Genomic DNA, 57145 nt, shown 5'->3' on the forward strand with positions numbered 1-57145 from the left:
CCTGCGGCACCCGCCCGGCCAACGCATGGGGCAGTTCGACCGCCAGTCCACGCGCCTGCACCTGGGGATCGGCAAACACCTGCGACAGATCATTGATCGGCCCGCAAGGCACACCGACCCGCTCCAACTGCGCCACCCACTCGGCCGTCGTCTTGAACACGGTGGCCTGGCGAATCAATGGAATCAGCACCGCACGGTTGGCCACCCGCGCGGCGTTGCTGGCAAAGCGCGGATCGTCCGCCCACTGCGGCTGACCCGCCACCTCGGCGAACTTGCGGAACTGCCCGTCATTGCCCACCGTCAGGATGAAATCGCCATCGGCCGTCGGGAAGTCCTGGTAAGGCACGATGTTCGGATGAGCGTTACCCAGGCGCTTCGGCGCCACCCCGGAAGTCAGGTAGTTCATCGCCTGATTCGCCAGGCACGCCACCTGTACGTCCAACAGAGCCATGTCGATATGCTGCCCACCGCCATCACGATCACGATGGGCGAGGGCGGCCAGGATCGCCACGGTCGAATACAGTCCGGTGAGGATATCGGTCAGGGCCACACCGACCTTCACCGGCCCGGCCCCTTCATCACCTTCGGGTTTGCCGGTCAGGCTCATCAGGCCACCCAGGCCCTGAATCATGAAGTCGTAGCCGGCACGCTTGGCGTAGGGCCCGAACTGACCGAAGCCGGTGATCGAGCAATAGATCAGGTTCGGGTTCAGCGCCTTGAGCGACTCATAGTCCAGGCCATAGGCCGCCAACCCACCCACCTTGAAGTTCTCGATCAGGATATCGGACTTCATGGCGAGCTCGCGCACCAGACGCTGGCCCTCGGGCCGGGTGAAGTCGATGGTGACCGATTGCTTGTTGCGGTTGGCCGACAGGTAATAGGCCGCCTCGCTGGTGTTCTCGCCGCGGGCGTCCTTGAGGAAGGGCGGGCCCCAGGCGCGCGTGTCATCACCGTTGCCGGGGCGCTCGACCTTGATCACCTCGGCCCCCAGGTCCGCGAGGATCTGGCCGCACCAGGGGCCGGCCAATACCCGCGACAAATCCAATACCCGCAGATGCGAAAGCGCGCCCATGAGGCCAGCTCCTGTCAGTAGAACGCCTGGAGGCCGGTTTGCGCACGCCCGAGGATCAGCGCATGCACGTCGTGGGTACCTTCATAGGTATTGACCACTTCCAGGTTGACCAGGTGACGGGCCACCCCGAACTCGTCGGAGATGCCATTGCCACCGAGCATGTCCCGCGCCATACGGGCGATTTCCAGGGACTTGCCGCAGGAGTTGCGCTTCATGATCGAGGTGATTTCCACCGCTGCGGTGCCTTCGTCCTTCATCCGGCCGAGGCGCAGGCAACCCTGCAGGGCGAGGGTGATCTCGGTCTGCATATCGGCCAGCTTCTTCTGGATCAATTGGTTGGCCGCCAGCGGCCGACCGAACTGCTGACGATCCAGGGTGTATTGGCGAGCGGTGTGCCAGCAGAACTCGGCAGCGCCCAGCGCTCCCCAGGAGATGCCGTAACGGGCGGAGTTGAGGCAGGTGAACGGACCTTTCAGGCCGCGCACTTCCGGGAAGGCGTTTTCTTCGGGCACGAACACGTTGTCCATGACGATTTCGCCGGTAATGGAGGCGCGCAGGCCGACCTTACCGTGAATCGCCGGTGCGCTCAGGCCTTTCCAGCCTTTCTCCAGGACGAAGCCACGGATATCGCCGGCATCATCCTTGGCCCAGACCACGAACACGTCGGCGATCGGGCTGTTGGTGATCCACATCTTGCTGCCGGTCAGGCTGTAGCCACCCTCGACCTTGCGCGCACGGGTGACCATCGCCCCCGGATCGGAACCGTGGTTGGGTTCAGTCAGGCCGAAGCAGCCGATCCACTCGCCAGTGGCCAACTTGGGCAGGTACTTCTGCTTCTGTGCCTGGGTACCGAATTCGTTGATCGGCACCATCACCAGTGAGGACTGCACACTCATCATCGAGCGATAGCCCGAATCGACGCGCTCCACCTCACGGGCGATAAGGCCGTAGCTGACATAGTTCAGGCCACTGCCGCCGTACTCGACCGGAATGGTCGCACCGAGCAGGCCGACTTCGCCCATTTCGCGGAAGATCGCCGGGTCGGTCTGTTCGTGACGGAAGGCTTCGAGCACCCGTGGCGCGAGCTTGTCCTGGGCGAATTGCTGGGCGGTGTCGCGAATCATCCGCTCCTCTTCAGTGAGCTGTTGATCCAGCAGCAGCGGATCGATCCAGTTGAAGCTAGCTTTAGCGCCCATCAGAGACTCCTCGCAAAACAGGTCAAATATCGTGGTTTGATCCTAGGCGCCGCTGGCAGATCCGGCAAACGAGGATTTCGCATGCTGTTGTGCTAATTTCTCACTCCGAAAGCTGCTCAACAGCCATTTACCAGCTCCTTTAGTGAGATTGCCGTACATGCGCAGGAAGATTCCCAGCACCGCCGCCCTGATCAGTTTCGAAGCCGCCGCTCGTCACGAGAGTTTTACCAAGGCCGCTGTCGAACTTTCCCTCACCCAGGGCGCCATCTGCCGACAGATCGCCAGCCTGGAGGAGTTCCTCGGCATCGAACTGTTCCGACGCTCGAGACGCGGCGTAAAACTCACTGAAGCAGGGCTTTCCTACAGTCGCCGGGTCGCCACACAGCTGGACGCGGTCGAACGCGATACCTTGTCCGTCATGGGCCAGCAGGGCGCGAATGTGATCGAACTGGCGGTGGTGCCAACCTTCGGCACGCAGTGGCTGCTGCCGCGGCTCAAGGACTTCCAGCACAAGCACCCGGAGGTCACGGTCAACCTGACCAACCGCACCCGACCTTTCCTCTTCGCCGACACCGATTTCGACGCCGCCATCTACTTCGGCGATGCCGACTGGTCGGGCACCGAGTCCCATCGGCTGATGGGCGAGAACCCGATGCCGGTATGCAGCCCGAGCCTGCTGGGCAACCGCCAGAGCCTGAGCGCCGCCGAGATCGCCGAGCTGCCGCTGTTGCAGCAGACCACGCGCCCCTACGCCTGGCGCCAATGGTTCAACGCCCAGGAGTTGAACATCCCCCGCGACATGACAGGCCCGCGCTATGAACTATTCTCCATGCTGGCCCAGGCAGCCATGCACGAGATGGGCATCGCACTGATCCCACCGTTCCTGATTCAACGGGAATTGGCGGAAAAACGCCTGGTGATCGCCAACCCCAGCGCTCTCACCAGTATCAAGGCCTATTACCTGATGATTCCCGAACGAAAAGTCGAATCGGCCTCCCTGCGAGCTTTTCGCGACTGGCTGGTAAACCAGGCACAGGGCTATAGCCTGCTGAATTAAAGGCTTTTGGCGATATTTGACCCGGTAGTCAAATACCCACAAAACCTACAGACATAATAATATGTCGCCTTTGTGCAAACTATAGCGGCTCCCCTGAAATTCGTACGAAAGTGCCGAAACTAAAGGCTTACAGGCACTTTTGCGACCAATATCGGCCCATTCACGCCACCGATTCGAAATTTCTCCATTTCCAACCAGAATTCTTCCAAGGCCTCTATTTTGCGGTCTTTCAGCCTATCAGTGCGACATTCGGTCACGGGGTGACTTGTAGTTAATTTTGCGTCACCCTTCATAATCTCTTGTAGGGTGGGTTTTTCGCCTGCAAAATGCCGCGCCCCGCCTGGAAAATGGCGGGATCGTGCTGATCGGCCGCTCCAGTCGCACCCTCCGCAGTGCACTGGCCTTCTTATAAAAAAGATCACGCAGGAGATTTGACGTGCACATTGGTGTTCCTCTCGAAACCCAGACAGGTGAGACTCGGGTTGCTGCAACTCCGGAAACCATCAAGAAGCTAGTCGGCCAGGGTCACAAGGTCACTGTTCAAAGCGGCGCCGGCATAGGTGCCAGCGTCATCGACAGTGCCTATGAGGCGGCCGGCGCCCATATCGGCAGCGCAGCCGAGGCCTTCGGCGCCGAACTGATTCTCAAGGTGGTGGCCCCCAGCGACAGCGAACTGGCGCTGATCAAGCCCGGTACCGTGCTGGTTGGCATGCTCAACCCCTTCAACAACGAAACCATCGCCAAGCTGGCCGACCGGGGTATTACTGCCTTCGCCCTGGAAGCCGCACCGCGCACCTCGCGTGCGCAAAGCCTCGATGTGCTCTCGTCCCAGGCCAACATCGCCGGCTACAAGGCAGTGCTGCTGGCCGCTCACTACTACCCACGCTTCATGCCGATGCTGATGACCGCCGCCGGTACCGTGAAGGCCGCCCGGGTGCTGATCCTCGGTGCCGGTGTTGCGGGGCTGCAGGCCATCGCCACCGCCAAGCGCCTGGGTGCGGTGATCGAGGCGTCGGACGTGCGTCCTGCGGTGAAGGAACAGATCGAGTCCCTGGGAGCGAAATTCGTCGACGTACCGTACGAAACCGACGAGGAGCGCGAGTGCGCGGTCGGCGTGGGCGGCTATGCCCGGCCCATGCCGGCCAGCTGGATGCAGCGCCAGGCCGTGGCCGTGCACGAACGGGCGAAACAGGCGGATATCGTCATCACCACCGCGCTGATCCCGGGGCGCAAGGCGCCGGTACTGCTGAGCGCCGAGACCGTGGCGCAGATGAAGCCCGGCTCGGTGGTGGTCGATCTGGCCGCCGCCCAGGGCGGCAACTGCCCGCTGACCGTCGCCGACCAGGTGGTGGTGGCCCACGGCGTGACCATCGTCGGCCCGACCAACCTGCCCGGCGAAGTCGCCGCCGATGCCTCGGCGCTGTACGCCCGCAACCTGCTGGATTTCCTGAAGCTGGTCTTCAACAAGGAAAAACAGTTCGAAGTGAACCTCGAAGACGACATCGTCGCCGCGTGCCTGATGTGCCGCGACGGCCAGGTCATCCGCAAGAACGCCTGAGCAGAGGACCCAGAAGATGGAAGAGCTTATCTCCCCCGGTATCTACAACCTGATCATCTTCGTGCTGGCGATCTATGTCGGTTACCACGTGGTCTGGAACGTGACACCCGCGCTGCACACGCCACTGATGGCGGTGACCAACGCCATCTCGGCGATCGTGATCGTCGGCGCCATGCTCGCCGCCGCCCTGACCGTGACCCCGCTGGGCAAGATCATGGGCACCCTGGCCGTGGCCCTGGCCGCCGTCAACGTGTTCGGCGGCTTCCTGGTGACGCGCCGCATGCTTGAAATGTTCAAGAAGAAAGCCCCGAAAGCCGGAAAAGAAGAGGCGCCCAAGTAATGAGCATGAATCTGGTAACGACGCTCTACCTGATCGCGTCGGTCTGCTTCATCCAGGCCCTCAAGGGCCTCTCGCACCCGACCACGTCGCGGCGCGGCAACCTGTTCGGCATGCTCGGCATGGCCCTGGCCATCGCCACCACCGTGGGCCTGGTGTTCAAGCTGGGGGCCGAGCTGGCAACCGCCGGCATCGGCTACGTGATCGTCGGCCTGCTGATCGGTGGCAGCGCCGGCTCGATCATGGCCAAGCGTGTGGAAATGACCAAGATGCCCGAGCTGGTGGCCTTCATGCACAGCATGATCGGCCTGGCCGCGGTGTTCATCGCCATCGCGGCGGTGGTCGAGCCGCAGTCGCTGGGTATCGTCAAGCACCTGGGCGACTCGATTCCAGCCGGCAACCGCCTGGAACTGTTTCTCGGCGCGGCGATCGGTGCCATTACCTTCTCCGGTTCGGTGATCGCCTTCGGCAAGCTGTCGGGCAAGTACAAGTTCCGCCTGTTCCAGGGCGCACCGGTACAGTTCGGCGGCCAGCACACGTTGAACCTGCTGTTGGGCCTGGCGACCCTCGCCCTGGGCCTGACCTTCATGTTCACCGGCAACCTGGCGGCCTTCGCCCTGATGCTGGCCCTGGCCTTCGTGCTCGGCGTGCTGATCATCATCCCGATCGGCGGCGCCGACATGCCGGTGGTGGTGTCGATGCTCAACAGCTATTCCGGCTGGGCGGCGGCGGGCATCGGCTTCTCGCTGAACAACTCGATGCTGATCATCGCCGGCTCCCTGGTGGGTTCGTCCGGCGCGATCCTCTCGTACATCATGTGCAAGGCGATGAACCGTTCCTTCTTCAACGTACTGCTCGGCGGTTTCGGCAACACGGCGGACGCCGGCGGCCCGGCCGGCTCGAAAGAGGCGCGGCCGGTGAAATCCGGTTCGGCCGACGACGCGACCTTCCTGCTGACCAACGCCGACACCGTGATCATCGTGCCCGGCTACGGCCTGGCGGTGGCCCGCGCCCAGCACGCGCTGAAGGAACTGACGGAAAAGCTGACCCACCATGGCGTGACCGTGAAGTACGCGATCCACCCGGTGGCCGGCCGCATGCCCGGACACATGAACGTACTACTGGCCGAGGCCGAGGTGCCCTACGACCAGGTGTTCGAGATGGAGGACATCAACTCCGAGTTCGGCCAGGCCGACGTGGTGCTGGTGCTGGGCGCGAACGACGTGGTCAACCCGGCGGCGAAAAACGATCCGAAGTCGCCGATTGCCGGCATGCCGATCCTCGAGGCGTTCAAGGCCAAGACCATCATCGTCAACAAGCGCTCCATGGCCAGCGGCTACGCCGGCCTGGATAACGAACTGTTCTACCTCGACAAGACCATGATGGTCTTCGGCGACGCGAAGAAGGTCATCGAGGACATGGTCAAGGCCGTCGAATAAGCCTTGCTCCAGCGCAATACCAAAAACCCCATCCTTTAGTAGGTTGGGGTTTTTCTTTGCCTGCGAAAAACCGACCAAAGGCTCTGAATCAGGGGTCGGCATTCGACCTTGGTCGCGCGGCGAAACTTTTTGAAACCTCTAGACTGCGCATCTTGCTTCCGTTGCCCGAGAAAAAAATCCATGTACCGTGATCGTATTCGCTTGCCTTCTCTTTCCAGTAAGGTGATGAGCGCGGCTGATGCTGCCGCACTGATCCAGGACGGCATGACCGTCGGCATGAGCGGTTTCACCCGCGCCGGCGAAGCCAAGGCCGTGCCCCATGCTCTAGCCGAACGCGCCAGGCAGGAGCCGCTGAAAATCACCCTGATGACCGGCGCCAGCCTGGGCAACGATCTCGACAAGCAACTCACCGAAGCCGGCGTGCTGTCGCGCCGCATGCCGTTCCAGGTCGACAACACCCTGCGCAAGGCGATCAACGCAGGCCAGGTGATGTTCATCGACCAGCACCTGTCGGAAACCGTCGAACAGTTGCGCAACAAGCAACTCAAGCTGCCGGACCTGGCAGTCATCGAGGCGGTGGCGATCACCGAGCAGGGGCATATCGTGCCGACCACCTCGGTGGGCAACTCGGCCAGCTTCGCGATCTTCGCCAAGCAGGTGATCATCGAGATCAACCTGGCGCACAACCCGAACCTGGAAGGCCTGCACGACATCTATATCCCAAGCTATCGGCCGACCCGCACGCCGATTCCGCTGGTGAAAGCCGACGACCGCATCGGCAGCACGGCGATCCCGATCGACCCGGCGAAGATCGTCGCCATCGTCATCACCGAGCAGCCCGACTCGCCGTCCACCGTGACGCCGCCGGACAGCGAAACCCAGGCCATCGCCGACCACCTGATCGCCTTCCTTAAAGAAGAAGTGGCCGACGGCCGCATGACTAACAAGCTCGGCCCGCTGCAGGCGGGGATCGGCAACATTGCCAACGCGGTGATGTGCGGCCTGATCGATTCGCCGTTCGAAGACCTGACCATGTACTCCGAAGTGCTGCAGGACTCGACCTTCGACCTCATCGATGCCGGCAAGCTGTCCTTCGCCTCCGGCAGCTCGATCACCCTGTCGGACCGCCGCAACAGCGACGTGTTCGGCAACCTCGAGCGCTATAAAGAGAAGCTGGTGCTGCGCCCGCAGGAAATCTCCAACCACCCCGAGGTGGTGCGCCGCCTGGGCATCATCGGCATCAACACCGCCCTGGAGTTCGATCTGTACGGCAACGTCAACTCCACCCATGTCTGCGGCACGCGGATGATGAATGGCATCGGCGGCTCCGGCGACTTCGCCCGCAACGCACACCTGGCGATCTTCGTCACCAAGTCGATCGCCAAGGGCGGCGCCATCTCCAGCGTGGTGCCGATGGTCAGCCACGTCGACCACACCGAACATGACGTCGACATCCTCGTCACCGAAATCGGCCTGGCCGACCTGCGTGGACTGGCGCCACGTGAGCGGGCGCGAGTGATCATCGACAACTGCGTACACCCCATGTACCGCGCTGCCCTCAATGACTACTTCGAGCGCGCCTGCGCCCTGGGCGGCCATACCCCACACATCCTGCGCGAAGCACTGAGCTGGCACATCAACCTGGACGAAACCGGGAAAATGCTCGCCGACTGATTGAAACAGTTCCCCGCTGACGCCAACACAGTTTCGTCAGCGGGGCGACCGATCCGTACGAACCAGAAAAAACTGTACTGCTGTACCGGTCTTTTTTTCCTCCAACTCCCCTCTCAACCTCCTCACCTGGGCAAAAACGCACCAATATTGTGCGAATAGGTACAGTTGCCTCAATTCCGAGCAGTACAGCCCCTATAAACAGTTAACTGGTCCCTCACAATACAGGTGAACTGTATCTAGAGAGACTGGGCAAATGAGAGGATCATTGGCATCAGTCGAAGTTAAACCACTCCCTGATCCCGCCAAAAGCGGAAGGATGTCAACCATGGAACGTACACTCAGTTCCGAACTGTTCTACGAAAACACCGCCACTGAAGCCAAAGCCTCTCTGCCTCTGCGCATTCTGGCCAACCTGATGCTGTGGCAGCGCCGTATCGCCAGCCGTCATCAACTGGCTCGTCTGGACGCACGCCTGCTGGCCGACGCCGGCATCAGCGAAGCACAGCGCTACGAAGAGCTGAGCAAGCCGTTCTGGCGCTAAGCAGCGCCCGCTGGCCCTGACCCCCGGGGTTCACCGCCAGCAACCGAATTGAAACGACAGAGCCCGTCGCGGGAAACCGCGACGGGCTCTGTCGTTTTCGGGCAGGCGTTTTTTGGGCAAGGAACCGTGAAAGGGGATTACAGGTACAATTTCAATAAATCAAAAATATGACCAGTACAGTTAATCAAATCCGACGAAAAGGCTCTAGGTCGCCCATCAGGGCGGTGAAACCGGCTTTCCGCCACCCGGGAACTGCGCCTAATATCGCGGTCACAGGTAGCCCGCAGCACGGAATGTGCGTCTGAGGTTCATCGTTCCCGTGTTCGAGCGGCCGTTTCTGTCTTGCTGTTCCTCTTCCACGTCCAGGAGATTCATCATGTCCCGTCTTCGCCTGCTCGGCGCTGCCAGCCTGTTGTGCATGGCCGCCACCGCCCACGCCAGCAGCTTCATCGCCACCACCGATGCCCTGGTCGGTGCGCTCCAGGCCACCACCGACACCACGTCCGACGCGACCTCGTCGCTGCGTGACAACAAGATCGTACGCGCCGCCCGGGACGACGCCGCCAGCTTCGTCGCCAGCGAAGGCCGCATCCGCGGGGTGAAACTGGAAAGCGCCTTCGACACCATCCGCCGCCAGGCGCCACAGCTGCAGGCCAGCGACGCGCAACTGGCGCAGGCGATCCTGGCGATCTGACGAGCACCATCGTCAAAAGGAGCATGGCTTGCCCGCGAAGAGGCCGGCAAGTCTTGCGCACCAGCATGGAATCGCTCACAAAGAGAGGCCATCCCAGGTCCTCGCAAGCGCGGCGCAGACCACCGCGCTGGTCCTGACCGGCTCATTCCGCTAGCCTTGACGCTCGTTCAATCAGCCATCGAGACTCATGCGTTCATTATCCTTATTGCTCATAGCCCTCAGCTGGATCACTCAGGCCCACGCATTCGACATGACTACCCAAGGCGTCGTCGTCAGCGGTTATGTCACCAGCCAGGTGACCACCGCGCCCTTCGACCATAAACTGATACTGGCGGCCCGGGATGATGCCGCCGCCTTTGTCGCCAGCGACGGGCTGGTGCGGGGAGCGCAGCTGGAGTCGGCCTTGACCTGGTTACGCCAGAGCCGGCCAAAACTTCATGCAAGCGACCTTGAACTGGCCGAGGCAATTCTCGTCCAATAGTCACTTCTGTATCCGGAGACACTTCATGCGTACCCCCTGATCGCCGCCGCCCTCGGCTTGTTGTTGCTGGCCGATGCGGCCTCGGCGCATACCCTGGTGGCCACCAGCAACATCATCGTCCGTGCTTCGGGTCGCACCATCGACTTCACCTCGGACACCACCACCTCGATCCGTGATTCGAAAGTGGTCCGCGAAGCCCATGACGACGCCGCCAGCTTCGTCGCCAGCCATGGCGAGATCCGCGGCGCGCAACTGGAAGCCGCCTTCAACGCCCTGCGCACCCAGGTGCCGGAAGCCCGCGACGCCAGCGACCAGACCCTCGCCGAAGCCATTCTCGCCCTGTGAGGCCGTTTGCCGGCTGGCTGCTGGCCTGCGCACTGTTGCTTGGCGGCAACGCGGCCCAGGCCAGCCTGCAATTGCAGCTCAACGGCGACGGCCTGAGCCTGGCCGAACAGCGCGCCAGCCAGGCGCTGCTGGATGAAGCGATCGCCCACCTGCCACCCCGCTTCATCGAGCAGTTGGACCGGCGCATCACTCTGAGCTGGTCGACCCGGATGCCGGACAACGCCTATGGCGAGGCGTCCCTGGTCGCGGAAATCGAGCTCAACCGCAATCTGTTGCCCGGCCTGGTCGACGGCTCGGCGGCGACGAAGAAGACCCACCGTCCCCACGGCACCGTACGCGAGGAAATGCTCGCCACCGTGCTGCACGAGCTGACCCATATCTACGACCGCGCCCGCCTGTGGCCCGACGCCGAACGCCGGCTGATCCAGCGCTGCACTCGCCAGAACGACAACACCGGCCTGGTCGGCCTGCGCGATGAATGCCGCGGCCAGATCGATCGACGCTTCACCCTCAGCGATGACCCGCGCCTGCTGGACCTGGCCGGCTGGCCGCAATCGGTCGGCACCCGCGGCCAGCGCGAGCAGCACAACAAGCAGGTGGCCCGCAGTCCGGACCTCTACGAGACCACCAACCCCAAGGAGTTCGTCGCGGTCAACATGGAGTATTTCCTCCTCGACCCGGCCTACGCCTGCCGTCGTCCGGCGCTGTACCGCTACTACCAGGAACGTTTCGGCTGGGCGCCGCCGGGCAAGGACGACTGCGCCAAGGCCTTCCCGTTCCTCAATGCCGGCAACGACTTCGGCAAGACGCCCCTGGGCCGCATCGACCCGGAACGGGTCTATGAAGTCGACTACCTGCTGGCCGAGGCCAACCAGAACTGGGTCAGCCGCTGGGGCCACAGCATGCTGCGCCTGGTGATCTGCGCCCCCGGCCGGCCACGCGGGCCGGATTGCCGGCTGGACCTGGACCAGCACCTGGTGCTGTCCTACCGTGCCTTCGTCAACGATGTGCAGCTCTCGACCTGGGGCGGCCTGACCGGCGCCTACCCGTCACGCCTGTTCGTGCTGCCGCTGGCCCAGGTCATCGACGAGTACACCAAGACCGAGCTGCGCAGCCTGGCCTCGGTACCGCTGAAACTGTCGCGCCGGGAAATCGAGGAAGTGGTCGAGCATGCCGCCGAGATGCACTGGAGCTACGACGGCAACTACTACTTCGTGACCAACAACTGTGCGGTCGAGACCCTCAAGCTGTTGCGCAGCGGCACCGACAACGCCCAGCTCAAGGGCCTGGACAGCATCATGCCCAACGGCCTGCTGGAAGTGCTCAAGGGCAGGGGGCTGGCCGACACCAGCGTGCTCGACGACCCGCGCGAGGCCCTGCGCCTGGGCTATCGCTTCGACTCCTACCGGGACCGCTACCAGGCAATGTTCGAGGTGCTGAAACAGCATCTGCCGATCAAACAGGAAACCGTCGAGGACTGGTTGACCCTGCGCCCGGCGGAACGCCGCCCCTGGTTCGCCCAGGCCGACCTGCGCACCAGCGCCGCCTTGCTGCTGCTGGAGCAGGCGGGTTACCGGCGGCAGTTGCTGCTGGCCCAAGACGAGGTCAAGCAGAAGTACCTCGGCGGGCGCGAGATCAAGGACGGCGGCATGGACCAGGCCAACCGCACGCTGCAGGCGATCCTCGCCAACAGCGGCTTCCTCAGCCGACCGGCGGAGTTGCTGGGCAGCAGCGGCTATGGTCTGCCGCAGCCGGGCGAATGGCAGCGCCTGGAGGCCGAGAGCGCCCAGCGCCAGCAACAGTTGCAGCGCCTGACCGGCGACCTCGACAAGGAAGTGCGCAAGCTGCTCGACCCCGCGCGCGAAGCCGAGATCGAGGCCAGCGAGGCCAACCTGAAGATGGTCGGCGAACACCTGCGCAGCCTGCACAAGGCGGCGGGGGGGCTGGAGTTGCCCTGAGCCGGACGCTGTAGTGACTGTTGCGGCCCCTTCGCGGATAAATCCTGCTCCCACAGTAAACCGCGCCTGACGCAAAGGCAGTGAACACCACCTGCCCCGAGGGAGCAGGATTTATCCGCGAACGGCGCAATACAATTCCCAAACCAACCTCCCGCCACGAAAGCTGGCTGAAAGCTTCCCCCATTAGCATCGCCTCACCGCCGGCACCAGACCGGTCGGCCGGGACGTGCCCCACAGGCACGCCCACGGCCCAATCAACAACAACAATGGTGATACCGATGTCCGCTACGACCCGCCTGTTCGCTGCAAATCCGCCCGTAACGCTTGCGATAGCCCCGCGCTGATCCCCCAGCCGCTTCGCCTTTCCCTAGCCGCGTTACGTCCGGAGTACTCCCATGCTGACTTTCCTTGGCTTCGCCATGGTCATTACCTTCATGTACCTGATCATGACCAAGCGCCTGTCCGCGCTGATCGCCCTGATCATCGTGCCGATCCTCTTCGCCCTGTTCGGCGGTTTCGGGGGCACCATCGGCAAGATGATGATCGAAGGCATCACCAAACTCGCGCCGACCGGCGTGATGCTGATGTTCGCCATTCTCTATTTCGCCCTGATGATCGACTCCGGCCTGTTCGACCCGGCCGTGCGCAAGATTCTCAAGCTGGTCAAGGGCGACCCGCTGAAAGTTTCGGTCGGCACCGCGGTGCTGGCCCTGGTGGTCTCGCTCGACGGTGACGGCGCCACCACCTACATGATCTGCGTTGCCGCCATGCTGCCGCTGTACAGCCGCATCGGCATGAGCCCGCGGATCATGGCCGGGCTGATCATTCTCGCCGGCGGCGTGATGAACATGACCCCCTGGGGTGGCCCGACCGCCCGTGCCGCCAGTGCGCTGCACGTCGACCCGTCGGATATCTTCGTGCCGATGATCCCGGCGATGTGCGCCGGCGTGCTGGCGATCCTGGTGATCGCCTACTTCTACGGCAAGCGCGAACGGGCCCGCCTGGGCGAGTTGCACATCCTCGGCGATGACATCGACCACAGCGAAATCAGCGTCTCGCAATTCCCCGAGGCGCGCCGGCCGAAACTGATCTGGTTCAACGGCGCCCTGACACTGGGCCTGATGTGCGCACTGATCGCCGGCCTGCTGCCACTGCCGGTGCTGTTCATGGTCGCGTTCAGTATCGCCATGATCGTCAACTACCCTTGCCTGCAGCAGCAGAAGGATCGCATCGCCGCCCACGCCGGCAGCGTCCTGGCGGTGGTCGGGCTGATCTTCGCCGCGGGCATCTTCACCGGCATCCTGTCCGGTACCGGCATGGTCGACGCCATGTCCAAGAGCCTGCTGGCGGTGATCCCACCGGCACTCGGCCCGTACCTGGCGGTGATCACCGCACTGGCGAGCATGCCGTTCACCTTTTTCATGTCCAACGATGCGTTCTATTATGGCGTGCTGCCGGTACTGGCCGAAGCCGCCAGCCATTACGGCATCAGCGCCGTGGAAATGGCACGTGCCTCGATCGTCGGTCAGCCCGTCCACCTGTTGAGCCCACTGGTGCCGTCGACCTACCTGTTGGTGGCACTGGCCGGCATCGAATTCGGCGATCACCAGCGCTTCACCCTGAAATGGGCTGTACTGGTGTGTCTGTGCATACTGGTGGGCGCACTGCTGCTGGGGACATTCCCGCTCTTCGGCAGTCTATAACGACAACGATTCACCGCCAGCCCGGCGAGCGCCGCAGGGCTGGCCCAACACACGAGCAAAGGAACACACATGGATTGGCTGACCAACCCGGAAATCTGGGTGGCCTTCTTCACCCTGACCGCCCTGGAGATCGTCCTGGGCATCGACAACATCATCATGATCTCGATCCTGGTCAGCCGCATGCCCAAGCACATGCAGCAGCGCACCCGGATCTTCGGCCTGGCCCTGGCGATGATCACGCGGATCATGCTGCTGCTGTCGATCACCTGGGTCATGCGCCTGACCGCCGACCTGTTCGTGGTCTTCGGCCAGGGCATCTCCGGACGCGACCTGATCCTGTTCTTCGGCGGCCTGTTCCTGCTGTGGAAAAGCTCCCAGGAGATCTACCACGGCCTGGAAGGTGAGGACGAGACCGCCGACGACGAGCCCAAGGGCAAGGGCGGCAACTTCCTCTACACCATCATCCAGATCGCGATCATCGACATCGTGTTCTCCCTGGACTCGGTGATCACCGCCGTCGGCATGGTTTCCCATGTGCCGGTGATGGTCGCGGCCATCGTGGTGGCGGTGCTGGTGATGATGCTGGCCTCCAAGTCCATCGGCGACTTCATCGACAAGCATCCGTCGCTGAAGATGCTCGCGCTGTCGTTCCTGATCGTGGTCGGTACCGTGCTGATCGCCGAGGCCTTCGAAGTGCACGTACCCAAAGGCTATGTCTACTTCGCCATGGCGTTCTCGCTGGCCGTGGAGGCGATCAACATCAAGATGCGCACCGCGATGGCGAAAAAGAAGGCACAGAAGGATCCGGTGAAACTGCGCAAGGACATTCCGGGTCAATAAACCCGCAGCGCACTGAAGAAACAGGAAAGGGGCCCAGGCGTGGCCCCTTTCTTGCTTTTCATTCATGACAGTTTTGTTTCAGAAATGGCGACAGCCATGCGATGCTGGCGCTTGTCCCGATAGCCGGCTACAGCTTAAGGACAAGACGTAGAAAGGCACGCGATACCTTCAACTTGCCCCTCTGGGGCACCGGCATCCCAGGGGGCCCGACATGCTGACCCTGCTCAATCTGCTTTCCGCCGTGACCCTGCTGATCTGGGGCACGCACATCGTCCGCACCGGCATCCTGCGGGTCTACGGCTCCAACCTGCGCCAGGTGATCGGCCAGAACATGGCCAGACGCCCGCTGGCCTTCGTCGCCGGCATTCTGGTCACCGCCCTGGTGCAGAGCAGCAACGCCACGGCGATGCTGGTGACCTCCTTCGTCGGCCAGGGCCTGATGGCATTGACCCCGGCCCTGGCAACCATGCTCGGTGCCGACGTCGGTACCGCGCTGATGGCCCGGGTGCTGACCTTCGACCTGTCCTGGCTGTCGCCGCTACTGATCTTCCTGGGGGTGATCTTCTTCCTCTCGCGCAAGCAGACCCGCGCCGGTCAGCTCGGCCGTGTCGGCATCGGCCTGGGGCTGATCATCCTCGCCCTGCAACTGATCGTCGAAGCCGCCGCACCGATCACCCACGCCCAGGGCGTGAAGGTGGTGTTCGCCTCACTGACCGGCGATATCCTGCTCGATGCCCTGGTCGGCGCGCTGTTCGCGATGATTTCCTACTCCAGCCTCGCCGCCGTGCTGCTCACCGCGACCCTGGCCGGCGCCGGGGTGATCGGCCTGCCGGTGGCCATCGGCCTGGTGATCGGCGCCAACATCGGCAGCGGCGTGCTGGCCTTCCTCAGTACCAGCATGCAGAACGCCGCCGGCCGCCAGGTCGCGCTCGGCAGCCTGCTGTACAAGCTGATCGGCCTGCTGCTGATCATTCCCGTGCTGACCCCGCTGGTGAACTGGCTCGACGGCCTGGACTTCAGCCCGCAGGAAACGGTGATCGGCTTTCATCTGCTCTACAACACCGTGCGCTGCCTGATCCTGCTGCCCAGCGTCGGACCGATGGCGCGGCTGTGCGCCTGGCTGCTGCCGGAACAACCGGAAACCAACGGCAAGCTCAAGCCCCGCCATCTCGACCTGGCGGCCCTCGCCACCCCCGGCCTGGCGCTGTCCAACGCCGCCCGCGAAACCCTGCGCATCGGCGACCTGATCGACAGCATGCTCGCCGCCATGCTCGACGTGCTGCGCGGCAAGCAGACCGCCGTGGCCATCGAGATGCGCCGCCTGAGCGATGACGTCGAAGTGCTCTACAGTGCGGTCAAGCTCTACCTGGCGCAGATGCCGCGCGAGGACCTGGGCGAACAGGACAGCCGGCGCTGGGCGGAGATCATCGAGCTGGCAATCAACCTGAAACTGGCAGCCGACCTGATCGAACGCATGCTGCGCAAGGTCCAGCAACAGAAGACCGCCAAGCGCCGCTCGTTTTCCGAGGATGGCCTGGAGGAACTGGCCGGCCTGCACAGCCAACTGATCGACAACCTGCGCCTGGGCCTGTCGGTGTTCCTCAGTTCCGACCCGGAAAGCGCCCGGCAACTGCTGCGGGAAAAACGCCGGTTCCGCGCCCAGGAGCGACGCCTGGCCCACGCCCACGTCAGCCGCCTGCAACGAAAGATCGTACAGAGTATCGAGACCAGTTCCCTGCATCTGGAGCTGATTGCCGACATGAAGCGTTTGAATTCGTTATTCTGCAGCAGCGCCTACGTGGTCCTGGAAACCTCCGAGACCGGGGCGCTGGCCTCGGAAGAAACAGCCGATATCACCCACTCGCCCTGAACGTCCACGGTTCGACCGTTGTCTGTGCGTAGGAACCCGTCCGCGGAAATTGGTTATGCGTTGCCTGCTGTTCGTTTGCCTGCTGTTCACGCTGATCCCCGCCCAGGCCCTTGATCGCTTCCAGGTCGAGGGCTACCAGTTGCCCAACGGCCTGCAACTGCTGCTCAAACCGGGCAGCGAGCGTGGGCACGTGTCGATCCGGTTGGTGGTGGGCGTCGGTTTCGACGATTTCGCCTGTGCCGACAAGGAGCTGCCGCACCTGCTCGAACACCTGCTGTTCAGCGGTATCGACGCCAGCGGCGAAGGCGGCCTGGAAGAACGCATGCAGGCCCTGGGCGGCGAATGGAACGCCTATACCAGTGACGCCGACACCACCTTCGTGATCGAGGCGCCGGCCGCCAACCAGCGCAGGATTCTCGACCTGCTGCTCGCCGTGCTGACCAGAACCCGCTTCAGCGATGCCGATATCGCCGCCGCCAAGCAGGTGGTCGAGCGCGAGGACGGCGGGCATTACTCGCACCTGCAACGCTGGCTGGACATTCAGCAGACCGGCCATCGCAGCAGCGAGCAGCTGGCCGTGGAGCTCGGGCTGAAATGCCGCGAGCGGGCAGGGGTCGCGGACCTCACCCGGGAACAGCTGGAGGCGCTGCGCAAGAACTGGTACGCACCGAACAACATGACCCTGATCATGGTCGGCGAGCTCGACCGCCTGCTGCCGGCCTATCTGGATCGGACCTTCGGTGCACTGGAGCCGGTGGAGCCCAACGATCACCTGCCGCTGCCGCAGATCCTGCACCATGCCGCCGCCGAGCGGGACCTGATCCGTGGCTGGGTCGGCAACGGCGCGAAGATCCATTGGCTGTTTCCCGAACCGGCACTGGAGGACCAGCCCGACGCGGCCGTCGACCTGCTCAAGGACTACCTGGACTGGGCGCTGTATCGCCAGTTGCGCCTGGCCCACAGCCTGTCCTACGGGCCCTGGAGCGAGCGCGAAGTGCTCGGTGGCGTCGGTTTCTTCAGCCTCAATGCCGATGTCGAGCGGGACAATCTGGGCCAGGCCAGACAGGTGCTGGCCGACCTGAAGACGCAGTTGCTCAGGGACGGCCTCGACCCGGCCACCTTCGCCCGCCTGCAGCAGGCCGCGATCGCCCGCCAGGCCTGGGCGGTGCAGGGCAACAGTGCGTTGGCCGACTATTACTGGGGGCCCTGGGCGATTACGAGGACGGCCACTTCAGCAACCCGGCCAAGGCCCTGCAGGCGGTGACTCTCAAGCAGGCCAACCAGGCCCTGCGCAAACTGTTCGAACAACCGGGCTACCTGCGGGTCGAGAAGCCGCTGCTCAGCTATGACCAACTGATGTGGCTGGGTGCCAGCCTGCTGGCATTGCTGGTGCTGATTCCCCTGGGATGGCGGGCCTGGCGCCGGCGCTAGCCGCACCCCTGGCAGGAGCGGGCTTGCCCGCGAAAGCGCCCCCGAGGCCGCCAAGGGCTTCGCGGGCAAGTCCGCTCCCACCAAAGGGGCCTCCAGGGGTGCTGTCAGGCAGCGGGATCGCTCCCATCCCTGGCACTAAAACTGTATTGTGTCGGGCCATTTCGCACCCCAGTCCAGTGAACCACCGCATGACCAAGCTGACCCTTCTCATCCAGCGCGTCCTCGAACTGATGAAGCGTTACCCGGGAGCCATCGCCGCCTTCGGCTTCTGCTCGGGGATTGCCAGCTTCATCCTGGTCGACCGCCAGCAGAGCAAGGCCAGCCTGATCGCCATCGTGCTGTTGCTGAGCTGGGTCTGGCTGATGCTGGAAAACACCCTGACCCAACTGTTCAGCCGCCTGTTCAAGCGCGAAATCCCCGAACCGCTGCTGCGCTACGCCACGCAACTGATCCACCAGGAAAGCCTGTTCTTCGTCCTGCCGTTCTTCTTCATCACCACCACCTGGAACAGCGGCCAACTGATCTTCACCAGCCTGCTCGGCGCCGCGGCACTGGTGTCGATCACCGACCCGCTGTATTACAAATGGCTGGCGCCCAAGCGCTGGCTGCTGCTCGGCCTGCACACCCTGACGCTGTTCGCCGCCATGCTCACGGCGCTGCCGATCATCCTTCACCTGACCACCGCCGAAAGCTACAAGCTGGCCTTGGGTACCGCGCTGCTGCTGTCGATTCCGAGCCTGGCGGTGAGCCTGCCGCTGCGCAACCTGCGCGGCTGGCTGATGCTGGTCTGCGTGACCCTGGCCATCGGCGGCGCCGGCTGGCTGCTGCGCTCCTGGGTGCCACCGGCGACCCTGTGGATGACCGAAGTCGCGGTGACCACGCAACTGCAGGACCGCACCCCCGGCGCCAGCCTGGAGCAGGTCGACGCCGCCCAGGTGCGCAGCGCCGGCCTCTATGCCTACACCTCGATCAACGCGCCACGGGGGCTGGATGAGCGGATCTACCATGTCTGGGAGTTCAACGGCCGTGAAGTCGACCGGATCGCCCTGGACATCCACGGCGGGCGCAAGGAGGGCTACCGGGCCTGGACCCACAAGCAGAACTTCCCCGCCGACCCCAGCGGCAGCTGGCTGGTACGGGTGCTGACCGAGGACGGGCAGATGCTCGGCGTGCTGCGTTTCGAGATCACCGGTCCGGCAAAGACCGCACAAGGGTCCTAGTGATGGATCAGGCTATCGTGCTATTACAGTGGTTTGCGTAGACGCCTGTTAAGCCCGGAAGCCCATGATCATCAGCACGACGGCCGGCAACGCCCAGCTGGACACCTCGACGAGCCCCGCACGGCTGCGGATCAGCGGTGACTGGACGCTGGCCCACTACAGCGTCCTGAAACGCCGCAGCGCCGAGCTGCTCGGCCACTATGACGCGAGCACCACCGTCGACCTGGACCAGTTGGGCGCCCTCGACACCGCCGGCGCCTCGCTGCTGGTGGAGTTGCTGGGCGCCCAGCGCCTCGGGCAACTGGCCGAGCACAGCGAACACCTGTCCGCCGCCGACCGCGCGCTGTTGCAGACCGTCTACTGCTCCCTGACTGACTTCTGCGTCCCGGTCAGGGAGCCGGAACAGGCCGCCGGCATGCAACTGCTCGAACGGATCGGCCGGGCCGTCGACCAGGTCTGGCAGGACACCCGGCAACTGCTCGGCTTCATCGGCCTGATCCTCGAAACCCTCGCTCGCGGTCTGCTGCGACCCTCGCGCTGGCGGCTCACGCCGATGGTCGCGCATATCGAGCAGACCGGCCTCGACGCCGCTCCGATCATCGCCCTGCTGACCTTCCTGGTCGGTGCCGTGGTGGCGTTTCTCGGCGCGACGGTGCTGGCCAGTTTCGGCGCCAGCATCTTTACCGTGGACCTGGTGGCGTTCTCCTTCCTGCGTGAATTCGGCGTACTGCTGACCGCCATCCTGATGGCCGGCCGCACCGCCAGCGCCTTTACCGCCCAGATCGGCTCGATGAAAGCCAACGAGGAGATCGACGCCATTCGCACCCTCGGCCTGGACCCCATGGAACTGCTGGTGCTGCCACGGGTGCTGGCACTGCTGATCGCCCTGCCGATGCTGACGTTCCTCGCCATGCTCTGCGGGATCGTCGGCGGAGGCGTGGTCTGCGCGCTGTCGCTGGGGATTTCGCCGGCGATGTTCCTGTCCCTGCTGCAGGCCGACATCGGCCTCCAGCATTTCCTGGTCGGCCTGGTGAAGGCTCCGTTCTTCGCCTTCCTGATCGCCGCGGTGGGTTGCCTGGAGGGCTTCAAGGTCAGCGGCAGCGCCGAATCGGTCGGGGCCCACACCACCTCCAGCGTGGTCCAGTCGATCTTCATCGTGATCGTGCTCGACGCCGTCGCCGCGCTGTTCTTCATGGAGATGGGCTGGTGAGCCGGGTAGCAAGGCCGCCCAGCGAGGCGGTGATCCAGGTTCGCGGGCTGTGCAACCGCTTCGGTGCGCAGAGCGTCCACGAAAATCTCGATCTCGACCTGTACAAGGGCGAGATCATGGCGGTGGTCGGCGGCTCCGGCACCGGCAAGTCGGTGCTGATGCGCAGCATCATCGGCCTGCGCCGGCCCAGCGACGGCCAGGTACGGGTGTTCGGCCAGGACCTGCCGAGCCTGCCGGAACAGGCCCGTTCTCAGGTCGAGCGGCGCTTTGGCGTGCTGTTCCAGCAGGGTGCGCTGTTTTCCTCGCTGACCGTGGTGGAAAACGTCGCCCTGCCACTGATCGAACACGCCGGCCTCAGCCGCGCCGACGCCGAACACCTGGCCTGCGTGAAACTGGCGCTGTCCGGCCTGCCGCTGTCGGCCGCCAACAAGTACCCGGCGTCGCTGTCCGGTGGCATGATCAAGCGTGCCGCCCTGGCTCGCGCACTGGCCCTGGACCCGGACATCCTGTTCCTCGACGAGCCCACCGCCGGTCTCGACCCGATCGGTGCCGCCGCCTTCGACCAGTTGATCCTGACCCTGCGCGACGCCCTCGGCCTGAGCGTGTTCCTCATCACCCATGACCTGGACACCCTCTACACCATCACCGACCGGGTCGCGGTGCTGGCGCAGAAACGCGTGCTGGTGGCCGACGCCATCGACCGGGTCGCCGAAACCGACGACCCCTGGATTCACGAATACTTCCACGGCCCGCGGGGCCGCGCCGCCTTTGACGCGGCCACACCGCTCAAGGAGGGATGAGATGGAAACCCGTGCCCATCATGTGATGATCGGCCTGTTCAGCGTACTGGTGGTGCTCGGCGCGCTGCTCTTCGGCCTGTGGCTGGCCAAATCCAGCGTCGACACCGCGTTCAAGGACTACGAAGTGGTCTTCAACGAGGCGGTCAGCGGCCTGTCCCGCGGCAGCCCGGTGCAGTACAGCGGGATCAAGGTCGGCGACGTGCTGCAACTGAGCCTCGACCCGAAAGATCCGCGGCGGGTACTGGCGCGCATCCGCCTGGTCGGCGACACCCCGATCAAGGAAGACACCCGGGCCAAGCTGGCGTTGACCGGAATCACCGGTACCTCGCTGATCCAGCTCAGCGGCGGCACCCCGCAGAGCCCCGAACTCAAGGGCAAGGACGGCAGGCTGCCGGAGATCATCGCCACACCGTCGCCGATTTCCCGCCTGCTCAGCGACAGCAGCGACCTGATGAGCGGCATCAACGTGCTGCTGCACAATGCCAATGAGCTGTTCTCCCAACAGAACGTCGAGAACGTCAGCAAGACCCTGGACAACCTGCAACAGACCACCGGTGCCATCGCCGGCCAGCGCGACGACATCCGCCAGGTGCTGCAGCAGATGACCCAGGTCGGCAAGCAGGTCAGCGGTACCCTGGAGCAGACCTCGCAACTGATGCGCAACGCCAACAACCTGCTCGACAAGCAGGGCACCCAGGCCCTGGGCAGCGCCGAGCGGGCCATGCAGTCGCTGGAACGCAGCAGCGCGACCCTCGACAAACTGCTCGCCAGCAACCAGGACTCGGTCAACAGCGGCCTGCAAGGGCTCAACGAACTGGCGCCGGCGATCCGCGAGCTGCGTGAAACCCTGAGCAGCCTGCGCACCGTCTCGCAGCGCCTGAACGCCAACCCCAGCGGCTACCTGCTGGGCCGTGACAAGAACAAGGAATTCACTCCATGAGGCTTGCCCGTCGTGCCCTGAGTTACCTGACCCTGATCGCCGGCCTGACCCTGGGCAGCGCCTGCTCGATCCTGCCCGAAGCCGAGCCGGTGGACGTCTATCGGCTGCCGACCGCGCAGGGCAGCCAGGCGGCGTCTGCCGTCCAACCGGTCGAGTGGTCGTTGCGGATCGCCAAGCCGATTGCCGGCGAGGCCCTGAACAGCCCGAATATCGCCGTGGTGCCCCAGGGTGACCTGCTCAGCCACTACAAGGCCTCGCGCTGGAGCGACCCGGCCCCGGTGCTGCTGCGCAACCGCCTGCTCGACGCCTTCCAGCGTGATGGCCGGGTGCGCCTGCTGAGCACCGACGACAGCAACCTGCGCGCGGATTTCGAGCTGGGCGGCGAGTTGCAGGCATTCCAGACCGAGTATCACGGGCAGGACGCCGAGGTGGTGATCCGTTTCGATGCCCGGCTGGTGCGCGACAGCGACCAGCGGATTCTCGCCAGCCGGCGCTTCGAGGTGCGCCAGCCGCTGGGCGACAAGCAGGTACCCGCCGTGGTGGCCGGCTTTGGTCAGGCCGGGGACAAGCTGACGGGGCAGGTGATCGGCTGGGCGGTGCAGCAGGGCGGGATTTCAGCCAGACACTAGAAATTGCTTCGCGGGCTTGCCCGCGAACAGGGCTTCAGCCTCAGCCAAAGAACCAGTAGCAAACCCCGATCGCCGCCACCACCCCGGCCAGCTCCGCCAGCAGGGCACAGCCCACCGCATGACGGGCGCGTTGGATGTTCACCGCGCCGAAGTACACCGCCAGCACATAGAAGGTGGTCTCGGTGCTGCCCTGGATGGTCGCTGCCGCCAGTGCCGGAAAGCTGTCCACGCCCTGGGTCTTCATGGTTTCGATCAGCATCGCCCGGGCGGCACTGCCGGAGAACGGCTTGACCATCGCCGTCGGCAGCGCATCGACGAAACGCGTGTCCCAACCGGCCCACTGCACCAGGTGGCGAATGCCGTCGAGGCCGAAATCCAGCGCACCGGAGGCCCGCAGCACACCGATGGCGCAGAGCATCGCCACCAGGTACGGCAGCAGGTTCTTCGCCACGTCGAAACCTTCCTTCGCGCCCTCGACGAAGGCCTCGTAGACCTTCACCTTGCGCAAGGCGCCGATCACCAGGAACAGCATGATCAGGCCAAACAGCGTCAGGTTGCCAAGGATCGACGACAGGCTCGCCAGCGCCGTGGCCGACAACCCGGCCAGCACCGCCATGAAACCGCCGAGGAGCAACGCCCCCGGCACCAGGTAGGCCAGCACCACCGGGTCCCACAGGCGCAGGCGCTGCACCAGCGCCACCGACAGCAGGCCGACCAGGGTCGAGGCACTGGTCGCCAGCAGGATCGGCAGGAACACCAGGGTCGGGTCCGGTGCGCCCTGCTGGGCGCGGTACATGAAGATGGTCACCGGCAGCAGGGTCAGCGACGAAGCGTTGAGCACCAGGAACAGGATCTGCGCATTGCTCGCCACGGTCTGGCTCGGGTTGAGCTCCTGCAGCGCGCGCATGGCCTTGAGCCCGATGGGCGTGGCGGCGTTGTCCAGGCCCAGGCCGTTGGCGGCGAAGTTGAGGGTGATCAGGCCGATGGCCGGGTGCCCGCGCGGCACTTCCGGCATCAGCCGGCTGAACAGCGGCCCGAGGGCCTTGGCCAGCCAGTCGACGATCCCGGCCTTTTCGGCGATGCGCAGGAAGCCGAGCCAGAGCGTCAGGGTGCCGAACAGCAGGACCATGACCTCCACCGACAGCTTGGCCATGGCGAAGATGCTTTCAACCATGCTGGCGAAGATCGCGTGGTTGCCACCCACCAGCCATTGCGCCAGCGCCGAAACGGTCGCCACCACGAAAAAGCCAAGCCACAGGCCATTGAGCATCGGGAAAACTCCTTGAAGATGCGGCGAATGATAGCGGTCGGGCCAGAAACAACAAACCCCGGAAAGTCCGGGGTTCGTTGTTCGGTGAGGTGTTCCCACGCGGAGCGTGTGAACAATCGGGGGGTCAGGCCTTGCTGCGCCAGTGCGGCAGCGAGTTCCAGTAGCGCTCGCCCTTGGCCTCGTCATACAGACCTTCCCAACGGGCGATGACCAGGGCGGCCAGGGCGTTGCCGATCACGTTCAGGGCGGTACGCGCCATGTCCATGATGCGGTCGACACCGGCGATGAAGGCCAGGCCCTCCAGCGGAATGCCGACGCTGCCCAGGGTCGCCAACAGCACCACGAAGGACACGCCCGGTACGCCGGCGATGCCCTTGGAGGTGACCATCAGGGTCACCACCAGCAACAGTTGCTGGCCGACGGACATGTCGATGCCGTAGAGCTGGGCGATGAAGATCGCCGCGATGCTCTGGTACAGGGTCGAACCGTCGAGGTTGAACGAGTAGCCGGTCGGCACCACGAAGCTGCAGATGGCCTTTGGCGCACCATAGGCTTCCATCTTCTCGATGATCCGCGGCAGGGCGGTTTCCGAGCTGGCGGTGGAATAGGCCAGGATCAGCTCGTCCTTGAAGATGCGCATCAGCCGGATCACCGAGAAACCGAACAGGCGGGCGATCAGGCCGAGCACCACGAAGGCGAACAGGAGGACGGCGACGTAGACCAGCACCACCAGCTTGGCCAGTGGCAGCAGCGAGGCGAAGCCGAAGTTGGCCACGGTCACGGCGATCAGGGCGAACACACCGATCGGCGCGTAGTTCATGATCATGTGGGTGACCTTGAACATGGTTTCCGACACACCCTGGAACATTTTCACCAGCGGGTCGCGCAGCTCGGCCTGCAGGCTCGACAGACCGAGGCCGAAAATCACCGAGAAGAAGATGATCGGCAGCATCTCGCCACGGGCCATGGCCGCGATGATGTTCGACGGGATCAGGTTGAGGATGGTCTCGATGAACGCATGCTCGTGCTGTACTTCGGCGACAGTGGCCTTGTACTTGGAGATGTCCACGGTGCCCAGGGTGCTCATGTCGATGCCGGCGCCCGGGTGGACCACGTTGGCCAGCACCAGGCCGACGAGAATGGCGATGGTGGTGACGACCTCGAAGTAGATGATGGTCTTGAGGCCGATACGCCCCAGCTGCTTGGCGTCACCGACGCCGGCGATGCCGACCACCAGCGAGGAAATGACGATCGGGATCACGATCATCTTGATCAGGCGGATGAAGATATCGCCTGCCGGTTGCAGCACGTTACTGATCCACCAGGCCTTTTCCGCACTGAAATGGTTGAGCAGCGCACCGAGTGCAATCCCCAGTACCAGACCGATGAGGATCTGCCAGGCGAGGCTGAGCTTTGCCTTCTTCATCTTGTTACCCTTACTTCAAGTGGACTCGGGCCAATGCGTCCTGCCCGCACGCCCAGGCATGCGGGAAGTCCCCATCCGCCCCCCATGGAAGGTCACCGCCAGCAGGCCGGGAAGCTCGCTGGCTGGCAAAAAAGGGCGCAACTATTGCGGCGCGGGGATGGCACGTCTAATGCCGTAACCGTCTACCCCATGCCGAATCGGCATAACTTTTGTCCGACAATAGCTCATATCAAGGGGAGGCGAACAGGTCATTTCCGCCGCCATGATGGCCGTAATCCGGCCATCGCAGAGCGATTAGTATCGCTCGGCAAATGAGTAGGACAGCCTGGGAGTTTTCGAAAAACCCTACAGAATCGGGCTTTGACCGGTACGACGGAAAAGGTTTTTCTGGATGTACGGTCGAGACTGGATTGGATCCGATACTAATCCGCACTTCATGTCCAAACGACATAAGACGACAGCAGTGGCAAACCGCAGGGACCGCCCCACGGCTTGCCGACTGCCGCCTTCGCCTGACCCGGCCCTTGCGCAGGTACTCCCTGTACCCGTAGGTCGCTCCGATCCTCAAACAATCAGAGCATCCCGGCCCCCTGGTCATGCATTCGCCGTCCTCGGGCGATGCAGGGGTAGAAGCCCTCGACGGGCTCCTGCTCTTTCACTCCCTCGAACTCAGTACCAGTTCGGGTCCTTCTTCAGTTGCTCCCTCAACAGCCCCTGCATGCCTTCGTCCGGCTTGCCGAGGAAGCGATAGTCGGCATGACGGGTTGGCGACTTGTCGGCCGGCAGGCCCGCAGGCACTTCCACCAGCATCGCGTAGGCGTGCTTCCTGTCGAAGCTGAAGGCGACGATCAGGCGCTTGTTGCGGCAACTGTCTGTGGTCTCGCAGAGCGGGCCGACCAGATACTGGTCGCCATCCTCTTCAACCGCAGTCATCTGTTCGGAACTGCCCGACAGGTTCATCACCCACTCGGGCAGGCGTTCCTCCTTGCGCACGACGTCCTGCCAGGCTTCGCGGTACTCGGGCGACGAACTCAGCAGTTCGTTGACCCGCGCCTGGCCGTCGTTGGCCGCCAGCGCCATGGCGCTGCTGCCCAGCAGCAGGGCAGCGGCCACGGTTTTCAGGGTTGGCTTGAACATGTTCAGCCTCGACCGCGACGACCGAACAGGAACGAAGCGATGAACATCACCAGGAACACGACAAAGAGAATCTTGGCGATACCTGTGGCGGTGCCGGCGATACCACCGAAGCCCAGTACCGCGGCGACAATGGCAATGATCAGGAATGTGATTGCCCAACTCAGCATGATGACTCTCCTTACCTTGGTCCTGCGATGTGTGGCTGTTGCCTTTACTGCGGGTTATCACGCCAGGCCCGATGGCCGGCGCGTCCTGCCTAGAACACCCAACGATCCTGCCGTGGCAGCTCGTCCAGCGGTTCGGCCTGCTCCACCGGCGTCAGGCGGTAGGCGACCGGGTCGCTCGACGCACTGCCGATGGCGCTGAAATGGGTTTGCACGGGAGCCTGGAAAAACACCCGCGGGTGCTCGACAGTCGGCTGGGTCCAGCGCATGAACGCCTGACCGACGACCAACGTGATCAGCAGCGCGAGGACAGCGAACAGCCCTTGCTGCACGTGGAGCGACGAGATACGCGATGGGGCGGCAAGTTGGCGATTCATCCTGAAACTCCTCCGACACTGTCTTTATCTTTATTCCTGGCTGGCGCGGCACGATGCCGGTCCAACCTTGCGCAAGAGGTACATTGCAGAGCGCATGCCAATTTTTTTGTCAGATAAAAACCAATAAAATCAGGTAGTTATAAACAAACACCGACTCACCCGGGCAGCATCCTGCACGATCCCCCGCTTAGGCGTCGTGCACAATGCACGACAGCCCCAGGGGACAGCGCCTAAGATGCAGGGAGAGCGACACGGCAAATCCGCCGGAATTTGCCGGACTGTCGGTTGTCGGAAGCAGAGACGACAAAAATTCCCCAAATCAGCGAGTTAGCAAACAGCGGCGGGGATGGTTACCCTGCACGCGCAGGTCACGGTCAAAACGGACCATGCAAGCTGCCCGAATCGCCCGGGGTCCATCGGCAACACACACATATATAAGGAGCGCGGGTGATGGAATCTGCCCCGGAACACCAAGGCCGTATTCTGCTGGTGGATGACGAGTCGGCCATCCTTCGCACTTTCCGCTATTGCCTGGAGGACGAGGGCTACAGCGTCGCCACGGCCAACAGCGCGGCCCAGGCCGACGCCCTGCTGCAGCGCCAGGTATTCGACCTGTGCTTCCTCGACCTGCGCCTCGGCGAGGACAACGGCCTTGACGTGCTGGCGCAGATGCGTATCCAGGCCCCGTGGATGCGGGTGGTGATCGTCACCGCCCACTCGGCGGTCGATACCGCCGTCGACGCGATCCAGGCCGGCGCCGCGGACTACCTGGTCAAGCCCTGCAGTCCCGACCAGTTGCGCCTGGCCACGGCCAAGCAACTGGAGGTCCGGCAACTGTCGGCGCGCCTCGAAGCCCTCGAGGGCGAGGTGCGCAAGCCCAAGGACGGCCTCGACTCCCACAGCCCGGCGATGATGGTGGTACTGGAAACCGCGCGCCAGGTCGCCAGCACCGACGCCAACATCCTCATCCTCGGCGAGTCCGGTACCGGCAAGGGCGAGCTGGCCCGGGCCATCCACGGCTGGAGCAAGCGCGCGAAGAAGTCCTGCGTCACCATCAACTGCCCGTCGCTGACCGCCGAGCTGATGGAAAGCGAACTGTTCGGCCACAGCCGCGGCGCCTTTACCGGTGCCAGCGAAAGCACGCTGGGGCGGGTCAACCAGGCCGATGGCGGGACCCTGTTCCTCGACGAGATCGGCGACTTCCCGCTGACCCTGCAACCCAAGCTGCTGCGCTTCATCCAGGACAAGGAATACGAGCGGGTCGGCGACCCGGTGACCCGTCGGGCCGACGTGCGCATCCTCGCCGCCACCAACCTCAACCTGGACGACATGGCACGCGAAGGGCGCTTCCGCGAAGACCTGCTCTATCGGCTCAACGTCATCACCCTGCACCTGCCGCCCCTGCGCGAGCGCAGCGAAGACATCCTGACCCTGGCCGACCGCTTCCTCGCGCGCTTCGTCAAGGAATACGCGCGCCCGGCCCGCGGCTTCAGCGAGGAGGCCCGCGAGGCGCTGGTCAACTACCGCTGGCCGGGCAATATCCGCGAGCTGCGCAACGTGATCGAGCGCGCCAGCATCATCTGCCCGCAGGAGCGGGTGGAAGTCAGCCACCTGGGCATGGGCGAGCAGCCGGTCAACAACGCCCCGCGCATCGGTGCGCCGATGAGCCTGGACGAGCTGGAGAAAGCCCATATCGGCGCGGTGCTGGCCACCAGCGACACCCTGGACCAGGCCGCCAAGACCCTGGGCATCGATGCCTCGACGCTGTACCGCAAACGCAAACAGTACAACCTGTGAGCCACACCCGATGAAGCTTGCGATGAAGCTGCGCACCCGTCTGTTCCTGAGCATTTCGGCACTGATGACCGTGGCCTTGCTGGGGTTGCTGCTGGGGCTGGTCAGCGTGATGCAAATGGCCAAGAGCCAGGAGTCACTGATCCGCGACAACTTCATCACCCTCGACCTGGGGCTCAAGATGCGTCAAAGCCTGGGCGACCAGTTGGCCATGATGCTCAGCGAACATCCCGATCAGGCCGCCTTGCAGGCTTCACGCGAGCAATATTGGCAGTTGCTCCACGAAGGTATCAGGCACGAACAGGACAAGGACCTGCGCGGCGGCTTCGCCCAGGCCCGGATCGACTACGAAAACTTCCTGCAGGCCTTCGATTCCTTTGACAGGAAGGCCAGCAACAGCGAACTCGTCGAACGCTTCAACACCCTGCGCAACGGCCTGCTCAGCGCACACAAGGAGGCCCTGAACGATATCAGCGGCGCGGAAAGCTCCGCCCGCAGCAGCGCCATGCTGATCGCCGGGCTGCTCGGCCTGGTCGCCCTGGCGGTGCTGATCATCGGCTTCATCACCGCCCATGGCATCGCCCAGCGCATCGGCGTACCGATCGAGGCGCTGGTCAAGGCCGCCGATCGGATCGGCCAGGGCAACTTCGACGTCACCCTGCCGATTTCCTCGGCCTCCGAGATGAACCTGCTGACCCGGCGCTTCGGCCTCATGGCCGAGGCGCTGCGCCAGCACCAGGCAACCAACATCGACGAACTGCTGGCCGGCCAGCAACGACTGCAATCGGTGCTCGACAGCATCGACGACGGGTTGCTGATGATCGATCGCCAGGGCCATCTGGAGCACCTCAACCCGGTGGCCCAGCGCCAGTTGGGCTGGGACGCCGACCGCCTCGGCCAGGGCCTGGGGGAAGCCCTTGGCCGCCCGGAGCTCGACGAGCAACTGAGCCTGATCCTCCGGGGCGGCAGCCTCGAGCGGGCACCGGACGACCTCGAAGTCGAGGTCGATGGCGAATCCCGCCTGCTGACCTACAGCCTGACACCGGTCAGCCACCCCCAGGGCCACATCCTCGGCGCGGTGATGGTGCTGCACGACGTCACCGAACAGCGCGCCTTCGAACGGGTGCGCAGCGAGTTCGTCCTGCGCGCGTCCCACGAGCTGCGCACGCCGGTGACCGGCATGCACATGGCGTTCGGCCTGCTGCAGGAGCGCGTGCACTTCGATGCCGAATCGCGCGAAGCGGACCTGCTCAGTACGGTCAATGAAGAGATGCAGCGGCTGATGCAACTGATCAACGACCTGCTGAACTTCTCGCGCTACCAGAACGGCCTGCAGAAGCTCGCGCTGGCCCCTTGCGACATCGGCCAACTGCTGGAGAAGGCCCGCGAGCGTTTCACCGGCCAGGCCAACGACCAGGGCATCGAGCTGCTGATCGAGGTCCAGCCGCCATTGCCACGCCTGCATGCGGACCAGGCGCAGCTGGAGCGGGTGCTCGACAACCTGATCGGCAATGCCCTGCGCCACACCGCCAGCGCCGGGCAGATCCGCCTGCAGGCACGCCGGCATGGCGAACGGGTGATCATCAGCGTCGAGGACAATGGCGAAGGCATTGCCTATGGCCAGCAGGGGCGGATCTTCGAACCTTTCGTCCAGGTCGGGCGCAAGAAGGGCGGAGCAGGCCTGGGCCTGGCGCTGTGCAAGGAAATCGTCCAACTGCATGGCGGACGCATGGGCGTCTATTCACGACCGGGGCAGGGCACCCAGTTCTACATGGCGCTGCCGGTCTAGCCGTTCAGGCCTCGTCATCCAGCCGGCGGCTCGCCAGGCGCCGGCCACGGGTGATCATCTCGATGAACTGCACCGCGGTCAGTGCCTGGGCGAACAGCCAGCCCTGGCCGTAATTGACACCTTCGCTGCTGAGCAGCATGGCCTGGGACTCATATTCGATGCCCTCGGCGATCACCCGCAATTGCAGGGCATGGGCCATGCGGATGATATGCGGCGCCACGCCGCTGCTGGCCGCGTCATGGCCGAGGGCGTCGATGAACGCCTTGTCGATCTTCAGGCAGTCCACCGGCAGGGTCTGCAGGTAGGCGAGGCTGCAATAGCCGGTGCCGAAATCGTCGATCAGCACCTGGTGCCCGAGATTGCGCAGGGCCTGCAGGTTGTCCCGCGCCACCACCACGTCGATCAGGCCGCGCTCGGTGACCTCGAAGGCGATCTGCCGCGGCGACACCCGGTAGGCCCGCAAGAGCCGGCCGATGACCTCGGCGATGCGCGGCACCATCACATCGCAGGCCGCCAGGTTGACCGAAATATACAGCTGCGGATTGGCCCGCAGCGTCTGGCCGAGCTGTTCCAGCAGGCGCTGCAGGACAAAATCGGTGATCTGGCGGATCTGTCCGGTATCTTCCGCCAGGGGGATGAACAGGTCGGGGCTGGTCAATGTGCCGTCCGGGCGCCGCCAGCGGACCAGGGCCTCGGCACCGACGCAATGCCGGCTGCCGAGATCGAAGATCGGCTGGTAGAGCACCTGCATCTCTCCGCGGCGCAGCGCGCCCTGCAACTCGCCGTTGAGTGACTGGCGCTGCCGGGCGAGCTGCAGGGTCAAACCGCCGATGCAGGTGGCAATCAGCAGGCTGGCGGACAGCAGCCACCACCACAGCGGGCTGAGGCGCAAGCGCATCGCACTGCGCGGCGCGACCATCACCAACTGATACTCGGGGGTGCTGGTCGGCATGCGATAGATCAGTTCGCGGTCGGTGGTCAGCAACGGATCACGGCCGCGGCTGCTCCAGCCTTGCGGCGGCCAGCTCTGCAGCGGCCCGAGCACCGGGATCGCCCGCCGGCCATGATTGACCACCACCAGCAGGCTCGCACCGGGCGGCAGCTCGACGACATCGCTCAGGTGGCCGCGGGAGGTCGAGACCCGGAAGCTGCCGCGCCCGAGCATCAGCGCCGCCAGGTTGTCGTTGGGCTCGGTCGAGGTGTTGAGCCAGTAGCTGTAGGTCGGGCCACGGATATCCGGCTCACGGTAGGAGATCTGCGAGTCCTGGCGCGGCCAGTTGGAACAGGACTCGATGGAGTCGATGTAGAAGGCCTCGTAGATGAAGCGGTAGCTGAAGCTCAACTGCTGCAGGGTTTCGATCATTCGCCCGTTGCAGCCCCGCAGCGGCTGCCCTTCGAGCACATCGAGGCCCTCGCGCAACTGGCCGAACAACTGCTCCAGGCGCTCGAGGAAACGCCGGCCCTGGGCGTTCATCTGCTCGCTTTCCTGCTGCCGGACCTGGCGCACGACCACACCCAGGCTGCCGCTCAGCAGCAGGACGGCACTGAGCGAGGCAGCCAGCAATGCCTGCGACCAGGGACGATGGAACCAGGCGCGCAACGTCTCACGGGAGGCCGGCATCATGGAATATCCGAAGGATTACCAATGAGTTATAGCAACTGATTGATAACATCGCCCGGACCGTCCGGCGGTGACGTTATTTTGACTGATTGAGCACCTGCAGGATCGCCGCGCTTTGCGCATCAGCCACGCCATCGAAGCGCGCCGGGCGGAAATGCATCTGGAACGCCGCCAGCGCGTGACGCGTGCCCGCATCCCACTCGCCGGTCTGTGGCGTGGTGGTATAGCCCAGGTAGCGCAGCTGCTGCTGGAACCAGCTGGCACTCGGCAGCTGGTACGCGTACACCTGCTGCTGGCGGGCCACCGCCTGCTCGTTCGGCCAGACGCCCAGGCCCTCGGCGGCCAGGCGCTTCCAGGGAAACAGCGGGCCCGGGTCCTGCTTGCGCATCGGGGCGATATCGCTGTGGCCGATCACATGGCGGGGCTCGATGTTGTTGCGCTTGACGATGTCCTTGAGCAGCACGATCAACGCCTGGATCTGCGCTTCGCTGTAGGGGTACCAGACGCGCCCGGTCGGCGTCTCGCGGAACCCCGGGTTGACGATTTCGATACCGATGGAGCTGGAGTTCAGCCAGGTACGACCCTGCCACTCGCTTTCCCCGGCATGCCAGGCACGCTGGCTCTCATCCACCAGCTTGTAGGTGGTGGCCGGGTTGTTGTCGCCGATCAGGTAATGGCTGCTGACCTGGCCGTGGGTCAGCAGGCGCAACGAGTTTTCCATGTTCGCCGAGGTGTAGTGGACGATGACGAACTGCGCGCGGCTGTCGTGATTGACCGAGGGGTGGCTGGTGTCGAGGCGCGGACCGCTGGCGCAGCCCGCGAGCAACAGGGCCGCGCTGAGGAGAGGGAGCAATTTCATGACGGAAACGAAAACCAGGGCAGTAACGCTCTAGCATAACGTACCCCGGCCTCCGGTACCGGCCAAAGCAAGACTCTGTGACAAAACGACAGCTGCGGTTCAGCCGAGCTCCACCCGGTTGCGTCCGCCGTTTTTCGCCCGGTACAGCGCCTCATCGGCTCTTTTGAGCACATGATCGCTCCGTTCACCGGCCTTGAACGCCGACACGCCAAGGGACACGGTAATGGTCACCCGTTCGCCCCTGAAGTGGAAAGGGCAGGCCTCGACGGCCGCGCGCAAGTGCTCGGCCAGCTTGAGGCCGGTCGCCACCGGCGTCGCCGGCATCAGCAGGACGAACTCCTCGCCGCCGAAACGGGCGATGAAATCGCTGCCGCGCAGGTGCTTGCGCAGCACGGTCGCAATGATCTTCAGCACCTTGTCGCCGGCCAGGTGGCCGTAGCCATCGTTGATCCGCTTGAAATGGTCGAGGTCGAGAATGGCGATCAGCAGGGTATTGCCGTGCTGCTGCCACTGCGCGACCTCGTGGTCCAGACGCTCGCTCCAGGCCGCCCGGTTCGGCAGGCCGGTGAGCGGGTCGATCAGGGCCTTCTGCCGTTGTTCCTCGAGGTGGTCGCGATAAACCTGGGCTTCCTGTTCCATATGCGCAACGCGCTCGGCCAGGCTCTGCAGGCGGCTGGCGACTTCCTGCTCGCGCACATTGCGCTCCTGCTGGTGGCGGTCCATGGTGCCCAGCAGGTCTTCGAGGCGGTTTTCCAGCACATGCTTGAGGCTGTCGAGGTCGGCGGCAGCCTGCACGCTGCTCTGCAGCCCATCGACGTGCTCACGCAACTGGCTGTGCAGGTCGTTGGCCGCCGAACGGCCCTCGGCATGGCCTTCACTGGCCGCGCGCAAATTGCTCTGGAAGGATTCCAGGCGCTCGTTGAGCTGCTTGAGGTACACCTCGAACTCATGTTGCCCGCTGTCGTTGATCGCCAGCATCAGCACGGCCAGATCGTCGAGGATCGGCAGCAGTTCGTACCAGTTCAACCCGTGTTCGAGACGATGACGCATGCCTTCGGCGTGGGGCCGGTGGCGCTCGGGCAGCACCAGCCCATCCAGCAGGCCCAGCAGCGTCGACTCGATGTGCTCGGCCACCGAACTGTAGGACGGCTCCGGCGATTCCGGCAGGGCGTAGAGCACGTCCTGGTCGTTATCCTCGGGATGAACCGCCGCCAGGGCTTCGGCCATCACCGGCGGCAGTGGCAGGCTGTCAAGGAAGGGCAGGGCGGGTGCCGGGGTGACCGCTTCGGGCTGCTCGGCGAGTGGGGCCTTGACCTCGGGTTCGGCCGCAGCCTGCGGCTCAACCGCCGCAGCCGTCTGCGCAGCCGACACGACCGGCGACGCTTCTGGCTCGACGGCAGTGGCCACAGGCTCGGCCTCAGGTGTGACCACGGGTGGTTTGTAGGCCGCGACCTCGACGGGTGCGGTCGTTGGCACGGCCTCGGCAACGGGCTCCATGACCGACGCAGCCGGAGCTGGCTGTTCAACCGCCGGCGCAGCCGCGGCAGCAACGACGGGCTGGGCAACGGGAGCCACGGCCTCGACCGCAGGCGCCACAGGCGCGTCCGGTTCATCGTCCTCATCCGCCTCTGCCGAAGCGGGCACAGGTGTCGGCATCCCCGCCGCCGGTGCCACCGCCGGGGCGCTTTCAACGCTCGCCTCGGCCCCTCCTTCGTCCCGAACAGGCGCTGCAGCAGGCCGGGCCGGGCCGGTTCGGCGGGGTGATCGAGTTCCGTCAGGATCTTGCCCTGCAGGTTGCTCAGTTCGCTGAGCAGCAGGGGCATCTCGCGGGCTTGGCTAACCCGGCCATCGAGCTGCTTGGCAAAGTTCTTCAGCGGCCGACGCACATCCCGCGGCAAGGGCAGAGCCTGCAGCTGGGTCACCAGCGCGGTCAGCGCGGTGCCCATCTGTTCGATCCGGGTTTCGCGCCGCTGCTCGGAGTCGAGCACGGCCTTTTCCAGGCGTGGCAGCAGGTTGGCCAGGGCCGCATCCATGTCATCGGTGCGGATCACCTCGCGCATTTCCTTCATGCACTGATCCACCGCCTTGTCGGTGCCTTCGGCCGCCAGGGTGCTGCGCACCAGCCCGCGCCGGAGCAGGTCGAGACGGGCGTCCCAACGCCGTTCGAGCTTTTCCTGTTGTTCGATGCTTTTGAGGTACTTCTCTTTCCAGCGCTCGGCTTCTTCGCTGCTCATTGCAGGGTGTCCGTGAGATTCAACGACTCAAGGCGGGCAACGTATCAGAACCGATGGATCCTGGCAGGCGAATTTCAACGGCAACCGGCAAATGGTCGGAAATCGGCTGCGCCAGTACCTCGACACGTTCCAGCGTCAGGCTCGGACTCAGCAGGATATGGTCGAGGCAGCGCTGTGGACGCCAGCTGGGAAAGGTAGCCTCGACCTGCGGCGCAAGCAGCCCGAGGTCGCGCAAGGGCGAGTGCTGCAGCAGGTCGGCGGCATGGGTGTTCATGTCCCCCATCAGCACCTGGTGCTTGAAGCCATCGATCAGCTCGCGGATATAGGCCAACTGCCGGGTCCGCGTACGCGCGCCCAGCGCCAGGTGCATCATGACCACCACCAGCGACTCCGGGCCCTCGCCGAAACGCACCAGGATCGCCCCGCGACCGGCCGGGCCGGGCAGTGGATGATCCTCGATCGCCCAGGGGCGCAGGCGGCTGAGCACGCCGTTGCTGTGCTGGGCCAGGCGGCCGAGATTGCGATTGAGTTGCTGGTACCAGTAGGGAAAGGCGCCGAGCTGCGCCAGGTGTTCGACCTGGTTGATGTAGCCCGAACGCAGGCTGCCACCATCGACCTCCTGCAGCGCCACCAGGTCGAAATCGCCGAGCAGGCTGCCGATCCTCTGCAGGTTGTCGGCGCGCCCGGTGTGCGGCAGCAGGTGCTGCCAGCCCCGGGTCAGGTAGTGTCGGTACCGCTGGGTGCTGATGCCGACCTGGATGTTGAAGCTGAGCAGCCTCAGGCGGTTGTCCGCCGGCAGGCCGCTGGATTGCAGATGGTGTTCATTGACCTTCGGCTGGTGAAGGCCAACGATGCGTTCCGATCCCCAGCGAGCCATGGCCGGGGCGCCTTACTTGCCGGCGGTCGCGCCGGCCGCCCGCTCCTTGGCGATCAGTTGGTCGGCGACGTTCAGTGCAGCCTCCGGCCCACCGGCGGTGCCGAGGTCGAAGCGATACTTGCCGTTGACGATCATGGTCGGTACACCGCTGATCTCGTACTTCTTGGCCAGTTCGCGCGCGGCAACGATCTTGCCCTTGATGGCGAAGGAGTTGTAGGTGGCCAGGAATTTCTCCTTGTCGACACCTTGGGTAGCGACGAAGTCGGCCATGTCTTCAGGCTCGAGCAGCTTTTTGCCTTCCTTCTGGATCGCGTTGAACACCGCCGAGTGCACCTTGGACTCGACGCCCATGGCGTCCAGGGTCAGGAACAGTTGGCCGTGCTTGTCCCATGGGCCGCCGAACATGGCGGGAATGCGCACGAAGTGCACGTCGGACGGCAGTTTCTCGATCCATGGGTTGATGGTCGGTTCGAAGGCGTAGCAATGCGGGCAGCCGTACCAGAACATCTCGACCACTTCGATCTTGCCAGGCTCCTGCACCGGCACCGGGGTCTTGAGTTCGACATAGGTCTTGCCGGCTTCGAGCGGCACGTCGGCGGCCTGGGCCGTCATGCCGAACAGGCTGGCGGTGACGAGTGCGGCGCTGAGGATCAGATTACGCATGCTTTACTCCTGGGTATTTAGAAGTCGCCTCCGTCGCGACCTGTAGTTTCTGACAGACCGAGCAGGCTCTTGGTTCGATTAGTGTAACGGCAGCGGCCACAAAAAAGGGCGGCCAGGGCCACCCTTTTATCCTTGCAACAAAGGATTAATCGATTATTAACGCGAACGCGCCGCGCCATTCATCGAGCGCACCTCAGTGCAGGCCCTGCACGTAGCTGGACACGGCCTCGATGTCCTTGTTGCTCAGCTTGGCGGCGATGCTCTGCATGATCTTGGTGTCGCCGTCATTGGTCCGCACACCCTCGCGGAAATCGGTGAGCTGCTTGGCGACGTACTGGGCATGCTGGCCACCCAGGTGCGGGAAGCCGGCGGCGGCGTTGCCCGCGCCGTTGGGCGAGTGGCAACCGGTGCAGGACGGCATGCCCTGGTCGAGCTTGCCACCGCGGAACAGTTCTTCACCACGGGCGACGAGCTTCGGATCGGCCGCACCGACGCTGCCCTTCTGGCTGGCGAAGTAGGCGGCGATGTCGGCGAGGTCCTGATCGCTGAGGTTGGTCAGCAGGCCGGTCATTTCCAGGACGGTGCGCTTGCCGGACTTGATGTCGTGCAGTTGCTTGTCCAGGTAACGCTCACCCTGGCCCGCCAGTTTCGGAAAGTTGGGCGCCATGCTGTTGCCATCAGGACCATGGCAGGCACCACAGACAGCAGCCTTGGCCTGGCCGGCGGCGGCATCGCCGGCGGCATGGGCGAGACCGGTGATCCCCAGGGTCAACAGCAGACTCACGATCAATTTGTTCATCAGCTAATCCAATACGGCTAAGGGTTAAGAGTTATGGACCGGGCTTACTCGCTCATCCACTGGATGATGCTTCGGTAATCCTCGGTACTGCAGTCCATGCACAAACCACGCGGCGGCATCGCCTTGAAACCCTGAGTCACGTGTTGCACCAGCACATCCATGCCTTGGGCCATTCTTGGCTTCCACGCGGCCTGATCGCCCTTCTGTGGGGCCATCGGCAGCTGTCCGGCATGACAGGCACTGCAAACACGGTTGTACACGGCTTCCGGATCCTGTGCAGCCTGAGCGCCGTGAAGCGTGATCAGGACACTGGCAGCAAGCAGCCATCTGCTCATGAACCGAAGGTTCCAGTCATGAACTTCAGGGTTGGGAACGTGCCGCGTTCTAATGCGCAGCCTGGGTCAATCGCTCCCGCATGCGTCATCCTACGTCGGGACAAAGCACACACTAAATCTGCGGCATTATATACTGGCGTCCATGAAACGGAAACGACACAGCTTGTCGCGCCTCCCGGCACCGTCCACATTGGAAATCCCATGCAACTGAAAAACCCCATTCTCGGTCTGTGCCAGCAGTCCACCTTCATGCTCAGCGCCGCCAAAGTCGACCAGTGCCCGGACGACGCCGGTTTTGAAGTGGCCTTCGCCGGTCGTTCCAATGCTGGCAAATCCAGCGCGCTGAACACCCTGACCCATGCCAGCCTCGCGCGCACCTCGAAAACCCCGGGCCGCACGCAGCTGTTGAATTTCTTCAAGCTAGACGATGAACGCCGTCTGGTCGACCTGCCGGGCTACGGTTATGCAAAAGTCCCGATCCCGCTCAAGCAGCACTGGCAGCGTCACCTGGAGGCCTACCTGGGCAGCCGCGAGAGCCTCAAGGGCCTGATCCTGATGATGGACGTGCGCCACCCGATGACCGACTTCGACCGGCTGATGCTCGACTGGTCGATCGCCAGCGGCATGCCGATGCACATCCTGCTGACCAAGGCCGACAAGCTGACCTACGGCGCGGCGAAGAACACCCTGCTCAAGGTCCAGTCGGAAATCCGCAAGGGCTGGGGCGACACGGTGACCATTCAGCTGTTCTCGGCGCCCAAGCGCCTGGGCCTGGAAGAGGCCTACACGGTGCTGGCCGGCTGGCTGGGACTGATGGAGAACGGCGGCGAGGAAGAGGCGGAGTAATCCGCCGAGCGCTACCCTCGGTGGATGGCGGCGGTTCGGCCGCGAACGACCCGGATACCGCAGCGTACGCCAAACGGTCTGTGGTGTGTTCGGGCAAGGCAAAAGTGCGGCTCGAAAGCGGAGTTTAGTGGTTTAAATGAGCATTTCGAGCCGCGCTTTTAACGCAGCCCGAGCGCACCACAGGCCGTTTGGGGGATAAAAAAAACCCCGGACTTCGTATGGGGAGGGGAAGTTCGGGGTCCAAGCTCCGGACCGCTAGGGCGGGGTCCAGAATATCTGCCAACACTTAACACAACATAGGAGCATCGAAGGGCTTCACCAGCCATTCAGTAACTCTGAGTAGCCGTATCCCGATTTAGTTCAAAATATCTTCAAAAACTATTTGGCATAGCCACTGAAGGTTTCAGAACCAAACGCCCTTTGTGTTCTCTCGGGCACCTGCACCCCTTTGTGAGGGTGAGCAAGTCTTTCGGGCGCATTCGCGGGCAAGCCCGGCTCCTACAGTACGATGTTATCCACAACGTCGTGTACGACGCCCCCCCTGTAGGAGCCGGGCTTGCCCGCGAACCGCCGCAGGCGGCCATCCCCCTCGAACACCCGGAAAGGCCGCGATCAGTGCGCCTCGTCCCAGTTGTCGCCCACCCCGACCTCAACCAGCAACGGTACATCCAGTTGCGCCGCGCTGCTCATGTGCCCGCGGATCTGCTCGCTGACCTCGGCCACCAGGTCCTCGCGCACCTCCAGCACCAGTTCGTCGTGCACCTGGAGGATGACCTTGGCGTCCAGCCCGGAGCGGGTCAGCCAGTCGTCGACCTTGACCATGGCCTTCTTGATGATATCCGCCGCGGTACCCTGCATCGGCGCGTTGATCGCCGTGCGCTCGGCGGCCGCACGCTCCTGGGGCTTGTTGGAGTGGATGTCCGGCAGGTACAGCCGGCGGCCGAACAGGGTCTCGACATAGCCCTGCTCCGAGGCCTGGCCACGGGTGCGTTCCATGTACTCGCGCACCCCGGGGTAACGGGCGAAATACACGTCGATATAGGCCTTGGCGGTCTTGGTGTCGACGCCGATGTCCTTGCCCAGCTTCTGCGCGCCCATGCCGTAGATCAGGCCGAAGTTGATCGCCTTGGCGCTGCGCCGCTGGTCGGAAGTGACCTCACCCAGCTCGACCTTGAACACCTCGGCCGCAGTGGCCGTGTGCACGTCGAGGTTGTCGCGGAAGGCATTGAGCAGGCCTTCGTCCTTCGACAGATGAGCCATGATCCGCAGTTCGATCTGCGAATAGTCCGCCGCCAGCAACTTGTAGCCCTTGGGCGCGACGAATGCCTGGCGAATGCGTCGGCCTTCGGCGGTACGCACCGGAATATTCTGCAGGTTCGGGTCGCTGGAGGACAGCCGCCCGGTCGCCGCCACCGCCTGGTGGTAGGACGTGTGGATACGCCCGGTGCGCGGGTTGATCTGCTCCGGCAGGCGGTCGGTGTAGGTGCTCTTCAGCTTGCTCATGGAACGGTACTGCATCAGCACCCTGGGCAGCGGATAGTCGTCCTCGGCCAGCTTGGCCAGCACTTCCTCGGCCGTGGACGGCTGACCCTTGCCGGTCTTCTTCAGCACCGGCAAGCCGAGTTTCTCGTAGAGGATCACCCCCAACTGCTTGGGCGAACCGAGGTTGAATTCCTCGCCGGCGATCTCGAACGCCTGGCGCTCCAGTTCGACCATCTTGTTGCCCAGTTCGATGCTCTGCACGCCCAGCAGGTCCTTGTCCACCAGCGCGCCCTGGCGCTCGATGCGCGCCAGCACCGGCACCAGCGGGATCTCGATATCGCTCAGCACGCTGGCCAGGCTCGGAATCGCAGCCAGTTGCGCATGCAGCGCCTGGTGCAGGCGCAGGGTCACATCGGCATCCTCGGCGGCGTAGTGGCCGGCCTGCTCCAGGGGAATCTGGTCGAAGGTCAGCTGCTTGGCGCCCTTGCCGGCGATGTCCTGGAAGCTGACGGTGTCGTAGTCCAGGTACTTCTTCGCCAGGCTGTCCATGTCATGCCGGGTCGCGGTGGAGTTCAGCACATAGGATTCGAGCATGGTGTCGAAGGCGATGCCACGCACGCTGATGCCGCACTCGGGATCGCCGCCGATGGCGCAGTTGGCGAGGATGTTCATGTCGAATTTGGCGTGCTGGCCGACCTTGAGCTTCTGCGGGTCTTCCAGCAGCGGCTTCAGCGCCAGCAGCACGCTGTCGCGGTCCAGTTGCTGCGGCACGCCGATGTAGGAATGGGCCAGCGGGATATAGGCCGCCTCATTGGCCTGCACGGCGAAGGACACGCCGACCAGTTGCGCCTGCTGGGCGTCGATCCCGGTGGTCTCGGTGTCGAAGGCGAACAGCCTGGCCTCCTGCAGCTTCTTCAGCCAGACGTCGAAACGCGCCTGGTCGAGGATGGTTTCGTATTGCGGCTCGGCAGTCACGGGAGCGGTGCTTTCAGCCGCCACTTCCTCGACCGCCGCCGCGGTCGCCGCTGGCGCTGGCGCTGGCGCAGCAGCCTCCTGCAACCCGGCACGCTTGGCCTCGCGGTTCAGCTCATCGAGCCAGCCCTTGAATTCCAGCGAGCTGTACAGCTCGATCAGTTTATCGCGGTCCGGCTCGCCCAGGTGCAGGTCGTCCAGGCCGACCTCCAGCTCCACGTCGACCTTGATGGTCGCCAGCCGGTAGGACAGGAAGGCCATTTCCTGGTGCTCGAGCAGCTTGGCCGGCAGGGTCTTGGCCCCGCGGATCGGCAGGGTCGGCACCAGGTCGAGGTTGGCATACAGCTCCTTCAGGCCGCCGTTGACCCCCACCAGCAGGGCCACGGCGGTCTTCTCACCCACCCCCTTGACCCCGGGGATGTTGTCGGCGGAGTCGCCCATCAGCGCCAGCAGGTCGATGATCTGCTCGGGCGCGACACCGAACTTGGCCTTCACGCCCTCCACGTCCATGGACGTTTCGGACATGGTGTTGACCAGGGTGATATGGCCGTCGACCAGTTGCGCCATGTCCTTGTCGCCGGTGGAAATGATCACCGGGCGATTGGCCGCCGCGCTGCTGCGGGCCAGGGTGCCGATCACGTCGTCGGCCTCCACGCCTTCCACGCACAGCAGCGGGAAGCCCATGGCGCGTACGCTGGCGTGCAGCGGTTCGATCTGCACGCGCATCTCGTCGGGCATGCTCGGCCGGTTGGCCTTGTAGTCGGCGAACATTTCGTCGCGGAAAGTCCCGCCCTTGGCATCGAACACCACGGCGAACGGGCTGTCCGGGTACTGCTTGCGCAGGCTGCGGAGCATGTTCAGGACGCCCTTCACCGCCCCGGTGGGCACACCCTTGGAATTGGTGAGCGGCGGCATCGCGTGAAACGCGCGGTACAGGTATGAAGAACCGTCCACCAGGACGAGGGGAGCTTGGCTCATGAGTATGATCAACCTTTTCGGCGGGTCCGGCGGTAGAATGATGGGACCGTTGACGACAAAGGGACAAGGTTATCATGCGTACGCTCAATCGCCTGTTGTTGGCCGGCCTGTTTGCATTCACTCCGTTGGCGGCGATCGCCGCGGATGATGCACCCGCAGCCGATCCAGAAGTCACCATTCGCACGGAAGGCGACAAAACCATCCAGGAGTACCGGCAAAATGGCTTTCTGTACGCCATCAAGGTCACTCCGAAAGGGGGCAAGCCATACTTTCTGGTGCGCGCCGACGGAACTGATGCAAACTTCATCCGCTCGGATCAGCCCGATATGCTGATTCCGTCATGGAAGATCTTCGAGTGGAAGTAACCCTTTAACCCTCATCGGCGCCGGCTCGATCGCGGCGCCCGGACTGGCAGCTCTTAAACATGTCTGTGTTCACCCCGCTGGCTCGACCCGAGCTGGAAACCTTTCTCGCCCCCTACGGGCTCGGTCGCCTGCTCGATTTTCAGGGAATTGCCGCCGGCAGTGAAAACACCAATTTCTTCATCAGCCTGGAGCAGGGCGAGTACGTCCTGACCCTGGTCGAGCGCGGCCCGGTGCAGGAAATGCCGTTTTTCATCGAACTGCTCGACGTGCTCCATGACGCCGACCTGCCGGTGCCCTACGCCCTGCGTACCACCGACGGCCAGGCCCTGCGCGAACTGGCCGGCAAGCCGGCGCTGCTGCAACCGCGCCTGGCCGGCAAGCACATCAGGCAGGCCAACGCCCAGCATTGCGCCCAGGTTGGCGAACTGCTCGGCCACCTGCACCTGGCGACCCGCGGGCGGATCATCGAACGCAAGACCGACCGCGGCCTGGACTGGATGCTCGAGGAAGGCAACAAGCTGAAATCGCATCTGGGCAGCGAGGCTCACGACCTGCTGGAAACCGCACTGGCGGAGATCGAGCGCTGCAAGGCACAGATCCTCGCCCTGCCACGGGCCAACCTGCATGCCGACCTGTTCCGCGACAACGCGATGTTCGAAGGCACGCACCTGACCGGCCTGATCGACTTCTACAATGCCTGCTCCGGGCCGATGCTCTATGACGTGGCGATCTCGCTGAACGACTGGTGCTCGGACGACAACGGCCTGCTCGACGGCCAGCGCGCCCGGGCCCTGCTGGGTGCGTATGCGGCGTTGCGGCCGTTCACCGCGGGCGAGGCCGAGCTGTGGCCGACGATGCTGCGGGTGGCGTGCGTGCGCTTCTGGCTGTCACGGTTGATCGCAGCCGAGTCCTTTGCCGGGCAGGACGTGCTGATTCACGACCCGATGGAGTTCCAGCTGCGGCTGGCGCAGCGGCAGCAGGTCAGCGTGCCGTTGCCGTTCGCGCTCTGATCGAGGGACCTTCGGCGCCCTTCAGGACCCTTTCGCGGGCAAGCCCGGCTCCTACAGTACGGTGTCGTGCACAGGATGGGGGTACGCCACATTACTGTAAGAGCCGGCGGTGCGGCGATCCGACTTGCCCGCGAAGAGGCCGGCCCTGCCTACAAGGACTCCAGGCAGCCGGCCAAATCGTTACCGAGTTTTTCCAGCAACTGCTCATAGCCATGGGCACTCGCCGGCGTATAACCGCCCAACGCATCCAGTTCCGCCAGCTTCACCGGCAGCCCGGACACCAGCGTCTCGGCCAGCCGCGGCCGCAGCGGCGGCTCGCTGAACACGCAGGTCTTGCCCACCTCCTGCAAGCGCGCGCGCATCGCCGCGACATGCTGGGCCCCCGGCTGCACCTCGGCCGCCACGCTGAACACCCCGGCATGCCTGAGCCCATAGGCACTCTCGAAATAGTCGAACGCCTCGTGGAACACGAAATACGGCTTGTCCGCAACACCCGCCAGGCGCGCCTTGAGCCGCGCATCCAGGGCATCCAGGCGGCCGGCGAAAGCCTCGGCGTTGCGCCGGTAGCGCTCGGCGTTGGCCGGATCGGCCTTGGCCAGGTCCGCGGCCATGCGCGCGGCGATCACCCGCGCGTTGACGGTCGACAGCCACAGGTGCGCATCCAGCGAGCCCGGACGATGATCATGGTCATGCTCGTCGGCTTCTTCGGCATGGGAGTGGTTATCCTCGGCGAACCGGCGCAATTTCATGCCCGGCAGGTCCTGCACCGCCACGGTCGGCAGGCTGCGGCCCTTGAGCACCCGCGGCAGAAAGCTCTCCATGTCCGGACCGATCCAGTACAGCAGGTCCACCGACTGCACCTTGCGCACATCGGACGGCCGCAGCGCGTAGTTGTGCGGCGAGGCGCCCGGTGGCAGCAGCACCTCGGGCGTCTCCACGCCATCCTCGACCGCGGCGGCGATCAATTGCAGGGGCTTGATGCTGGTCAGCAGGCTGACCTGGGCCTGGACCGGTCCGATCACGAACAAACCGGCGCATATAGCGACAAAAAAGGCAAAAAGACGGGGCACGATGGACACTCAAGGCGGCAGGAACGGGTAACATAATAACGTCTCTCACAACAATCGTCGCCGCTCATGCCTAAAACCCCTCTCGCCAGCCGCCCCCACGATCACTCCCACTGCGTGCATAGCGCGCTGTCCGAGGCCGATGCCCTGTGCGCGCGCCAGGGCCTGCGCCTGACCGCCCTGCGGCGGCGGGTGCTGGAGCTGGTCTGGCAGAGCCACAAGCCGCTGGGCGCCTACGACATCCTCGCCGTGCTCAGCGAGCAGGACGGCCGCCGCGCCGCGCCGCCGACGGTGTACCGTGCACTGGACTTCCTGCTGGACAACGGCCTGGTCCACCGCATCGCCTCACTCAACGCCTTCGTCGGCTGCAACAACCCGGAACACGCCCACCAGGGCCAGTTCCTGATCTGCCGCAACTGCCACGCGGCCATCGAGCTGGAGCAGAAGAGCATCAGCGACGCCATCGTCCAGAGCGCCAGGGACGTCGGTTTCGTCGTCGAGGGCCAGACCGTCGAGGTGGTCGGCCTCTGCTCGGGTTGCCAGGGGGCCTGATGAGCACTGCGCTGATTCGCCTCGACCAGGTCGGCGTGACGTTCGCCGGGCAGGACGTGCTGGACAACATCCACCTGAGCGTAGAACCGCGGCAGATCGTCACCCTGATCGGCCCCAACGGTGCCGGCAAGACCACCCTGGTGCGGGCCGTGCTCGGCCTGCTCAAGCCAAGCCGCGGCAGTGTCTGGCGCAAGCCGCGACTGCGGGTCGGCTACATGCCGCAGAAGCTGCACGTCGACCCGACCCTGCCGCTGTCGGTGCTGCGCTTCCTGCGGCTGGTGCCGGGGGTCGACCGCGCCCGGGCACTGGCCGCCCTCAGCGAGGTCGGTGCCGAACAGGTGATCGACAGTCCGGTGCAGAGCATTTCCGGCGGCGAGATGCAGCGCGTGCTGCTGGCCCGGGCGCTGCTGCGCGAACCCGAGTTGCTGGTGCTCGACGAGCCGGTGCAGGGCGTCGACGTCGCCGGGCAAGCCGAGCTCTACAGCCTGATCACCCGCCTGCGCGACCGCCATGGTTGCGGGGTGCTGATGGTTTCCCACGACCTGCACCTGGTGATGAGCACCACCGACCAGGTGGTCTGCCTCAACCGTCACGTCTGCTGCTCCGGCCACCCCGAGCAGGTCAGCGGCGACCCGGCCTTCGTCGAGCTGTTCGGCAGCAACGCACCGAGCCTGGCGATCTACCACCATCATCACGACCACGCCCATGACCTGCATGGCACGGTGGTCAGCGAAGAGGCCGCATCGGCCCATGTCCACGTTCACGGAGATAGCTGCAAGCATGGCTGATTTTCTGCTCTACGCCCTGCTCGCAGGCCTGGCCCTGGCACTGGTGGCAGGGCCGCTGGGATCGTTCGTGGTCTGGCGGCGCATGGCCTATTTCGGCGACACCCTGTCCCACGCCGCCTTGCTCGGCGTGGCCCTGGGCTTCCTGCTGGACATCAGCCCGACGCTCGCGGTGACTGTCGGCTGCCTGTTGCTGGCGATACTGCTGGTGACCCTGCAACAACGCCAGCCGCTGGCCTCCGACACGCTGCTGGGGATTCTCGCGCCGAGCACGCTGTCCCTCGGCCTGGTGGTGCTGAGCTTCATGCACGAGGTGCGGATCGACCTGATGGCCTACCTGTTCGGTGACCTGCTGGCGATCAGCGGCACCGACCTGGCCTGGATCCTCGGCGGCAGCGCGGCGGTGCTGGCGCTGCTGGTCGCCCTGTGGCGGCCGCTGCTGGCGATCACCGTGCACGAGGAACTGGCGACCGTCGAGGGCCTGCCGGTGGCCTCGCTGCGCATGGCGCTGATGCTGCTGATCGCGGTGGTGATCGCCGTGGCGATGAAGATCGTCGGCGTGCTGCTGATCACCTCGCTGCTGATCATCCCCGCCGCCGCGGCCCAGCGGCACGCCCGCTCACCGGAGCAGATGGCCCTCGGCGCCAGCTTCCTGGGGGTCCTCGCGGTGTGCGGCGGGCTGGCGCTTTCGTGGTTCAAGGACACCCCCGCCGGCCCCTCCATCGTGGTGGTGGCGGCCGGGCTGTTTCTGCTGAGTTTTGTCCTGCCACGCAGAGGGGTGTAGACTTGCTCGTTTTTTGCGCAATTAGAGAGTCGCAGGAATGAAGCTTTCCGCCTCCCGTTATCTGCTCCTTGCCGCATTTTCCCTGCTGTTGGGTGCCTGCCAGAGCACTCCGCCGGCCGACACCGCCGTGCCCGATGCCCGGGCCACGGCGATTGCCGCGCTGGAGCAGAGCATCAACAGCAACGAACTGGCCACCGCCGAGGACCAACTGGCCGCCTTGCAGGCACAGTCCGCGGACGACCCGCAACTGGTCCAGTACCAGCGGCAACTGGCCGAAGCCTACCTGCAGCGTAGCCAGATCGTGCTGCAGAAGGGCGACGTCAATGCCGCCGCCACCGCACTGAGCCGCGCCCGCGCCCTGATGCCCAAGGCCCCGGCCTTGACCGGCGGGGTCAACGGCGCCATCGCCCAGGCACGCAAGGCGGAGCTGGACAAGGCCGAGGCCGAGCTCCAGGCAGCCGAGGCCAGGCCAGCGGCCCGGGTGATCGACCCGAGCGCGCAAAGCAGCACCATCGCCCTGAACATCCAGGACATCGCGCTGCTGCGCAAGCAGATGGACGCGCTGGCGGCGGACGTGGTCAATTACCAGTGCACGGTGACCTTCCAGGTGCCCCGGACCCAGGACTACCCGTGGCTGGAGACCCTGCTGAGCAAGCGGGTGAAGAAGCTCGATCCGAACTTCGAGCTGAAGATCGACAGGCAGATCGACCGCAAGGTGCAGGCCCAGGTCGTGCTGAGCCCGCGCAAGCCCTGAGCCCGCTGATCGCCAGCAAGCCCGGCGCCGACGCTATAGGAGCCGGGCGTGCCCGCGAATGGGCCCATCAGGCCGGCACCGCCTTGGCCCGCTCCTCCCGCTCCCACACCCGATGTCGGGCCAGCGCCGCGACGAAGGCCTCCAGCGCCTTGGCATCACTGCCCACCATCAGCCCCGCGTCCACCTGCAGATGCAGCTTCTCCAACAACACCTTCGCGTCCTCGTGCACGGCGATCGGCTTGAGATGCTTGTAGGCCTCCAACAGGTAGTGCAGGGCCACGCCGTTGCCGCCAAGCGCCTTGACCGACTCGGCGCCACCCGGCACATACACCGCATCGAACGCCACTGACGGCAGGCCTTCCATCGAAGCGTCCACCGCCAGGCGCTCGCCCTGGGCGCTGGTGATCGCCGCCGAAGTCGGCCCGAGCAGCCGGGCATGGGCACCTTCCGCCGCCAACAGCTTGCGCAGTGCCGCGATCGCCGCACCCTCGACGCCATTCGCCGCGAGAATCGCCACCTTGCGCGTCCTGATATGCCCCGCCAGCAGATTCGCCTGACTCAGCGCCGGCGACTGCTCCAGCGCAGTCTTGCGCGTTGCCACCGTGCCCGCCTGCGGCGCCGGCAGGCCAAGGTTGGCGGCAACCCGCGCGGCCAGTTCCAGGTCGATATTGGCCAGGATCTCGTTCACCTGCCGCGCACGGATGAACTCGCGTTCCACCTTGCCCAATTCGAAGCTGTAGGCGGCGATGATGTGCTCCTTCTCGTGCGGGCTCATGCTGTTGAAGAGCAGCCGGGCCTGGGAGAAGTGGTCGGAGAAGGATTCGCTGCGCTGACGGATCTTGGCCGCATCGATCCGCTCGGGGTAACTCTCGAAGCCACCGTCCCGAGCCGCCGGAGGGGTTTCACGGGGCCAGCCGCCATCGATCGAGTTGGGCTCGTAGGACGCCCGGCCCTTGTCGATCACCGTACGGTGCTGGGCGTCGCGCTGGCTGCTGTGGAAGGGCGCCAGCGGCCGGTTGATCGGCAACTCGTGAAAGTTCGGCCCACCCAGGCGACTGATCTGGGTATCGGTGTAGGAAAACAGCCGGCCTTGCAGCAGCGGGTCGTTGGAGAAGTCGATCCCCGGCACGATATGCCCGGGGCAGAAGGCGACCTGCTCGGTTTCGGCGAAGAAATTGTCGGGATTGCGATCGAGCACCATCTTGCCCAGCGGGGTGATTGGCACCAACTCCTCGGGAATCAGCTTGGTCGGGTCGAGGATGTCGAAGTCGAAGCTGTGCTCGTCTTCCTCGGCAATCACCTGTACCCCCAGCTCCCACTCGGGATAGTCGCCGCTCTCGATCGATTCCCAGAGATCGCGACGATGGAAGTCGGTGTCCTTGCCCGCCAGCTTCTGCGCTTCGTCCCAGACCAGCGAGCAGGTGCCGACGCTGGGCCGCCAGTGGAACTTGACGAAGCGCGAGCCACCCTCGGCATCCACCAGGCGGAAGGTGTGCACGCCAAAGCCCTGCATGCTGCGCAGGTTGCGCGGAATCGCCCGGTCGGACATGGCCCAGATGACCGCATGGGCCGACTCCGGCACCAGCGAGACGAAGTCCCAGAAGGTGTCATGGGCCGAGCCACCGGTGGGGATTTCATTGTGCGGCTCGGGTTTCACCGCGTGGACGAAATCGGGAAACTTGATCGCGTCCTGGATGAAAAACACCGGCACGTTGTTGCCGACCAGGTCGAAATTGCCTTCCGTGGTGAAGAACTTCACTGCGAAACCGCGGATGTCGCGCACGGTATCCCCGGAACCGCGGGGGCCCTGCACCGTGGAGAAACGCACGAACACCGGGGTCCTGATGGCGGGGTCCTGAAGGAAACCGGCCTTGGTCAACGCCGCATGGTTGCCGTAGCTTTGAAAGTAGCCATGGGCGGCGGTGCCCCGGGCATGCACGATGCGCTCGGGGATCCGCTCATGGTCGAAATGCGTGATCTTTTCACGCATGATGAAATCTTCCAGCAATGAAGGCCCGCGCGCGCCGGCTTTCAGGCTGTTCTGGTTATCGGCGACCTTCACCCCCTGGTTGGTACGCAACGCCTGGCCGCTGGCATCGGAGCGGAACGGCTCCAGGCTCTGCAGCTTGTCGTTGGTGTTGCCGCGATCCAGGGTGTCGGTGCCAGCCAGTTGGCTCTGGTTGGCCTTGGGTTTCTTGGTACTCATCAGACGGTTTCCTCGGTTACAGTCGCCGCAGAGCTGCCGGATGATCGACAGGGTCCCGGCGAACGGGATTCGAAGTGCCTAACGAGTGACTGCCGCGGGTCCGAAGCCGTTCCTTTTTTCTGACCACTGATCGTGTTATTGCCAAATCGCAGGTCGCATGCGAAATAAATGCTAATAGCATCTATACGGACAGGCTAAAATGCGCGCCCGGCTAACCGCTGACCCCTTTCCATTGCGCCCCACAAGGTTCGCTACGTGATCGAGTTTCATAACGTCCATAAAACCTACCGGGTCGCCGGTAAGGAAATTCCCGCCCTGCACTCGACCCACCTGCGTGTCGAGGCAGGCCAGGTGTTCGGGCTGATCGGCCATTCCGGCGCCGGCAAAAGTACCCTGCTGCGCCTGATCAACCGCCTGGAAGCGCCCAGCGGCGGCAAGATCATCGTCGACGGCGAGGAAATCACCGCGCTCGACGCCAATGGCCTGCGGCGTTTCCGCCAGCAAGTCGGGATGATATTCCAGCACTTCAACCTGCTGGCCTCCAAGACCGTTGCCGACAACGTCGCGCTGCCGCTGACCCTGGCCGGTGAACTGTCCCGCCGGGAGATCGACCAGCGCGTCGCCGAGCTGCTGCAGCGCGTCGGCCTGGCCGATCACGCGAAGAAATATCCGTCGCAACTGTCCGGCGGGCAGAAACAGCGCGTCGGCATCGCCCGCGCCCTGGCGACCAAGCCGAAGATCCTGCTGTGCGACGAGGCCACCAGCGCCCTCGACCCGCAGACCACCGCCTCGGTCCTGCAACTGCTGGCCGAGATCAACCGCGAGCTGAAACTGACCATCGTCCTGATCACCCACGAGATGGACGTGATCCGCCGTGTCTGCGATGTGGTCGGCGTGATGGACGCCGGCGTGATCGTCGAGCAGGGCCCGGTGGCCGACGTGTTCCTGCACCCCAAGCACCCGACCACCCGGCGCTTCGTCCAGGAAGACGAACAGATCGACGAGAACGAGCAGCGCAACGACTTCGCCCACGTGCCGGGGCGCATCGTGCGCCTGACCTTCCAGGGCGATGCCACCTACGCGCCACTGCTGGGCACCGTGGCCCGTGAAACCGGAGTCGACTACAGCATCCTCGCCGGCCGTATCGACCGCATCAAGGACACCCCGTACGGGCAACTGACGCTGGCCATCACCGGTGGCGACCTGGACGCCGCCTTCGCCCGCTTCACCGCGGCTGACGTCCATATGGAGGTACTGCGCTGATGGACCTGTTCCTGAGCTTTTTCGCCAACATCGACTGGTCGGACATCTGGGAAGCCACCGGCGACACCATGATGATGCTTGGCGGCTCGCTGCTGTTCACCGTGCTGCTCGGCCTGCCGCTGGGCGTGCTGCTGTTCCTGTGCAGCCCGCGCCAACTGCTCGAGCACAAGCCGACCTACTCGGCGCTGTCGTTCGTGGTCAACGTGGTGCGTTCGCTGCCGTTCATCATCCTGCTGATCGTACTGATTCCCACCACCGTGTTCCTCACCGGTACCTCGCTGGGCGTGGCCGGCGCCATTCCGCCGCTGGTGATCGGCGCCGCGCCGTTCTTCGCCCGGCTGGTGGAAACCGCGCTGCGCGAAGTCGACCGCGGCATCATCGAAGCGACCCAGGCCATGGGCGCGACCACCCGCCAGATCGTCTTCAATGCACTGCTGCCGGAGGCCCGTCCGGGCATCCTCGCGGCCATCACCGTGACGACCATCACCCTGGTAGGCTATACCGCCATGGCCGGTGTGGTCGGGGCCGGCGGCCTCGGCGACCTGGCAATCCGCTATGGTTACCAGCGGTTCCAGAACGATGTGATGCTGGTCACCGTGGTCATGCTGGTGGTGCTGGTGCAGGTCCTGCAGACCATCGGCGACAAGCTCGTGGCGCGGTTCTCCCGCAAGTAACGGGCAACACCCCAACGCTTTCGCAACCTACTGAATCGCCGGCCCCGGGGCCGGCAGATGCCAAGCGGCATCTCACATGGAGTCGTTCGATGAAAAAACTGATCGCTGCCTTCGCCGCCGTCGCGGCGTTTTCCGCCAACGCCGCGCAAACCCTGAGCGTGGCCGCCAGCCCGGTGCCCCACGCGGAAATCCTCGAATTCGTCAAGCCAGTCCTGGCCAAGGAAGGCGTGGACCTGAAGGTCAAGGTCTTCACCGACTACGTGCAGCCGAACGTACAGGTCGCCGAGAAGCGCCTGGACGCCAACTTCTTCCAGCACCAGCCGTACCTGGATGAGTTCAACAAGTCCAAGGGCACCCACCTGGTCAGCATCGCCGGCGTACACGTCGAGCCGCTGGGCGCCTACTCCAGCAAGTACAAGAAGCTGGAAGACCTGCCAGGTGGCGCCACCGTGGTGATCCCGAACGACGCCACCAACGGCGGCCGGGCGCTGCTGGTGCTGGAAAAGGCCGGCCTGATCAAGCTCAAGGACGCGCACAACATCCTGTCGACGCCCAAGGACATTGCCGAGAACCCGAAAGACCTGAAATTCCGTGAACTGGAAGCGGCGACCATCCCGCGCGTGCTGACCCAGGTCGACCTGGCGCTGATCAATACCAACTACGCCCTGGAAGCCAAGCTCGATCCGTCCAAGGACGCACTGTTCATCGAGGGCAAGGACTCGCCTTACGTGAACATCCTGGTGGCCCGTCCGGACGACAAGGATTCGGACGCCCTGAAGAAGCTGGTTGCCGCGCTGCACAGCCCGGAAGTGAAGGCGTTCATCCTCGAGAAGTACAAGGGTTCGATCGTTCCGGCGTTCTGACCCCCAGGCCCATTCGCGGCGGTTCGGCGCCCCGACAAGCCCTGCTCCTACAAACGGCGCTGACCTGTGCCGATCGTTCCCACGCTCCGCGAGGGAACGATCAGCGCGGGCCGTTTCAGGCCTGCAGGCACTCCAGCAGGCAATCCAGCGCCGGCTGGCGCTGGGCGCGGCGCAATACCGCGATCAGCTGACGCTCGAAGGTCAGCTCGCCCAGCTCGATGACCCGCAACTGATCCACGCGCTGCAGCCAAAGCCCGGCCCTGGGCACCAGCGACACTCCCAGCCCGCATTCGACCATCCGCGCAATCGCCTCGATCTCGTCCAGCTCCAGCACATCACGCACCTGGATCCGTTGCTCGCGCAGGAACTGGCTGACCAGCCGCCCACCGAACGAACCCCGGTCATAACGCACGAACGGCTGCTCGGCGAGCAGTTGCCGCGGGTCGTCGCCCTTGACCTGCCGGGGCGCAATCAGCACGAAGGCCTCGCTGGCCAGGGGAATCGCCAGCAACTCCTTGGGCAGCTCGAATGGCGGCCGGATCAGCAACGCCAGGTCCAGCTCACCGGCATCGACCTGGCTCAGCAGGTTGAGCGACACCCCGGGCACCAGCTTCAGGTCGACCCGCGGCGCCGCCTCGCGGAACCTCGGCAGGGCCCGCGGCAGCAGGCCGGTCTGCACCGTGGCGATGGCGCCGATGCGCAGCTCGCCCTGCCATTGCGCAGCGGCCGTGGGTAACGCCATCGCGCGATACAGGCTGAGGATCTGCTCGGCCAGCGGCAACGCATGACGCCCGGCCGCGTTCAGCACCGCCGCCCGGCCGCTGCGGTCGAACAGGCGTACGCCGAGGTTCTGCTCCAGCACGCGCATCTGTGCGCTGACCGCCGACTGGGTCAGCCCCAACTGCTGCCCGGCGGCGACGAAGGTGCCTTCGCGGGCCACACGGATGAAGGTCTTGAGTTCTCGCAACATCAGGCTCGTCCAGGGAGATGAAACAGGCGGTGGAGGGCAGCATACGACAAAATAATTTGATCTCGACCGCAAGAATATGCGCTTTTCAACAAAATAATCGTCTCTAGACTGAAAGCTCCTTTCTCACTGATGGTACCCGCCATGGCGCTTTCTCCCTTTCATCTGGCCATTCCTGTCCATGACCTGGCCGCGGCCCGGCACTTCTATGGCGAAGTATTCGGCTGCCCCGAGGGGCGCAGCAGCGATCATTGGGTGGACTTCGATTTCTTCGGCCACCAGTTGGTGATCCACTACCAGGCCAGGACCGCGGCGCAGGAACAGGCCATGAGCAACCCGGTGGACGGTCATGATGTGCCGGTGCCACATTTCGGCGTTGTGCTGGGCTGGGCCGAGTGGGAGGCGCTGGCCGAACGGCTGCGGGCTCGCGAGACACGGTTCGTGATCGAACCCTACGTGCGCTTCAAGGGCCAGGTCGGCGAGCAGGCGACCCTGTTCCTGCTCGACCCCTGTGGCAATGCGCTGGAATTCAAGGCGTTCAAGGATATCGGGCAGTTATTTGCGAAATAGTCTAGCGGTGGCCTTTGGGGCCTCTTCGCGGCGATGCGGCGTCCCGACAAGCCCGGCTCCTACAGTGGGAGGGGCGGGCACAGAGTCCAGGTACGACACAAACCCTGTAGGAGCCGGGCTTGCCCGCGAAGAGGCCCTCACGGCCACAACACTAGTTGCGCTTGAGCATGTTCGGCAACTGCGCCACCAGCTTCTGGTTGTTCAGCGGCGCCCGAATGAACCCGCGCTGGTTGCCATCCGGCCCGACGATCGCCAGGTTGCCGCTGTGGTCGACGGTGTAGTTCGGCTTGCTGGTATCGGCCGGAATGAACGGAATGCTCACCGCATTCGCCAGCTTCTGCAGGTCCTCGATGGAGCCCGCCGTCAACCCGCGGAACTGCGGGTCGAAATACCCCAGGTACTGCTTGAGCTGCCTGGGGTTGTCCCGGTTGGGGTCGACACTCACCAGGATGATCTGCAGCTTGTCCACCGCGTCCCTGGGCAGTTCGCTCTTGATCTGCCGCAACTGCGCGAGGGTGGTCGGACAGATGTCCGGGCAGAAGGTGTAGCCGAAGAACAGCAGGGTCCACTTGCCCTTGAGCTGGTCGATCGACACCGGCTGGCCGTCCTGGTCGGTCATCTTCACGTCCGGCAGTGTGCGGCTCTGCGGCAGCAGGATGATGCCGGCATCGATCAGCGCGGTGGTATCGCCCTGGCCCTTGCCGTTGAGGACCTTGTTGACCGTCAGCCCCAGGATCAGGGCCACCACGGCGACGAGAATGAAAACGGTTTTCTGAGTTCGAGTCATAGGTTCAACAGTAGGTAGTGGTCGACGAGCAGCGCGATGAACAGCAGGAACAAGTACCAGATAGAGTACTTGAAGGTGCCGATCGCCGCCTGCGGCCGGCTGCCACGGTACAGTACCCAGGCCCATTGCAGGAAGCGCGCGCCCAGGCCCAGGGCGCAGAGCAGGTAGAGCACGCCGCTCATGTGGATCACGAACGGCAGCAGGCTGACCGCCAGCAGGACGCAGGTGTACAGCAGGATATGCACCTTGGTGTAGTGCTCGCCGTGGGTCACCGGCAGCATCGGGATATCGGCCTTGGCGTACTCCTCCTTGCGGTGGATCGCCAGGGCCCAGAAATGCGGCGGGGTCCAGGCGAAGATAATCAGCACCAGCAGCAGCGGCTCGGCGCCCAGGTGCCCGGTAGCCGCGACCCAGCCCAGCAGCGGCGGCGCCGCGCCGGCCAGGCCGCCGATCACGATATTCTGTGGCGTGGCGCGCTTGAGGAAACCGGTGTAGATCACTGCGTAGCCGAGCAGCGAGGCCAGGGTCAGCCAGGCGGTCAGCGGGTTGGTGAAGGCCAGCAGCAACGCCTGGCCGAGCACCGCCAGCAGCAGCGCGAAGGCCAGTGCCGCCGACGGCGAAACGCGGCCCTCGGCGAGCGGGCGCTTGTGGGTCCGGGCCATCACCGCGTCGATCCGCCGGTCCACCACATGGTTGACCGCCGCCGCGCCGGCCGCGCACAGGCCGATACCGAGGTTGCCGAACACCAGCACCGTCCACGGCACCCCGGCGCGCGTGGCGAGAAACATGCCCACCAGCGAGGTGATCAGCATCAATACCACCACCTTGGGCTTGGTCAGCTCCAGATAGTCGCGCCAGATCGCCTGGCGGTGACGCTCGCCGGCTACAGTCGCCATGGCATCTCTCCCTTGATGGTGATAGGCCCGTGCACCGCCCCGCGGGGGCTGAGCCGCCAGCGGGCAGGCGCCTGCCGACGCACCCGCACCAGGGCGGTCCGCGCGTGATAGTTGACCAGCACCAGCGTCAGCAGCAGCAGCGCGCCGCCGGCGTTGTGGGCCACGGCCACCGGCAGGGGCAGGTGGAAATAGACGTTGCTCAGGCCCAGGCCGATCTGTGCCGCCAGGGCGCACAGCAGCAGCCCGGCCAGGCGGGTCATGCCGACCACCCGCAACTGCCAGGCCAGCCCCAGCAGCACCAGGGTCACCAGCAGCGCGCCAATGCGGTGGGTCAGGTGAATCGCCGTGCGGGCCTCGCTGTCGAGCTGGCCGCCCAGGTAGTTCGGGCCGATGTGCTGGGTCAGGTGAAAACCGTTGGCGAAGTCCGCCGCCGGCCACCATTGGCCATGGCAGGTCGGCAGATCGATGCAGGCCACCGCGGCATAGTTGGAACTGACCCAGCCGCCGAGGGCGATCTGCAGGATCACCAGCAACAGCCCGGCCGTTGCCCAGCGTTGCAGGCGCCGGGGCACCGCCAGCGCCGGCAACACGCCGGACAGGCGCAGGGTCAGCAGGAACAGCAGGCTCAAGGTGGCGAAACCGCCGAGCAGATGGCCGGTCACCACCTGCGGCCAAAGCTTGAGGGTCACCGTCCACATGCCGAACGCGGCCTGGGCGAGCACCACCGCCAGCAGGAACAGCGGCAGCTTCAGCGGCTGGCCTTCACGGCGCCGTTCCCTCCAGGAACGGGCCGCCAGGACGATGATCGCCAGGGCCAGGGTACCGGCGAAATAGCGGTGGATCATTTCGTTCCAGCCCTTGTGCGCCTCCACCGGCGAATCGGGGAAATGCAGTTCGGCATGGGCCAGTTGGGCCTCGCTCTTGGGTACGCCGATGAATCCGTAGCAACCCGGCCAGTCCGGGCAGCCGAGGCCGGCATGGGTC

General features: G+C 64.5%; 51 protein-coding genes and 2 pseudogenes (2 of these 53 running past the window's edge). 32 read left to right on the forward strand and 21 right to left on the reverse strand.

Translation table 11 applies throughout. The features are described 5' to 3' along the window. Nucleotides 1–1072: the 5' portion of a CaiB/BaiF CoA transferase family protein gene (locus tag ACM62G_RS11200; RefSeq protein ID WP_273824966.1), read on the reverse strand. The gene continues 149 nt to the left of window position 1, outside the view; 1072 of the gene's 1221 nt are visible here — the first part of the coding sequence; it begins with the start codon at nt 1070–1072; the stop codon falls past the left edge of the window. 14 nt (nt 1073–1086) lie between these two features. Beyond that, entirely contained in the window at nt 1087–2268 is a 1182-nt protein-coding gene (locus tag ACM62G_RS11205; protein WP_273824964.1) for an acyl-CoA dehydrogenase, read from the reverse strand. A gap of 157 nt (nt 2269–2425) precedes the next feature. On the opposite strand from ACM62G_RS11205, the gene ACM62G_RS11210 reads away from it, so the two are divergent. From ACM62G_RS11210 to ACM62G_RS11300, 19 genes and pseudogenes are all read left to right on the forward strand, one after another. Then, nucleotides 2426–3325, forward strand: coding sequence for a LysR family transcriptional regulator (locus ACM62G_RS11210; RefSeq protein ID WP_054059139.1), 900 nt, complete (start codon nt 2426–2428; stop codon nt 3323–3325). 436 nt (nt 3326–3761) lie between these two features. Further along, nucleotides 3762–4883 (forward strand): Re/Si-specific NAD(P)(+) transhydrogenase subunit alpha, encoded by a 1122-nt coding sequence (locus ACM62G_RS11215; protein WP_054059140.1) that lies wholly within the window; start codon nt 3762–3764, stop codon nt 4881–4883. A 16-nt stretch (nt 4884–4899) separates the two neighbouring features. Further along, complete coding sequence (locus tag ACM62G_RS11220) at nt 4900–5223, forward strand: NAD(P) transhydrogenase subunit alpha (protein ID WP_054059141.1); 324 nt, start codon at nt 4900–4902, stop codon at nt 5221–5223. Next, entirely contained in the window at nt 5223–6659 is a 1437-nt protein-coding gene (locus tag ACM62G_RS11225; protein WP_054059142.1) for an NAD(P)(+) transhydrogenase (Re/Si-specific) subunit beta, read from the forward strand. The genes ACM62G_RS11220 and ACM62G_RS11225 overlap by 1 nt, the downstream gene beginning before the upstream one ends. 180 nt (nt 6660–6839) lie before the next feature. Then, nucleotides 6840–8333 (forward strand): acetyl-CoA hydrolase/transferase family protein, encoded by a 1494-nt coding sequence (locus ACM62G_RS11230; RefSeq protein ID WP_419737168.1) that lies wholly within the window; start codon nt 6840–6842, stop codon nt 8331–8333. 325 nt (nt 8334–8658) lie between these two features. Next, a complete protein-coding gene (locus tag ACM62G_RS11235; protein WP_017902681.1) occupies nt 8659–8874 on the forward strand; it encodes a DUF1127 domain-containing protein in 216 nt (71 codons plus the stop codon). A 376-nt stretch (nt 8875–9250) separates the two neighbouring features. Continuing rightward, a complete protein-coding gene (locus ACM62G_RS11240; protein WP_054059144.1) occupies nt 9251–9568 on the forward strand; it encodes a DUF2388 domain-containing protein in 318 nt (105 codons plus the stop codon). A 187-nt stretch (nt 9569–9755) separates the two neighbouring features. Beyond that, nucleotides 9756–10049: a DUF2388 domain-containing protein gene (locus ACM62G_RS11245; RefSeq protein WP_054059145.1), complete on the forward strand. Its 294-nt coding sequence runs from the start codon at nt 9756–9758 to the stop codon at nt 10047–10049. 6 nt (nt 10050–10055) lie between these two features. Further along, nucleotides 10056–10394, forward strand: a complete 339-nt coding sequence (locus tag ACM62G_RS11250; RefSeq protein ID WP_419737511.1) for a DUF2388 domain-containing protein — start codon at nt 10056–10058, stop codon at nt 10392–10394. After that, a complete protein-coding gene (locus tag ACM62G_RS11255) occupies nt 10391–12352 on the forward strand; it encodes a DUF4105 domain-containing protein (protein ID WP_419737169.1) in 1962 nt (653 codons plus the stop codon). The genes ACM62G_RS11250 and ACM62G_RS11255 overlap by 4 nt, the downstream gene beginning before the upstream one ends. A 395-nt stretch (nt 12353–12747) precedes the next feature. Then, nucleotides 12748–14055 carry a CitMHS family transporter gene (locus tag ACM62G_RS11260; protein WP_054059149.1) on the forward strand — a complete coding sequence of 436 codons (1308 nt, stop codon included), beginning with the start codon at nt 12748–12750 and terminating at the stop codon, nt 14053–14055. A 69-nt stretch (nt 14056–14124) separates the two neighbouring features. Further along, nucleotides 14125–14895: a TerC family protein gene (locus tag ACM62G_RS11265; RefSeq protein ID WP_054059150.1), complete on the forward strand. Its 771-nt coding sequence runs from the start codon at nt 14125–14127 to the stop codon at nt 14893–14895. A gap of 211 nt (nt 14896–15106) precedes the next feature. Beyond that, nucleotides 15107–16765, forward strand: coding sequence for a Na/Pi cotransporter family protein (locus ACM62G_RS11270; RefSeq protein ID WP_054059151.1), 1659 nt, complete (start codon nt 15107–15109; stop codon nt 16763–16765). A gap of 55 nt (nt 16766–16820) precedes the next feature. Beyond that, nucleotides 16821–18196 (forward strand): annotated as a pseudogene (locus tag ACM62G_RS11275) (M16 family metallopeptidase). 188 nt (nt 18197–18384) lie between these two features. Beyond that, nucleotides 18385–19416, forward strand: a complete 1032-nt coding sequence (locus tag ACM62G_RS11280; protein ID WP_416771214.1) for a DUF5924 family protein — start codon at nt 18385–18387, stop codon at nt 19414–19416. 64 nt (nt 19417–19480) lie between these two features. After that, nucleotides 19481–20626 carry an ABC transporter permease gene (locus ACM62G_RS11285; protein WP_054059154.1) on the forward strand — a complete coding sequence of 382 codons (1146 nt, stop codon included), beginning with the start codon at nt 19481–19483 and terminating at the stop codon, nt 20624–20626. Further along, a complete protein-coding gene (locus ACM62G_RS11290; RefSeq protein ID WP_054059155.1) occupies nt 20623–21426 on the forward strand; it encodes an ABC transporter ATP-binding protein in 804 nt (267 codons plus the stop codon). Before ACM62G_RS11285 ends, ACM62G_RS11290 begins: the two co-directional genes overlap by 4 nt. Before the next feature lies 1 nt (nt 21427). Continuing rightward, nucleotides 21428–22366: an MlaD family protein gene (locus ACM62G_RS11295; protein WP_054059156.1), complete on the forward strand. Its 939-nt coding sequence runs from the start codon at nt 21428–21430 to the stop codon at nt 22364–22366. Further along, complete coding sequence (locus ACM62G_RS11300; protein WP_054059157.1) at nt 22363–22995, forward strand: ABC-type transport auxiliary lipoprotein family protein; 633 nt, start codon at nt 22363–22365, stop codon at nt 22993–22995. The genes ACM62G_RS11295 and ACM62G_RS11300 overlap by 4 nt, the downstream gene beginning before the upstream one ends. Before the next feature lie 40 nt (nt 22996–23035). On the opposite strand, the gene ACM62G_RS11305 is transcribed toward ACM62G_RS11300, so the two are convergent. From ACM62G_RS11305 to ACM62G_RS11325, 5 genes are all read right to left on the reverse strand, one after another. Beyond that, complete coding sequence (locus tag ACM62G_RS11305) at nt 23036–24265, reverse strand: nucleoside recognition domain-containing protein (RefSeq protein ID WP_054059158.1); 1230 nt, start codon at nt 24263–24265, stop codon at nt 23036–23038. Nucleotides 24266–24389: 124 nt separating this feature from the next. Beyond that, nucleotides 24390–25691 carry a glutamate/aspartate:proton symporter GltP gene (gene gltP, locus ACM62G_RS11310; protein ID WP_054059159.1) on the reverse strand — a complete coding sequence of 434 codons (1302 nt, stop codon included), beginning with the start codon at nt 25689–25691 and terminating at the stop codon, nt 24390–24392. A gap of 669 nt (nt 25692–26360) precedes the next feature. Then, entirely contained in the window at nt 26361–26828 is a 468-nt protein-coding gene (locus tag ACM62G_RS11315; protein ID WP_419737170.1) for an inhibitor of vertebrate lysozyme family protein, read from the reverse strand. A gap of 2 nt (nt 26829–26830) precedes the next feature. Next, on the reverse strand, nt 26831–26995 hold the full coding sequence (locus ACM62G_RS11320; RefSeq protein ID WP_017902664.1) for a DUF1328 domain-containing protein: 165 nt from the start codon (nt 26993–26995) through the stop codon (nt 26831–26833). A gap of 89 nt (nt 26996–27084) precedes the next feature. Then, nucleotides 27085–27369, reverse strand: a complete 285-nt coding sequence (locus ACM62G_RS11325) for a hypothetical protein (RefSeq protein WP_054059161.1) — start codon at nt 27367–27369, stop codon at nt 27085–27087. A gap of 450 nt (nt 27370–27819) precedes the next feature. On the opposite strand from ACM62G_RS11325, the gene algB reads away from it, so the two are divergent. Together algB and ACM62G_RS11335 are read left to right on the forward strand one after the other, a co-directional pair. Then, a complete protein-coding gene (gene algB, locus ACM62G_RS11330; protein WP_054059162.1) occupies nt 27820–29166 on the forward strand; it encodes a sigma-54-dependent response regulator transcription factor AlgB in 1347 nt (448 codons plus the stop codon). A 10-nt stretch (nt 29167–29176) separates the two neighbouring features. Beyond that, a complete protein-coding gene (locus tag ACM62G_RS11335; RefSeq protein ID WP_419737171.1) occupies nt 29177–30952 on the forward strand; it encodes an ATP-binding protein in 1776 nt (591 codons plus the stop codon). 4 nt (nt 30953–30956) lie between these two features. On the opposite strand, the gene ACM62G_RS11340 is transcribed toward ACM62G_RS11335, so the two are convergent. The 7 genes and pseudogenes from ACM62G_RS11340 to ACM62G_RS11370 all read right to left on the reverse strand — a co-directional run bounded on the left by ACM62G_RS11340 (nt 30957) and on the right by ACM62G_RS11370 (nt 38340). Further along, on the reverse strand, nt 30957–32573 hold the full coding sequence (locus ACM62G_RS11340) for an EAL domain-containing protein (RefSeq protein WP_054063500.1): 1617 nt from the start codon (nt 32571–32573) through the stop codon (nt 30957–30959). Between the two features lie 76 nt (nt 32574–32649). Beyond that, the gene (locus ACM62G_RS11345) at nt 32650–33432 is read right to left on the reverse strand and encodes an N-acetylmuramoyl-L-alanine amidase (protein ID WP_054059164.1); all 783 of its coding nucleotides are present in this window, start codon (nt 33430–33432) and stop codon (nt 32650–32652) included. Between the two features lie 99 nt (nt 33433–33531). Continuing rightward, nucleotides 33532–35666: pseudogene (locus ACM62G_RS11350) on the reverse strand (diguanylate cyclase). Nucleotides 35667–35685: 19 nt separating this feature from the next. Next, a complete protein-coding gene (locus ACM62G_RS11355) occupies nt 35686–36543 on the reverse strand; it encodes an endonuclease/exonuclease/phosphatase family protein (RefSeq protein WP_054063377.1) in 858 nt (285 codons plus the stop codon). 12 nt (nt 36544–36555) lie between these two features. Beyond that, nucleotides 36556–37206, reverse strand: coding sequence for a thiol:disulfide interchange protein DsbA/DsbL (locus ACM62G_RS11360; RefSeq protein WP_054061259.1), 651 nt, complete (start codon nt 37204–37206; stop codon nt 36556–36558). 193 nt (nt 37207–37399) lie between these two features. Next, the gene (locus ACM62G_RS11365; RefSeq protein WP_054061260.1) at nt 37400–38005 is read right to left on the reverse strand and encodes a c-type cytochrome; all 606 of its coding nucleotides are present in this window, start codon (nt 38003–38005) and stop codon (nt 37400–37402) included. A 44-nt stretch (nt 38006–38049) separates the two neighbouring features. Then, on the reverse strand, nt 38050–38340 hold the full coding sequence (locus tag ACM62G_RS11370; protein WP_054061261.1) for a c-type cytochrome: 291 nt from the start codon (nt 38338–38340) through the stop codon (nt 38050–38052). A 201-nt stretch (nt 38341–38541) separates the two neighbouring features. Between ACM62G_RS11370 and yihA the strand changes: the two genes are divergently transcribed. Then, the gene (yihA, locus tag ACM62G_RS11375; RefSeq protein ID WP_054061262.1) at nt 38542–39186 is read left to right on the forward strand and encodes a ribosome biogenesis GTP-binding protein YihA/YsxC; all 645 of its coding nucleotides are present in this window, start codon (nt 38542–38544) and stop codon (nt 39184–39186) included. Nucleotides 39187–39798: 612 nt separating this feature from the next. Here yihA and polA read toward each other — a convergent pair. Then, a complete protein-coding gene (gene polA / locus ACM62G_RS11380; protein WP_419737172.1) occupies nt 39799–42618 on the reverse strand; it encodes a DNA polymerase I in 2820 nt (939 codons plus the stop codon). A 74-nt stretch (nt 42619–42692) separates the two neighbouring features. Between polA and ACM62G_RS11385 the strand changes: the two genes are divergently transcribed. Both ACM62G_RS11385 and ACM62G_RS11390 read left to right on the forward strand, forming a co-directional pair. After that, a complete protein-coding gene (locus ACM62G_RS11385; protein ID WP_054061264.1) occupies nt 42693–42983 on the forward strand; it encodes a DUF2782 domain-containing protein in 291 nt (96 codons plus the stop codon). A 59-nt stretch (nt 42984–43042) separates the two neighbouring features. Next, nucleotides 43043–43993 (forward strand): homoserine kinase, encoded by a 951-nt coding sequence (locus ACM62G_RS11390; RefSeq protein ID WP_054063379.1) that lies wholly within the window; start codon nt 43043–43045, stop codon nt 43991–43993. 149 nt (nt 43994–44142) lie between these two features. Here the strand turns inward: ACM62G_RS11390 and ACM62G_RS11395 are convergent, their stop codons facing one another. Then, on the reverse strand, nt 44143–45072 hold the full coding sequence (locus tag ACM62G_RS11395) for a zinc ABC transporter substrate-binding protein (protein ID WP_054063380.1): 930 nt from the start codon (nt 45070–45072) through the stop codon (nt 44143–44145). Between the two features lie 57 nt (nt 45073–45129). Here ACM62G_RS11395 and zur point away from each other — a divergent pair, with 57 nt between their 5' ends. Genes zur through ACM62G_RS11415 form a run of 4 tightly spaced genes read left to right on the forward strand, consistent with a single transcriptional unit; the run spans nt 45130 to nt 47935 of the window. Continuing rightward, complete coding sequence (gene zur / locus ACM62G_RS11400) at nt 45130–45612, forward strand: zinc uptake transcriptional repressor Zur (protein WP_054063381.1); 483 nt, start codon at nt 45130–45132, stop codon at nt 45610–45612. Further along, complete coding sequence (znuC, locus tag ACM62G_RS11405; protein WP_419737173.1) at nt 45612–46400, forward strand: zinc ABC transporter ATP-binding protein ZnuC; 789 nt, start codon at nt 45612–45614, stop codon at nt 46398–46400. The genes zur and znuC overlap by 1 nt, the downstream gene beginning before the upstream one ends. Next, nucleotides 46393–47181, forward strand: a complete 789-nt coding sequence (gene znuB / locus ACM62G_RS11410; protein ID WP_419737174.1) for a zinc ABC transporter permease subunit ZnuB — start codon at nt 46393–46395, stop codon at nt 47179–47181. The genes znuC and znuB overlap by 8 nt, the downstream gene beginning before the upstream one ends. 37 nt (nt 47182–47218) lie before the next feature. Further along, on the forward strand, nt 47219–47935 hold the full coding sequence (locus ACM62G_RS11415) for a PA5502 family lipoprotein (RefSeq protein WP_419737175.1): 717 nt from the start codon (nt 47219–47221) through the stop codon (nt 47933–47935). 67 nt (nt 47936–48002) lie between these two features. Here ACM62G_RS11415 and katE read toward each other — a convergent pair whose 3' ends face one another. Next, complete coding sequence (katE, locus tag ACM62G_RS11420) at nt 48003–50141, reverse strand: catalase HPII (RefSeq protein ID WP_419737176.1); 2139 nt, start codon at nt 50139–50141, stop codon at nt 48003–48005. A 255-nt stretch (nt 50142–50396) separates the two neighbouring features. Here katE and ACM62G_RS11425 point away from each other — a divergent pair, with 255 nt between their 5' ends. From ACM62G_RS11425 to ACM62G_RS11435, 3 genes are all read left to right on the forward strand, one after another. Next, complete coding sequence (locus ACM62G_RS11425; protein ID WP_054058284.1) at nt 50397–51404, forward strand: methionine ABC transporter ATP-binding protein; 1008 nt, start codon at nt 50397–50399, stop codon at nt 51402–51404. Continuing rightward, a complete protein-coding gene (locus tag ACM62G_RS11430) occupies nt 51404–52078 on the forward strand; it encodes a methionine ABC transporter permease (protein WP_017902568.1) in 675 nt (224 codons plus the stop codon). Before ACM62G_RS11425 ends, ACM62G_RS11430 begins: the two co-directional genes overlap by 1 nt. 89 nt (nt 52079–52167) lie before the next feature. Continuing rightward, nucleotides 52168–52941: a MetQ/NlpA family ABC transporter substrate-binding protein gene (locus ACM62G_RS11435; RefSeq protein WP_054058285.1), complete on the forward strand. Its 774-nt coding sequence runs from the start codon at nt 52168–52170 to the stop codon at nt 52939–52941. A gap of 115 nt (nt 52942–53056) precedes the next feature. Here the strand turns inward: ACM62G_RS11435 and ACM62G_RS11440 are convergent, their stop codons facing one another. Then, nucleotides 53057–53911 carry a LysR family transcriptional regulator gene (locus tag ACM62G_RS11440; RefSeq protein WP_273824914.1) on the reverse strand — a complete coding sequence of 285 codons (855 nt, stop codon included), beginning with the start codon at nt 53909–53911 and terminating at the stop codon, nt 53057–53059. 141 nt (nt 53912–54052) lie between these two features. Between ACM62G_RS11440 and ACM62G_RS11445 the strand changes: the two genes are divergently transcribed. After that, on the forward strand, nt 54053–54478 hold the full coding sequence (locus tag ACM62G_RS11445; protein ID WP_273824912.1) for a VOC family protein: 426 nt from the start codon (nt 54053–54055) through the stop codon (nt 54476–54478). A gap of 151 nt (nt 54479–54629) precedes the next feature. Here ACM62G_RS11445 and ACM62G_RS11450 read toward each other — a convergent pair whose 3' ends face one another. The 3 genes in view from ACM62G_RS11450 to ACM62G_RS11460 are tightly spaced (each overlapping or abutting the next) and all read right to left on the reverse strand, a layout consistent with a single transcriptional unit that may run on beyond the window. Next, nucleotides 54630–55265: an SCO family protein gene (locus ACM62G_RS11450; RefSeq protein WP_054060596.1), complete on the reverse strand. Its 636-nt coding sequence runs from the start codon at nt 55263–55265 to the stop codon at nt 54630–54632. Beyond that, complete coding sequence (gene cyoE, locus ACM62G_RS11455) at nt 55262–56161, reverse strand: heme o synthase (protein WP_273824910.1); 900 nt, start codon at nt 56159–56161, stop codon at nt 55262–55264. The genes ACM62G_RS11450 and cyoE overlap by 4 nt, the downstream gene beginning before the upstream one ends. Continuing rightward, on the reverse strand, nt 56149–57145 hold the 3' portion of the coding sequence (locus ACM62G_RS11460; protein ID WP_273824908.1) for a COX15/CtaA family protein. 83 nt of this gene lie beyond the right edge of the window; 997 of the gene's 1080 nt are visible here — the last part of the coding sequence; its start codon lies beyond the right edge, outside the window; its stop codon occupies nt 56149–56151. The genes cyoE and ACM62G_RS11460 overlap by 13 nt, the downstream gene beginning before the upstream one ends.

The sequence above is a fragment of the Pseudomonas sp. COR18 genome, assembly GCF_048568395.1.
Lineage (GTDB): Bacteria > Pseudomonadota > Gammaproteobacteria > Pseudomonadales > Pseudomonadaceae > Aquipseudomonas > Aquipseudomonas fuscovaginae_B.

Bases quoted from the DNA above. Each gene is read 5' to 3' on its own strand.
- ACM62G_RS11305 (WP_054059158.1), bottom strand. From the start codon at position 24,265: ATGCTCAATGGCCTGTGGCTTGGCTTTTTCGTGGTGGCGACCGTTTCG.
- ACM62G_RS11270 (WP_054059151.1), top strand. From the start codon at position 15,107: ATGCTGACCCTGCTCAATCTGCTTTCCGCCGTGACCCTGCTGATCTGG.
- yihA (WP_054061262.1), top strand. From the start codon at position 38,542: ATGCAACTGAAAAACCCCATTCTCGGTCTGTGCCAGCAGTCCACCTTC.
- zur (WP_054063381.1), top strand. From the start codon at position 45,130: ATGCCTAAAACCCCTCTCGCCAGCCGCCCCCACGATCACTCCCACTGC.
- ACM62G_RS11230 (WP_419737168.1), top strand. From the start codon at position 6,840: ATGTACCGTGATCGTATTCGCTTGCCTTCTCTTTCCAGTAAGGTGATG.
- ACM62G_RS11385 (WP_054061264.1), top strand. From the start codon at position 42,693: ATGCGTACGCTCAATCGCCTGTTGTTGGCCGGCCTGTTTGCATTCACT.
- ACM62G_RS11390 (WP_054063379.1), top strand. From the start codon at position 43,043: ATGTCTGTGTTCACCCCGCTGGCTCGACCCGAGCTGGAAACCTTTCTC.
- znuB (WP_419737174.1), top strand. From the start codon at position 46,393: ATGGCTGATTTTCTGCTCTACGCCCTGCTCGCAGGCCTGGCCCTGGCA.
- ACM62G_RS11285 (WP_054059154.1), top strand. From the start codon at position 19,481: ATGATCATCAGCACGACGGCCGGCAACGCCCAGCTGGACACCTCGACG.
- ACM62G_RS11435 (WP_054058285.1), top strand. From the start codon at position 52,168: ATGAAAAAACTGATCGCTGCCTTCGCCGCCGTCGCGGCGTTTTCCGCC.
- ACM62G_RS11300 (WP_054059157.1), top strand. From the start codon at position 22,363: ATGAGGCTTGCCCGTCGTGCCCTGAGTTACCTGACCCTGATCGCCGGC.
- algB (WP_054059162.1), top strand. From the start codon at position 27,820: ATGGAATCTGCCCCGGAACACCAAGGCCGTATTCTGCTGGTGGATGAC.
- ACM62G_RS11360 (WP_054061259.1), bottom strand. From the start codon at position 37,206: ATGCGTAATCTGATCCTCAGCGCCGCACTCGTCACCGCCAGCCTGTTC.
- ACM62G_RS11220 (WP_054059141.1), top strand. From the start codon at position 4,900: ATGGAAGAGCTTATCTCCCCCGGTATCTACAACCTGATCATCTTCGTG.
- ACM62G_RS11235 (WP_017902681.1), top strand. From the start codon at position 8,659: ATGGAACGTACACTCAGTTCCGAACTGTTCTACGAAAACACCGCCACT.
- ACM62G_RS11295 (WP_054059156.1), top strand. From the start codon at position 21,428: ATGGAAACCCGTGCCCATCATGTGATGATCGGCCTGTTCAGCGTACTG.
- ACM62G_RS11355 (WP_054063377.1), bottom strand. From the start codon at position 36,543: ATGGCTCGCTGGGGATCGGAACGCATCGTTGGCCTTCACCAGCCGAAG.
- cyoE (WP_273824910.1), bottom strand. From the start codon at position 56,161: ATGGCGACTGTAGCCGGCGAGCGTCACCGCCAGGCGATCTGGCGCGAC.
- ACM62G_RS11445 (WP_273824912.1), top strand. From the start codon at position 54,053: ATGGCGCTTTCTCCCTTTCATCTGGCCATTCCTGTCCATGACCTGGCC.
- ACM62G_RS11205 (WP_273824964.1), bottom strand. From the start codon at position 2,268: ATGGGCGCTAAAGCTAGCTTCAACTGGATCGATCCGCTGCTGCTGGAT.
- ACM62G_RS11265 (WP_054059150.1), top strand. From the start codon at position 14,125: ATGGATTGGCTGACCAACCCGGAAATCTGGGTGGCCTTCTTCACCCTG.
- ACM62G_RS11280 (WP_416771214.1), top strand. From the start codon at position 18,385: ATGACCAAGCTGACCCTTCTCATCCAGCGCGTCCTCGAACTGATGAAG.
- ACM62G_RS11210 (WP_054059139.1), top strand. From the start codon at position 2,426: ATGCGCAGGAAGATTCCCAGCACCGCCGCCCTGATCAGTTTCGAAGCC.
- ACM62G_RS11335 (WP_419737171.1), top strand. From the start codon at position 29,177: ATGAAGCTTGCGATGAAGCTGCGCACCCGTCTGTTCCTGAGCATTTCG.
- ACM62G_RS11245 (WP_054059145.1), top strand. From the start codon at position 9,756: ATGCGTTCATTATCCTTATTGCTCATAGCCCTCAGCTGGATCACTCAG.
- ACM62G_RS11240 (WP_054059144.1), top strand. From the start codon at position 9,251: ATGTCCCGTCTTCGCCTGCTCGGCGCTGCCAGCCTGTTGTGCATGGCC.
- ACM62G_RS11450 (WP_054060596.1), bottom strand. From the start codon at position 55,265: ATGACTCGAACTCAGAAAACCGTTTTCATTCTCGTCGCCGTGGTGGCC.
- ACM62G_RS11430 (WP_017902568.1), top strand. From the start codon at position 51,404: ATGGACCTGTTCCTGAGCTTTTTCGCCAACATCGACTGGTCGGACATC.
- ACM62G_RS11415 (WP_419737175.1), top strand. From the start codon at position 47,219: ATGAAGCTTTCCGCCTCCCGTTATCTGCTCCTTGCCGCATTTTCCCTG.
- ACM62G_RS11340 (WP_054063500.1), bottom strand. From the start codon at position 32,573: ATGCCGGCCTCCCGTGAGACGTTGCGCGCCTGGTTCCATCGTCCCTGG.
- ACM62G_RS11370 (WP_054061261.1), bottom strand. From the start codon at position 38,340: ATGAGCAGATGGCTGCTTGCTGCCAGTGTCCTGATCACGCTTCACGGC.
- ACM62G_RS11345 (WP_054059164.1), bottom strand. From the start codon at position 33,432: ATGAAATTGCTCCCTCTCCTCAGCGCGGCCCTGTTGCTCGCGGGCTGC.
- ACM62G_RS11440 (WP_273824914.1), bottom strand. From the start codon at position 53,911: ATGTTGCGAGAACTCAAGACCTTCATCCGTGTGGCCCGCGAAGGCACC.
- ACM62G_RS11325 (WP_054059161.1), bottom strand. From the start codon at position 27,369: ATGAATCGCCAACTTGCCGCCCCATCGCGTATCTCGTCGCTCCACGTG.
- znuC (WP_419737173.1), top strand. From the start codon at position 45,612: ATGAGCACTGCGCTGATTCGCCTCGACCAGGTCGGCGTGACGTTCGCC.
- ACM62G_RS11315 (WP_419737170.1), bottom strand. From the start codon at position 26,828: ATGTTCAAGCCAACCCTGAAAACCGTGGCCGCTGCCCTGCTGCTGGGC.
- polA (WP_419737172.1), bottom strand. From the start codon at position 42,618: ATGAGCCAAGCTCCCCTCGTCCTGGTGGACGGTTCTTCATACCTGTAC.
- katE (WP_419737176.1), bottom strand. From the start codon at position 50,141: ATGAGTACCAAGAAACCCAAGGCCAACCAGAGCCAACTGGCTGGCACC.
- gltP (WP_054059159.1), bottom strand. From the start codon at position 25,691: ATGAAGAAGGCAAAGCTCAGCCTCGCCTGGCAGATCCTCATCGGTCTG.
- ACM62G_RS11320 (WP_017902664.1), bottom strand. From the start codon at position 26,995: ATGCTGAGTTGGGCAATCACATTCCTGATCATTGCCATTGTCGCCGCG.
- ACM62G_RS11260 (WP_054059149.1), top strand. From the start codon at position 12,748: ATGCTGACTTTCCTTGGCTTCGCCATGGTCATTACCTTCATGTACCTG.
- ACM62G_RS11225 (WP_054059142.1), top strand. From the start codon at position 5,223: ATGAGCATGAATCTGGTAACGACGCTCTACCTGATCGCGTCGGTCTGC.
- ACM62G_RS11365 (WP_054061260.1), bottom strand. From the start codon at position 38,005: ATGAACAAATTGATCGTGAGTCTGCTGTTGACCCTGGGGATCACCGGT.